This window comes from Kitasatospora kazusensis, assembly GCF_039529945.1.
GTDB classification, from domain to species: domain Bacteria; phylum Actinomycetota; class Actinomycetes; order Streptomycetales; family Streptomycetaceae; genus Kitasatospora; species Kitasatospora kazusensis.
The window spans coordinates 113,153-170,823 of the sequence record NZ_BAAANT010000008.1 but is presented as its reverse complement, the minus strand read 5'-3'; the positions used below and the strand labels follow the sequence as shown (position 1 = coordinate 170,823).

47 protein-coding genes and 1 pseudogene (2 of these 48 running past the window's edge) are annotated in these 57,671 nt (G+C 71.1%); 18 read left to right on the top strand and 30 right to left on the bottom strand.

What is annotated here, in order from left to right:
* Positions 1-1,993, top strand: the 3' portion of a protein-coding gene (locus tag ABD330_RS09825; RefSeq protein ID WP_344463008.1) for a DEAD/DEAH box helicase. 503 nt of this gene lie to the left of the window's left edge; 1,993 of the gene's 2,496 nt are visible here — the last part of the coding sequence; its start codon lies beyond the left edge, outside the window; its stop codon occupies positions 1,991-1,993.
* Positions 1,994-2,101: 108 nt separating this feature from the next.
* On the opposite strand, the pseudogene ABD330_RS32465 reads toward ABD330_RS09825, so the two are convergent.
* The 12 genes and pseudogenes from ABD330_RS32465 to ABD330_RS09765 form a co-directional block, all read right to left on the bottom strand.
* A pseudogene (locus ABD330_RS32465) lies at positions 2,102-2,335 on the bottom strand (Rv3654c family TadE-like protein); the annotation flags it as partial.
* 80 nt (positions 2,336-2,415) lie between these two features.
* A complete protein-coding gene (locus ABD330_RS09815) occupies positions 2,416-2,760 on the bottom strand; it encodes a TadE family type IV pilus minor pilin (RefSeq protein ID WP_344463006.1) in 345 nt (114 codons plus the stop codon).
* A gap of 31 nt (positions 2,761-2,791) precedes the next feature.
* Complete coding sequence (locus ABD330_RS32460) at positions 2,792-3,148, bottom strand: DUF4244 domain-containing protein (RefSeq protein ID WP_425555490.1); 357 nt, start codon at positions 3,146-3,148, stop codon at positions 2,792-2,794.
* A 166-nt stretch (positions 3,149-3,314) separates the two neighbouring features.
* Positions 3,315-3,944 carry a type II secretion system F family protein gene (locus tag ABD330_RS09805; protein WP_344463004.1) on the bottom strand — a complete coding sequence of 210 codons (630 nt, stop codon included), beginning with the start codon at positions 3,942-3,944 and terminating at the stop codon, positions 3,315-3,317.
* A 284-nt stretch (positions 3,945-4,228) separates the two neighbouring features.
* Entirely contained in the window at positions 4,229-5,173 is a 945-nt protein-coding gene (locus ABD330_RS09800; RefSeq protein WP_344463002.1) for a type II secretion system F family protein, read from the bottom strand.
* A gap of 94 nt (positions 5,174-5,267) precedes the next feature.
* Positions 5,268-5,621 carry an ATPase, T2SS/T4P/T4SS family gene (locus ABD330_RS09795; protein WP_425555489.1) on the bottom strand — a complete coding sequence of 118 codons (354 nt, stop codon included), beginning with the start codon at positions 5,619-5,621 and terminating at the stop codon, positions 5,268-5,270.
* 72 nt (positions 5,622-5,693) lie between these two features.
* Positions 5,694-6,755 (bottom strand): TniB family NTP-binding protein, encoded by a 1,062-nt coding sequence (locus tag ABD330_RS09790; protein ID WP_344463000.1) that lies wholly within the window; start codon positions 6,753-6,755, stop codon positions 5,694-5,696.
* Between the two features lie 65 nt (positions 6,756-6,820).
* Complete coding sequence (locus ABD330_RS09785) at positions 6,821-8,911, bottom strand: Mu transposase C-terminal domain-containing protein (RefSeq protein WP_344462998.1); 2,091 nt, start codon at positions 8,909-8,911, stop codon at positions 6,821-6,823.
* A 32-nt stretch (positions 8,912-8,943) separates the two neighbouring features.
* Positions 8,944-9,633, bottom strand: coding sequence for a TnsA-like heteromeric transposase endonuclease subunit (locus ABD330_RS09780; protein ID WP_344462996.1), 690 nt, complete (start codon positions 9,631-9,633; stop codon positions 8,944-8,946).
* A gap of 71 nt (positions 9,634-9,704) precedes the next feature.
* Complete coding sequence (locus ABD330_RS09775) at positions 9,705-11,534, bottom strand: TniQ family protein (protein WP_344462994.1); 1,830 nt, start codon at positions 11,532-11,534, stop codon at positions 9,705-9,707.
* Between the two features lie 261 nt (positions 11,535-11,795).
* Positions 11,796-13,094, bottom strand: a complete 1,299-nt coding sequence (locus ABD330_RS09770; RefSeq protein ID WP_344462992.1) for a hypothetical protein — start codon at positions 13,092-13,094, stop codon at positions 11,796-11,798.
* A gap of 14 nt (positions 13,095-13,108) precedes the next feature.
* Complete coding sequence (locus tag ABD330_RS09765; protein ID WP_344462990.1) at positions 13,109-15,151, bottom strand: HNH endonuclease; 2,043 nt, start codon at positions 15,149-15,151, stop codon at positions 13,109-13,111.
* 571 nt (positions 15,152-15,722) lie between these two features.
* Between ABD330_RS09765 and ABD330_RS09760 the strand changes: the two genes are divergently transcribed.
* Entirely contained in the window at positions 15,723-16,382 is a 660-nt protein-coding gene (locus ABD330_RS09760) for a hypothetical protein (protein ID WP_344462988.1), read from the top strand.
* Positions 16,383-16,431: 49 nt separating this feature from the next.
* On the opposite strand, the gene ABD330_RS09755 is transcribed toward ABD330_RS09760, so the two are convergent.
* Positions 16,432-17,268 carry a sugar phosphate nucleotidyltransferase gene (locus ABD330_RS09755; protein WP_344462986.1) on the bottom strand — a complete coding sequence of 279 codons (837 nt, stop codon included), beginning with the start codon at positions 17,266-17,268 and terminating at the stop codon, positions 16,432-16,434.
* A gap of 56 nt (positions 17,269-17,324) precedes the next feature.
* Here ABD330_RS09755 and ABD330_RS09750 point away from each other — a divergent pair, with 56 nt between their 5' ends.
* The gene (locus ABD330_RS09750; protein WP_344462984.1) at positions 17,325-17,741 is read left to right on the top strand and encodes an NUDIX domain-containing protein; all 417 of its coding nucleotides are present in this window, start codon (positions 17,325-17,327) and stop codon (positions 17,739-17,741) included.
* On the opposite strand, the gene ABD330_RS09745 is transcribed toward ABD330_RS09750, so the two are convergent.
* The 4 genes from ABD330_RS09745 to ABD330_RS09730 all read right to left on the bottom strand — a co-directional run bounded on the left by ABD330_RS09745 (position 17,736) and on the right by ABD330_RS09730 (position 20,459).
* Positions 17,736-19,463, bottom strand: coding sequence for a hypothetical protein (locus ABD330_RS09745; protein ID WP_344462982.1), 1,728 nt, complete (start codon positions 19,461-19,463; stop codon positions 17,736-17,738). The two genes, ABD330_RS09750 and ABD330_RS09745, sit on opposite strands and share 6 nt — an antisense overlap.
* A gap of 134 nt (positions 19,464-19,597) precedes the next feature.
* Entirely contained in the window at positions 19,598-20,053 is a 456-nt protein-coding gene (locus ABD330_RS09740) for an ATP-binding protein (protein ID WP_344462980.1), read from the bottom strand.
* Entirely contained in the window at positions 20,050-20,199 is a 150-nt protein-coding gene (locus ABD330_RS09735) for a hypothetical protein (protein WP_344462978.1), read from the bottom strand. The genes ABD330_RS09740 and ABD330_RS09735 overlap by 4 nt, the downstream gene beginning before the upstream one ends.
* A gap of 53 nt (positions 20,200-20,252) precedes the next feature.
* Positions 20,253-20,459 carry a hypothetical protein gene (locus ABD330_RS09730; RefSeq protein ID WP_344462976.1) on the bottom strand — a complete coding sequence of 69 codons (207 nt, stop codon included), beginning with the start codon at positions 20,457-20,459 and terminating at the stop codon, positions 20,253-20,255.
* Positions 20,460-21,027: 568 nt separating this feature from the next.
* Here ABD330_RS09730 and ABD330_RS09725 point away from each other — a divergent pair.
* The 3 genes from ABD330_RS09725 (at position 21,028) to ABD330_RS09715 (ending at position 23,441) form a co-directional block, all read left to right on the top strand.
* Positions 21,028-22,332, top strand: coding sequence for an NsdA family TPR-like regulatory protein (locus ABD330_RS09725; RefSeq protein ID WP_344462974.1), 1,305 nt, complete (start codon positions 21,028-21,030; stop codon positions 22,330-22,332).
* A 16-nt stretch (positions 22,333-22,348) separates the two neighbouring features.
* Positions 22,349-22,897: a GNAT family N-acetyltransferase gene (locus ABD330_RS09720; RefSeq protein ID WP_344462972.1), complete on the top strand. Its 549-nt coding sequence runs from the start codon at positions 22,349-22,351 to the stop codon at positions 22,895-22,897.
* A 274-nt stretch (positions 22,898-23,171) separates the two neighbouring features.
* Complete coding sequence (locus tag ABD330_RS09715) at positions 23,172-23,441, top strand: hypothetical protein (protein WP_344462970.1); 270 nt, start codon at positions 23,172-23,174, stop codon at positions 23,439-23,441.
* A 112-nt stretch (positions 23,442-23,553) separates the two neighbouring features.
* Here the strand turns inward: ABD330_RS09715 and ABD330_RS09710 are convergent, their stop codons facing one another.
* The 3 genes from ABD330_RS09710 to ssd all read right to left on the bottom strand — a co-directional run bounded on the left by ABD330_RS09710 (position 23,554) and on the right by ssd (position 27,157).
* Positions 23,554-24,702 carry a TniQ family protein gene (locus ABD330_RS09710; protein ID WP_344463112.1) on the bottom strand — a complete coding sequence of 383 codons (1,149 nt, stop codon included), beginning with the start codon at positions 24,700-24,702 and terminating at the stop codon, positions 23,554-23,556.
* A 29-nt stretch (positions 24,703-24,731) separates the two neighbouring features.
* On the bottom strand, positions 24,732-25,739 hold the full coding sequence (locus tag ABD330_RS09705; protein ID WP_344463110.1) for a TadA family conjugal transfer-associated ATPase: 1,008 nt from the start codon (positions 25,737-25,739) through the stop codon (positions 24,732-24,734).
* A 296-nt stretch (positions 25,740-26,035) separates the two neighbouring features.
* Positions 26,036-27,157, bottom strand: coding sequence for a septum site-determining protein Ssd (gene ssd, locus ABD330_RS09700; RefSeq protein WP_344462968.1), 1,122 nt, complete (start codon positions 27,155-27,157; stop codon positions 26,036-26,038).
* 725 nt (positions 27,158-27,882) lie between these two features.
* On the opposite strand from ssd, the gene ABD330_RS09695 reads away from it, so the two are divergent.
* On the top strand, positions 27,883-28,725 hold the full coding sequence (locus tag ABD330_RS09695) for an HAD family hydrolase (RefSeq protein WP_344463108.1): 843 nt from the start codon (positions 27,883-27,885) through the stop codon (positions 28,723-28,725).
* Positions 28,726-29,208: 483 nt separating this feature from the next.
* Here ABD330_RS09695 and ABD330_RS09690 read toward each other — a convergent pair whose 3' ends face one another.
* Entirely contained in the window at positions 29,209-30,174 is a 966-nt protein-coding gene (locus tag ABD330_RS09690; RefSeq protein ID WP_344462966.1) for a Fic family protein, read from the bottom strand.
* 302 nt (positions 30,175-30,476) lie between these two features.
* Here ABD330_RS09690 and ABD330_RS09685 point away from each other — a divergent pair, with 302 nt between their 5' ends.
* Positions 30,477-31,463 carry an ATP-binding protein gene (locus tag ABD330_RS09685; protein WP_344462964.1) on the top strand — a complete coding sequence of 329 codons (987 nt, stop codon included), beginning with the start codon at positions 30,477-30,479 and terminating at the stop codon, positions 31,461-31,463.
* Between the two features lie 352 nt (positions 31,464-31,815).
* Positions 31,816-34,278 (top strand): SulP family inorganic anion transporter, encoded by a 2,463-nt coding sequence (locus ABD330_RS09680; RefSeq protein WP_344462962.1) that lies wholly within the window; start codon positions 31,816-31,818, stop codon positions 34,276-34,278.
* 134 nt (positions 34,279-34,412) lie between these two features.
* On the opposite strand, the gene ABD330_RS09675 is transcribed toward ABD330_RS09680, so the two are convergent.
* The gene (locus ABD330_RS09675; RefSeq protein WP_344462960.1) at positions 34,413-34,967 is read right to left on the bottom strand and encodes a hypothetical protein; all 555 of its coding nucleotides are present in this window, start codon (positions 34,965-34,967) and stop codon (positions 34,413-34,415) included.
* A gap of 464 nt (positions 34,968-35,431) precedes the next feature.
* On the opposite strand from ABD330_RS09675, the gene acs reads away from it, so the two are divergent.
* The gene (gene acs / locus ABD330_RS09670; RefSeq protein WP_344462958.1) at positions 35,432-37,387 is read left to right on the top strand and encodes an acetate--CoA ligase; all 1,956 of its coding nucleotides are present in this window, start codon (positions 35,432-35,434) and stop codon (positions 37,385-37,387) included.
* Positions 37,388-37,571: 184 nt separating this feature from the next.
* On the opposite strand, the gene ABD330_RS09665 is transcribed toward acs, so the two are convergent.
* Positions 37,572-38,702, bottom strand: a complete 1,131-nt coding sequence (locus tag ABD330_RS09665) for a serine hydrolase domain-containing protein (RefSeq protein ID WP_344462956.1) — start codon at positions 38,700-38,702, stop codon at positions 37,572-37,574.
* A 516-nt stretch (positions 38,703-39,218) separates the two neighbouring features.
* Between ABD330_RS09665 and ABD330_RS09660 the strand changes: the two genes are divergently transcribed.
* From ABD330_RS09660 to ABD330_RS09635, 6 genes are all read left to right on the top strand, one after another.
* Complete coding sequence (locus ABD330_RS09660) at positions 39,219-39,419, top strand: hypothetical protein (RefSeq protein ID WP_344462954.1); 201 nt, start codon at positions 39,219-39,221, stop codon at positions 39,417-39,419.
* The gene (locus tag ABD330_RS09655; protein ID WP_344462952.1) at positions 39,416-40,771 is read left to right on the top strand and encodes a sensor histidine kinase; all 1,356 of its coding nucleotides are present in this window, start codon (positions 39,416-39,418) and stop codon (positions 40,769-40,771) included. The genes ABD330_RS09660 and ABD330_RS09655 overlap by 4 nt, the downstream gene beginning before the upstream one ends.
* A gap of 187 nt (positions 40,772-40,958) precedes the next feature.
* On the top strand, positions 40,959-41,603 hold the full coding sequence (locus ABD330_RS09650) for a response regulator (protein WP_344462950.1): 645 nt from the start codon (positions 40,959-40,961) through the stop codon (positions 41,601-41,603).
* Between the two features lie 289 nt (positions 41,604-41,892).
* A complete protein-coding gene (gene nhaA / locus ABD330_RS09645) occupies positions 41,893-43,209 on the top strand; it encodes a Na+/H+ antiporter NhaA (RefSeq protein WP_344462948.1) in 1,317 nt (438 codons plus the stop codon).
* 103 nt (positions 43,210-43,312) lie between these two features.
* Entirely contained in the window at positions 43,313-43,789 is a 477-nt protein-coding gene (locus tag ABD330_RS09640) for a phage holin family protein (protein WP_344462946.1), read from the top strand.
* A gap of 439 nt (positions 43,790-44,228) precedes the next feature.
* The gene (locus tag ABD330_RS09635) at positions 44,229-45,167 is read left to right on the top strand and encodes an alpha/beta fold hydrolase (RefSeq protein ID WP_344462944.1); all 939 of its coding nucleotides are present in this window, start codon (positions 44,229-44,231) and stop codon (positions 45,165-45,167) included.
* A gap of 577 nt (positions 45,168-45,744) precedes the next feature.
* Here ABD330_RS09635 and ABD330_RS09630 read toward each other — a convergent pair.
* The 4 genes from ABD330_RS09630 to nth all read right to left on the bottom strand — a co-directional run bounded on the left by ABD330_RS09630 (position 45,745) and on the right by nth (position 49,679).
* Entirely contained in the window at positions 45,745-46,446 is a 702-nt protein-coding gene (locus ABD330_RS09630; RefSeq protein WP_344462942.1) for a metal-dependent hydrolase, read from the bottom strand.
* Positions 46,447-46,714: 268 nt separating this feature from the next.
* On the bottom strand, positions 46,715-47,899 hold the full coding sequence (locus ABD330_RS09625; protein WP_344462940.1) for a MarP family serine protease: 1,185 nt from the start codon (positions 47,897-47,899) through the stop codon (positions 46,715-46,717).
* Between the two features lie 130 nt (positions 47,900-48,029).
* The gene (locus ABD330_RS09620) at positions 48,030-48,785 is read right to left on the bottom strand and encodes an NUDIX hydrolase (protein ID WP_344463106.1); all 756 of its coding nucleotides are present in this window, start codon (positions 48,783-48,785) and stop codon (positions 48,030-48,032) included.
* A 60-nt stretch (positions 48,786-48,845) separates the two neighbouring features.
* Complete coding sequence (gene nth, locus ABD330_RS09615) at positions 48,846-49,679, bottom strand: endonuclease III (protein ID WP_344462938.1); 834 nt, start codon at positions 49,677-49,679, stop codon at positions 48,846-48,848.
* Positions 49,680-49,914: 235 nt separating this feature from the next.
* Here nth and ABD330_RS09610 point away from each other — a divergent pair, with 235 nt between their 5' ends.
* Both ABD330_RS09610 and ABD330_RS09605 read left to right on the top strand, forming a co-directional pair.
* On the top strand, positions 49,915-50,724 hold the full coding sequence (locus tag ABD330_RS09610) for an ABC transporter ATP-binding protein (protein ID WP_344462936.1): 810 nt from the start codon (positions 49,915-49,917) through the stop codon (positions 50,722-50,724).
* A complete protein-coding gene (locus tag ABD330_RS09605; protein ID WP_344462934.1) occupies positions 50,721-53,267 on the top strand; it encodes an FtsX-like permease family protein in 2,547 nt (848 codons plus the stop codon). Before ABD330_RS09610 ends, ABD330_RS09605 begins: the two co-directional genes overlap by 4 nt.
* 164 nt (positions 53,268-53,431) lie before the next feature.
* Here ABD330_RS09605 and ABD330_RS09600 read toward each other — a convergent pair whose 3' ends face one another.
* The 3 genes from ABD330_RS09600 to ABD330_RS09590 form a co-directional block, all read right to left on the bottom strand.
* Positions 53,432-56,236 (bottom strand): PKD domain-containing protein, encoded by a 2,805-nt coding sequence (locus tag ABD330_RS09600; protein WP_344462932.1) that lies wholly within the window; start codon positions 56,234-56,236, stop codon positions 53,432-53,434.
* Between the two features lie 309 nt (positions 56,237-56,545).
* On the bottom strand, positions 56,546-57,490 hold the full coding sequence (locus ABD330_RS09595) for an ABC transporter permease (RefSeq protein WP_344462930.1): 945 nt from the start codon (positions 57,488-57,490) through the stop codon (positions 56,546-56,548).
* Positions 57,487-57,671: the 3' portion of an ABC transporter ATP-binding protein gene (locus ABD330_RS09590; RefSeq protein ID WP_344462928.1), read on the bottom strand. It continues 727 nt past the right edge of the window; the window shows 185 of its 912 coding nt (coding positions 728-912); its start codon lies off the right edge, out of view — the gene reads right to left on this strand; it ends in the stop codon at positions 57,487-57,489. Before ABD330_RS09590 ends, ABD330_RS09595 begins: the two co-directional genes overlap by 4 nt.

The window sequence follows — 57,671 nt, the reverse complement described above, 5'->3', positions numbered from 1 at the left end:
CATGCTGCACCGGGGCATCCTGCCCGCCCACCCGCGCTGGGCCTCCTTCCTCAAAGCGCTCAAGTACGTCGTCATCGACGAGTGCCACAGTTATCGCGGCGTGTTCGGCTCGCACGTCGCCCAGGTGCTGCGACGGCTGCGACGGCTGTGCGCCCGGTACGGCTCGTCACCCACCTTCCTGCTGGCTTCCGCCACCACCGCCGACCCGGCCACCACCGCCCGGCGGCTCACGGGGCTGCCGGCCGTGGCCGTCACCGAGGACGCCTCGCCGCGCGGCCCGCTGGTCTTCGCCCTGTGGGAGCCGCCGCTCACCGAGAACACCGGCGAACACGGCGCCCCGGTACGCCGGACCGCAACGGCGGAGGCCGGCTACCTGCTCACCGAGCTGGTCGAGAGGGGCACCCGGACCGTCGTCTTCGTCCGCTCGCGGCGTGCTGCCGAACTCGTCGCGCTCCAGGCCCAGGACCAGCTGGGCTCGCCGCTCTCCACCCGGGTCGCCGCGTACCGGGGCGGCTACCTCGCCGAGGAACGCCGGGCGATCGAGCGGGATCTGCACTCGGGAAAGCTGCTCGGGCTGGCCTCCACCTCCGCTCTGGAGCTCGGCGTGGACGTGTCCGGGCTGGACGCCGTCCTGATGGCCGGCTACCCCGGCACCCGGGCGTCCCTGTGGCAGCAGGCGGGCCGGGCCGGGCGGGAGGCACAGGGTGCGCTGGCCGTCCTGATCGCCAGGGACGACCCGCTGGACACCTATCTGGTCCACCACCCGGAGGCCCTGTTCGCGACCCCCGTCGAGGCCACCGTGCTCGACCCCGACAACCCGCACGTCCTGGCACCGCACCTGTGCGCGGCAGCCGCCGAACTCCCGCTCACCGAAGGCGACCTCACTCTCTTCGGGCCTTCCACCGCGCAACTGCTCCCTGTGCTTGAGCGGCGCGGTCTGCTGCGGCGGCGCACCGACGGCTCCTGGTACTGGACCCGCCGCGAGCGCGCCGCCGATGCGGTGGACCTGCGGGGCAGCGGCGGCAACCCGGTGCAGATCGTCGAGGGATCGACCGGACGGCTGCTCGGCACCGTCGACGCCGCCGCCGCCCACACCACCGTCCACTCGGGGGCCGTCCACCTCCACCAGGGCCGCACCTACCTCGTCCAGGACCTGGACCTGGAGACCTCGGTCGCGGTGGTCGAACGGGCGGAACCTCCCTACAGCACCTCCGCGCGGGACCTCACCTCCATCTCGGTGCTCGCCACGGACTCCACCGTGGCGTGGGGCGAGGCCCGGTTGAGCTTCGGCTCGGTGGAGGTGACCAACCAAGTCGTCGGCTACCTCCGAAAGCGGATCTCCACGGGCGAGATCATGGGCGAGTCCAAACTCGACCTGCCACCGCGCACACTGCGTACCCGGGCCGTCTGGTGGTCGGTCACCGAACAGCAGCTGTTCGACGCGCAGATCCCGTTCGACCAGTTGCCCGGAGCCGCGCACGCCGCGGAGCACGCGTCCATCGGGCTGCTGCCGCTCTTCGCCACCTGCGACCGCTGGGACATCGGCGGGGTGTCGGTGCCGCTGCATCCCGACACCCAGTTGCCGACGGTCTTCGTGTACGACGGCCACTCCGGCGGCGCCGGCTTCGCCGAGCGGGGTTTCCAGCGCGCCGAGCAGTGGCTGACAGCCACCCGGGGTGCCATCGCGGCGTGCGAGTGCCGACGCGGGTGCCCCTCCTGTGTCCAGTCGCCCAAGTGCGGGAACGGGAACGACCCTCTGGACAAGGATGCAGCGGTGCGGCTGCTGGACGCTCTGCTGGCGGGCGCTCCGGGCAGGGCCGCGGAGGCCCCGGTTTCCGGGGGTTCGGGCACGGGAGGTGCGGGCTCCGGGGCTGAGAACTCCGGGGGCGCGGACCTGGGAGGCGCGGACGTGGGAGACGTCGGCCCGGGGGTCACCGGGTCTGGGGGAACCGGCCCAGGGGTCGCCGGCCCAGGGGTCGCCGGCGACGAGTGAGGCCGGCGCGGGGTCGGACACCGGCTCGTCCGTGCCCCAGGCCCACACCGGTCCGGCCCGCGCCCGCGCACTGGCCGGGCCCACCAGGACGGGCACACCGTTGACCGGGACTTCGACCACCACCTCCACGAAGTCCGCCCCTACGTCGACCGTGCACGAGACGAGCGAGGCCCGGTGCTCAGCAGCGATCTCGGCGGCCCGGCCGCATCCGCCGTCCGGGTCGAGCAGCAGGTGGTCGGCGGCGGCGAGCGCCGCGAGATCGGCGGCCGACTCGGCCCGGTGGCGGGCCACCACGACCGATCCGACCGCCAGGCTGGCCGCGAAGACCACACAGCCGAGCATCGCCAAGGAGACCAGCCAGAGCGTCGCCGAACCCTCGTCCGGCGCTGCCCCCTCAGTCCGGCACCACCTCGATGCGGCCGTCACGGCCCGCCCCCGACCACGCTGATGCCGTCCTCGCGCTCCGCCACCGCGGCAGCGCTCAGCCGTACGGACAAGACCGCGCCGAGCCGCCCAGGGCCCTGGCAGAGCGCCTCCACCGTCACCCGTACGGTGCCGCCGTCCTGCGAGATCCGGACCACCGCGCCTGCCGGAGCAGCCTGCTGCGCCAGTACTACCGCATCGGCTTCGCCGCGCGCGGCGGCCCGAGCTCCGACCCGGGCCGCGTCCACACAGCGGATCTGCGCAGCCGCCGCGACCACGCCCCAGATCAGCATCGCCGCGAGCAGCACGAGCGCCGGCAGCGCCACGGCCGTCTCCGCCGTCACGAACCCGCTGTCCGCGCAACGGTTACGCGGCTCAGACCGCATGGAGGGCCCGGTCCAGGAGTTCGGCCAACGCGCCCGAGACCGTACCGCTCGTCACGACCTTGTAGAGGATCGCGGCGAAGGCACAAGCGGCCACCGTCCCGATGGCGTACTCGGCCGTCGCCATCCCCTCGTCCCGCCGTTTCCCCTGCAGATCGGCCAACCTGACGCGCAGTCGGCTCGGCCCCCACCCGCCGGGGGCGCGGACGGGACGGCGGTCGCCGACTGCCGTGAAGACGGTGGTGGCAGCGGCCGGAGCAGCGGCTGTGGCGGCGGCGGCGCTGGTGCTGGGCGTTGCACTAACGGCGGTCGTTGCGGTGGTTGCGGTCGTAGCGGTGTTGACGGTCATAGCGGTCTCCTTCAGCAGGATCGGACCGAGCCGTCGGCCGGCTCGGCTGGAGCACATGCACGCGCTGGAACGACGTGAGCAACGTGCGGCAATCAACGTGCGGCAAGAGGTAGGGCAAGAGGTGAGGTACGGAGGAGTCAGCAGGACGAGCGGCAACGGGGGGAGGTCACACGCGCGAGGCGAACATGGCCGTCAACCCCATCACCACCGGCACGACACCGACGAGAACGAAGGCGGGCAGGAAGCACACCCCGAGCGGGGCGGTGGCGAGCACCCCCGCCCTCCGGACCCGCGCGTGGGCCACCCGGCTCGCGGTGGCCCGCTGTGCGTGGGCCAGCCCGGTCAGCGGTGCTGCGGGCGGGGCACCGCTGACGCTCGTACGGACGAGGCACCGGGCCAACGGGGCGAGTGCGGGGGCATCGGCGCCGAGCCGCTCCCAACAGCGTTCCGGAGGCGCCCCCAGGGCCAGCTCCGCCGCCACCGCGGCCAGCCGCCCATTCATCGGCGAGCCGACACTCCTGGCCACCGCAGCTGCGGCAGCCGCAGGGGAGGAGGAGGACCCGAGGCAGGCGGCCAGGAGTTCCGCCGCCAGCGGCAACTGGCGACTGAGCCGCTCCTGCTCAAGCGCGGCCTTGCGGGTGTCCGGTGATCTGGCCCGAGGCAGCCACCTCCGGGTGGCGGCGCCCAGCAGGGCTCCGGCCGGCAGACCCGCCAGGCCGCCGATCAGGACTGCCACCCCGATGCCGGCCAGAACCGGGACCGTCCATTCGGCCCTGGCCCAGCGGCCCGCCAGCACACGGCCACCCCCGCGATTACCCGGCCGACCACGTCGACCACGTCGACCACCCGGAGCTCCGGAGAGGAAGCGCTCGATCCGCTCGGACGCTCGGACGCACCCCTTCGGCCCTTCGCCGCACCGTCTCCTCCCTTCGCCGCACTCGATCCGCTCGGCCAGTTCGATCAGCTCGATCCGCCGACGCGTCGTCCGCCGACGGCGAGCTCCCCTCAGCGCGGCCGCCGTCCCCGCCGTCCCCGCCGAGACCGCCGGGAGGAGGAGCAGCAGTAGCAGCGGGAACCGGTTCACCGGTTCACCCCCGTTCCGGTCGGCCGAGTCCGGGAGAGACCGCACTCGGTGGTGCCGCCGCCGCTCGGCGGTTCCTCGGCCGACCGGATGATCCGAGCCGTCCAGGCCAGCCCAGCAGCCTCCAGCAGCACGCCGGCCGCCAGACAGGCCAGCCCCACAGGTGTGTGCAGCAGTACCCGCACGGGATCCGCCCCGAGCGCGGCACCGAGCAGCAGCCCGACGACCGGGAGAGCGGCCAGCACCACGACAGTCGTCCGCGGTGCTGCCAACTCGCCCGCGATCTCCTCGGCCAGGGCGCGTTCCGCCCGCAGTGCGTCCGCGAGCTGGTCCAGCCCGGTTACCAGCCCACCGCCGCTCTCGGCCGTGATGTGCCAACAGGCGGCGACTGCGGCGGCCCCACGCCCTCCGGGCAACTCGGCCAGGTGCCGAAGTGCCGCAGGGATGTCGCCCCCGTACCGTCCGGCCGCCAGCCGGGCGACGGCCTCGAGGCCCAGCCCGCTGCGGAGCGAGCCGGTCCGGGTCGTCACGGTGTGCAGCGCCAGTTCCGGCGTCGCCCCGCTGCGCAGTTCGGCCGCCAGCCCCTCACAGAGTTCGATCACCGCCGACGCCCTGCGCCCGGCCTCGTTCGCCAGGCCTCGACGCTGTCTCCAGCGCCGCAGCGGGACCACCCCGGCCGCCGCCCCGACCAGCGGGACCGGCGATCGCGCGGCCCGGCTGAGGGCGATCCCCACCGGCACGAGCAGCAGATCCGGCACCAGCCAGGCCGGCCGGGCGGACCGGACCCGCCCCAGCCGACGGGACCGCCCCGCGCCCGCCTCGGCTTTCCTGCCGAGCAGTTCCCGTGCTCGATCCGCAACCCGCGAACGGCGTCTGAGCCCGAGCCAGAGCCCGCCGAGAGCGCCCCCGGTCGCTGCTGCCCAGAGCATCGGCATGTTCGTCATCGCAGCCCCTTCACCGCCGTTTGGAGCAAGCGCCAGGCTGCTGCGGCCGCCCCGCAGAGCACCAGCGCCCAGAACATCTCCGCTTGCCGCGCCGTCATCGCGAACTCCTCGGCATGGCAACCCCGCGAAGGGCGCAGCGGTAGCGCAGCCGGTCCCAGCCGGGGCCGGGCTCGCAGTCTCCGCGCGCGGTGAACGTCACGGCGGGGGTGGTCACCGCGAGCCCCCGGTCGTCGCCCTCAAGCATGTGAATCTCCGACACCCTGCGCAGACCCGTCCCGGGGTCGCGGACGAGGTGAACGATGACGTCCAGGGCCGCACTCAGCTGGCTGTGCACCGACAGCCGGTCCAGTCCGGCGAGCGACCCGAGAGCTTCGAGCCGCGCCGGGACGTCGGCGGCGGTATTCGCGTGCACCGTCCCGCAGCTGTCGGACCGCAGGAGAGACTTCAACCAGGGCGCCGCTGACCTGCCGGTTGAAAGTCTCACCGTGCCGACCAGCGGCCACACAGCACGCTCGATCTTTCAGTTTCCAGCGACCATTGCGGCCGTACCCGGTCCAGCCAACTTCCCAGCGGTCGAACCCCGGCGCCGGACCGTCTCCCGATACTGACGCTGGGCCGCTTCGCTGATCTCCACCCGATCCATGAGCCGCCGCGTGATCGCCTCCTCGCCGGACAGCACCGCTTCAATCGCCGACTCACGTATCAGGTCTGACAGTCCGCAGATGCTGCCGCCGGTCCGGTCGAACAGGTACGCCGAGAGCCGCACCAACGAGCCGGGCCGGTGCCGGAGCAGGCACAGCGACCCTTCGAGCGCGGCCACTGTGCGCGCCCACTCCCGGCGATCGTCCTCGGTCCGGTTCCCGAAGGCCGTGACGTGGTACAGACTGTTGCGGCCCGCTGTCTGCGTCGCCCGCGTGCTGCCGTGCCCCTCCAGGAACAACCCCGAAGTGTTCAGCTCGGCGCCCGTGAAGACGAACGTCGCCGCGACGTGGTTCGCAAGGTACTTCAAGTGGTCGTTGGCTACCTTCCCTTCCTTCGCCGACAGGTCCAGGAAATGAACATCGTCAATGATCACCAACTGCACACCCACCCATGCGAGTTCTTGGATCACCCGGTTCGTGATCTCCCGCGTCGTCGCCGCGCGACGGAGCTCCACACCGAGGTAGGTCGCAAGCAGCGCCGACAGGTCTTTCGGCGTGGCCTGCGCAGGAATGTTGAGGTAGACCACGGGGGTGGTGTCGATCAGCCTCCCATCAACCTCGTAACCGCCTTCGAACCGCTCGGGGTACCGGCTCCTGAACCGGCGCTCAAAGTCCGCCGCGTGAAGCTTCACCAGCGTGCTCTTACCGATCGTCGGCGGACCGTCCAGCACGATGCCGCGCCGCGCCCCCGGCGCCTGATGACTGTTGACCCGCATACGCCGGTCAATCGCGGCGTGAATCCGCTTCATCTGCTCGGTAAGGACCAGCGCGAGCGCGCTGTGGAACGCGTCCCGGCCGTCGTTGAACTCCTCGCGCTGGTCCTCCGGCATCAACCGGTAGGTGTCCAAGCCCGGCAACTCGGGACGCTCGGGCGAGGTCATCTTCAGATACGCCCGCCATTCCTCTTTCGTCCGAGGCTCCGCCAAGCCCGGATGCCCCGCCCCCATCATCGGCTGCTGTCCTCTCCGGTGCTCGGCGTCCACAGCTCAGCCGGCTCGATCGTGCTCAAGTCCACGCCACCCCACCCTCCGTCGTCGTGGCCGTCGTCGCCGTCGGGCAGCTCCGGGAGCAGCGCGAGGGGCGGCCGGTCGTCGACGGCCGGCGTCGACCGGCGAACGTCGCGGGCCTGCGACGCCGCCCGCTCCCGGTCGCGGAAGGACCGGCGCCGGTCGCGCTGCCATGTCTCGGGGGCGTCGGTGCGGTTCTGCAAGTCGCGCAGCGCAGCGGCGACGGCCTCCTGATCGTCCGGGGCCGCGCCGCGCGCTTCGACCAGCCGCTTCGCCTCGCGGATCGTGATATCCGTGAACGGCTGATGGTCGCTCAGAGCGTGTGTCCAGCGCAGGACGTGCCACCGGCCGTCCGCCGGGTCTACGAAGTACGCGTGGAGCAGGTTGCGCGGGTCGTAGCGGATTGGCCACAGGCCGCCCGGGTACGGGCTCTGCGCGCGCCGGTACCGGTACAGGATGTCCGCGTTGTACGTCAGGTACCCGAGTTGCACCCCGGCCGGCTGGATAGTGCGCCGCTCGATCGGCAGCAGCTCGTAGTACAGGTTCGCATCGCGCGGGCAGTCCACGAACCCGGCCGCGCCGAGCGCCATCCGGTACGCCTCATTCGGGGACACCCGCAGGTCCGGAAAGCCGTGCAGAGTCAGCCCCCGGTGGTGCCGACGCTGGTACACCGCCACGACGTACTCGGCGAAGAACTCCGTGATGTCGTCCACCGTCCACCGGGCCTGTGCTTCGACGGTGCGGCCCCGGTGTGCGACGTTGAAGCCCTTGTAGCCGGCAACATGCTCGGCGAACTGCTCGCGGATCGTGCGGAACAACCGCTCGACCTGCGGCTTGTCCGTGGGCTTGAGCTTGCGGGCGTCCTGGAGACTGATCCGCCACCGAAGGCACGCGTCCCGGACCACGTCCGACGTGTACGGCTTCCCGTGATCGAACACGATCGTTTCGGGGTAGACCACCGGCCGCGCCGCTGCTTCGGCAAGCCGCTCGTCCACGCTCAGCAGCCGCTCGTAAGGGACCTGAAGCATCCGGTACCGCAGCGCATCCGCCCAGTCGGGGCGCATCGGTTCGGGGGTCATCACGTCGGCCAGCAACAGGCCGATGTCGATGCCCTTCGTGCCCTCGGGGGTGATCCGCCACGCCAGCAGAGACCGCGTGGCCACGTCCAGAGCGCACGTCAGCTCGATGCGCATCGTGGAGTCGGTGACCGGGTCGTAGGCGAGGACGTCGAGCGGGGTGGTGTCCATCATCACGACCTCGCCGGGCCGCGTCGCAATCACGTTCCCGAAGCTGCGGTCAGGCTGGTTCCCGGCCGTCTGCCGCCGGTACGCCGGCCCGGCGGGACTGTCGGTGAGCAGCGCCGTTACCGCCCGCCGGAACACGTTCGCGCTCGGCACCGGCACCACTCCCGGCCCGTGGTCGGCCGTCAGCCGGTTCTGCACCCGCCGGTAGAAGCGACCCCCGACCGTAGCCGAACTGTCGTTGCGCTCGGCCTGCGCCTGGTCCCGGATCGCCTGGACCACGCGGGGGTCCACGTTCCCAACCGGGTTCGACACCTTCGCGCGCCTCTTGTCCACGACGCCCCACAGACCCTGATCCCGGTACTGCGTGCGCAGGTTCCACACCTGCCGCGCCGTCAGGCCCAGCTCGGCCGCCTTCGCCGCGCCCCGTTCCCGCATCGCCACTCCGGGCGCGTACTGCGCCCGGGGCTCACCCGCAGACGGCCGCAGCGGATCACCCGACCGGAATCCCGTCTCCAACTCGCGGATGTGCGCTTCGACTTCCAGGGCAGCCGCACGGACGGCGGCCGGCAAGGACGCGAGCACTCCGCCAGGGTCGACCTTCCCCGCGTCCGCGTCGTGCACCGGCCCGTCGTCGTCCTCGGGCGACTCAGCGCCCGCCTGGAACGTCTCGTCGGCAAGCAGCAGTGCCAGCAGCACCGATTGCCTGGCGCCGCTCTCTTCCGCTCTCAGCCCGACAACGTCACCCGCCAGAGACACCACCTGGTGGCGCTCGTCCTCGAAGCCCACCCAACCGCCGACCGTGACCCTTCGACGAACCCTCACCCCGTGATCCCTCCCGTACCGTCCGGCGCCCACACGCGGGTCGTCTCCCGCAGCGGGCGCGCCATGTCGAAGTGCAGCCGGCAGTGCCACATCAGGTGGAACACCACCGGCAGCGCAAGTTCCGGAGCCGTCTGGAACGCCACCAGGTCCCCGATGGCAACCGGGCGCCCGGCGAGCGCCAGCAGGGGCCCCACCAGCGCGGCGCCGGCGTTCAGCGGGCGCCGGTAGCCGGCCAGCCACGACACCGTCGCCCACAGCCCCGGGTCGGGTTCGCCGACCATCTCGTAAGCCCACCCGAGTTCGGCGCACACCGCCGCCGTCCGGGCCCGCTGACGCTCCACCCCCGGCGCCGGTTGGAACCGCAGCGGTTTCACGTCCACCAGCAACACCGAACCGTCCCGGCGACGCGCGAACACGTCCGGCACGTGCAGCCAGTGGCCTTCCGCGTCCTCGCCTTCGAAGATCAGCGGCTGCGTGGCGAACACGGTCACGTCCGGGTCGAAGTCCAGCAGCGTCAACCGCTGCTGCTCAAGGTGGGATTCGTAGCCGACGAGCCGATCCCCCGAAGCCGCCCAGTACAGCCCCGGCGTGTGCCGTTGCCCCACGTACGACGGGATCACCCGCGCCGCTTCGCAGTCCTCGAACACGACGCCGGCCGCACGGTCCAGCGACACCAGCCGCTCCATCCCCGCCGCATCCCAGTACCGCACCCGCACACCGCGCCCCACCGACCGCAGTACACCGCGACGCCCCGCGCTCACCGGCCACCACCCGACCCGAGCAGCCCGACGCCCCACGCGGACAGCTCGGGTTCGATCAGCGGCAGCAGGGAGGCCCGGAACTTCCGCCAGCCCTCGCGCTGCGACTCCGCCGTCACCCCGGGCCACGGAACCCCGTACGCCGGCGCCTCACGCGGATCACCCCCCGTGAAGTGCTGCCACACCCACGCAGCCGCGTGCCGACACCGCTGCCACGTCACCGGCCGCCCCGCCGGATGGCACACCTCGTACAGCACGTCGTGCGGCACCTCCCGAAGATCCGCAAGCACCTCGCGGCGCCGCGCGAAGTCGACTAGCCCCCGGCCGGCCATCCTCACCGCGACCGCGTCCACCGCGCTCCAGAACCCGGGAACATCCCCGATGCGCTGCACCAGCGTGTTAGAGACCCGCGCCGCCCACGCCGCATCCATGCCCAGCAGTACCGCCGCCCCGCGCCACGAACCGGCACCGGCCAGCCGCGCGAGCGCCAACCCCGCCAACCTGCGCCCGGACAGCTCGGCCGTCCCTGGCAGATGCGCCGCGATCAGCTCCCGGTAATCCACCGGGTCGATCAACTGCGGAACCGCCCACCCCGGAACCACCGGACCCCCACCCGGACCGGGCACGACAGCAGGAAGAGCACCGGCCACCCGCGACGCACGCGGACCCACCCGCCGCGCCACCGCGTCCAGCACCGGCGGGCAGGCGAGCCCCCGCAGCGGGTTGCTGCCCGTCCGGGCCCGACGCACCCCGGCCGCTCCCTCCAACCACCCCGCCAGCAGCGGGCCGGCCGCATCCGAGTCGGGCGCGGTCAGCACCGGCGCCACCACCGCGAGCAGCCCGGCCGCCTCCGCCGCGCTCACCGGCCCGTGCCGCACCCGCGCACCTACGCCCACCGGTGTCTGCGCCCGCTCCCGCGCACCGTCCATCAGCGCCGCCGCCGCAACGGGAGGCATCCCTACCGGCAGCGGCCCGACCTGGTCGCCGGCCGCCCGCACCAACGCCACCAGCCACCGCAGGCCCTCGAACCACACGGCCGGTGTCACCGGCTCGCCGACCAGCGGTGCCCGGCCGCCGTTCGCCACGCTCAACACGAGCCGCTGCGCGTCCACCAGCACCCCCGGCACGGCAACAGTGGGGATCTCGGCGAGCACCTGCCCGCAGCGCACCGCCAGAGCCCCGCTACGGCCGCCTACGCGGTTTCCGCAGCGCGCCGGGTCGAACTCCCCGCCGCGCTCCAACAGACCCCGTGGCGACCCCGCCGAGCCGCGCCGCAGCCGGATACCGCACCCCGGACACACGTCCACCAGCAGCACCCCGTGAACCGGGCACGCTGCCGCCGTCTCCAGACGCCACCACAGCCACCACACCGGTCCGTCCGCCAGGCACAGCGGACACGCCCGCGACCCGTACACCTGAGCCCACCCCTGCCGGCTCCACGTCCGCAACGTCGTCTCCCGCCCGGTGTCCAAGCCAGCGAAGTCCAGCGCTGTCGCGGCGTACCGCTCCAGATGCATCCGACGCCACATCGACGCCGGCAACCCCGTCGCCTCCCGCAACCCCCGCGCGCTCTCCCCCGACAGCACGACCCCGAAGAACATCGGCCGCGCGGACGGAGACGACGCCCGGCACTCCAGACCGAGCGCCCGCACCAACTGCCCCGGGCCGATCCCCAGATCGAACGCCGCTCGGTCCACCCACGCGCTGAACGACTCCCCGGCACCGGGGGAAACCACGGTCGGCAGCCGCCGTGCCCGGGGCACCGCAGAAAGCAAAGGCCGAAATTCGATTGCAGCACGACTTTCGCGCACGCGCGCATGACCCACCACGGCATCCCCTCAACACCAAAAAGAACCATGGCAGTTGCAGAACGCCTGGCTTCGAATAATTATCGCCGATCGGCGCCGGAATTTGAAGGAAAATGCCAGATGAGGCGCCCGAATATCGCGCCTTCTGAAAATCTTCACCAGCAGCCACCGAATGCGCTTCCAGCCGGAAGGCGCACACGATCAAGTGGTGAACGCGGCGAGGCCCCCGGACTGATCCGGGGGCCTCGCCGATCACGCCAACAGGGGTTCTACGCCCGTGACCTACGACCTGGAGATCAGGCCGGCCAACTCGTTCACCTGCTTCTGTAGGTCCGCAAGACGCTGCCTCAGGTCATCGTCCGCGACCGCGATCAGGTCGTCCGGGTCAATGGCCCCAAGGCTCTTCGCCGTTACACTGAGGGCCCTCTGAAACCGAGTTCGCTGCTCCCGAGTCTGGATCTCCGGGTCGGCCTCGACCACCTCGGAGATCAGTGCCTGCACAGCCTCGTACGCCTCACTGACAGCTTCCGGGCCAGCCTCCGGATTCTCCGCGACAGCCAAGTGCCCGGCGGCCTCAGCCTTCGTCTTCTCGGACAACTCGATGACCTGGCCGCCGGGTGTCTTGGCGTTGCCATCCTGGGCAACCTTGCGCACGTACTCGACCTGGTCCGCCTGCCGCTCCGTGGCGGCCAGCCTGGTCAGCGCTGCCCGCGCTTCCTGTGCGGTCTTCGGGTCGGCGAGGATCGCCGTTCGCAGAGCTGCGGGATTCGCCGCGACGTCGAGCGCCGCACGCGGCTTGATCCCCTCGGCCTCCGCAGCAGCTGCGATCAGCTCGCCCCGGTCCGTGTTCGCCCTCCGGCTCCGACTGCTGTAGTACAAGCCCCAGTTCTCGGCGTCGGGCAGGTCGATCACCGGGTGGCCCGGGTGCAACTCGTCGGCGCTCTTAGTCACCGCCTCGGCCTTGTAGGCCGCCTGCCACGCCTCGAAGTACCGAAGCACTCGGGCCGGTGAAGTCCCCGCCCGTGCGGCGAACTCACGGGCAGAGATTTTAGTTGAATCTTCAGCGTTTCGCTTGGAACGCTGATCGCTCTTGCGGTCACCCCCGTTCCCCGCGCCCTTCTCCACCTGGCATGCGACGAAGAAGCCGAGCCACCAACCGCCGGCCTGGTCAAGGGCAGCCCACGCCTTGATCTCTTGGTCGCGCTGCTCTTCGGTGTAGCCGGTGACCCCGTCTTCGGCGAGCAGCCGCCTGACCTCAGCCCGCATGGTGTCCATCTCCGCGCGCATCCGCGGGTTGCCCTCGTGCGGATGGGGGATCTGAAGGATCTGAAGGAGATGGGCAGCCGGGTATCCGAGACCGTACGGCGGCTTGGCCTCGATGAACTCCTTGAATGAGGTGAACGGCTCGTCGGTGTTCTTACCCTTGGGGACCTGCTGCCATGTACCGTCCGCGACGACGGACGCCAGGCCCGACAGAAGACCGGCAGGGGTTCCGCCGTCGCGCTCAAGGGTGTGCCGAACGCGGTAGACGCGTTGTTGCTCGTCGGTGAGTTGGGTGTTGCTCTCGGTTCGTACGTCCATGCGCTTCTCCTCGGTCACAGTTTCAGGGCGGCGCGGAGCCGGGCCTCAGCCTGTGCCACGGTGCGGATCTCGGATGCCTTGAGTCCCCCAGCTGCGGCGTTGACGGTCGCCGTGATCTTCATGGCGACCTCCGAGTAACCGTCGCATCCAGGCGGGAACCCGAGCTTGTACAGGTGCTTCGTGATAGCTGCGGCGGCCTTCGACTTGCGGTCTTCGATCTGCTGCTTCTCCGTCTTGGGGACCTGTGTGCGGGCCGGTGCCTCCGGTTCAGTGCGCGGGACCGGCACCTCCGGCCGCTCTAGCACCTTCACCGAGAGGAGGTCGAGAAGCTGCTTGATTTTCGAGACGTCCTCGCCCGAGTCGACCGCGCTCTTGGCGGATTCGATCAAGAACAACTCGTCCGCCTCCACGTCGACGTCGTTGCTGGCGACCCGGGCCGTGGTGGCCTCCGCACCCGCGATGTACGAGATCGGCAGCTGCGGATCCGGAACCTCGCCGGTCCCATTTCCTTCCCTCTCCTCAATCCGCCGCAGTCCCTCCTCCACCTCGTTGCGCAGGACCGCCAGGAACCGCTTCATGCGCGGGTCGTCCGGCGCGATGATCCGGCACGACTGCTCGCGCGGCGGCATCTGATCCCACACCCGCAGGCCGCGCCCGGCGAGCTGCATCAAGTGCCCGGCGTCACGGTAGTGGGTCAGCATCCCAACCACCGTGATCTCCGGGCAGTCATACCCGATGAACGCCATGCGGACCGTCACCAGAATGTCCATCGGCGTCGACTTGAAGTCCTGGAGCGCCGTCGCCGCTGCCGGGCCATCGCCAGATACGGCAAGGCCCACCTTCAGCCCCGGGTAGCGGTCGTTGAGGTACTTCACCACGGCCCGCGCCTCGGTCTGACCCTGACAGGAGATCAGCCCCCGGTACTGCGGGTGGAACTTCTGCTTGTCCTTCACGGCGTCAACCACGTAGTTGGTAAGCGGCTGCCAGACGCGCGGGTCCTTCAACACCTCGGCCAAGCCGTCAGCGTCGTCCGAGAGGTTGTACGTCAGCATCTGCTCACCCGCCATCCGGTCGGACGGGTCACCGAGGGTCCGCCGGCTCACACTGGCGTCCACCAACTTCATCTCGAAGGTACGGAGGTAGCCCTCGGCGATGCCGTCCTCGTAGGTGGCCTCCGCGTGGCAGATCAGAGGCTTCCGACCGTCCGCATTGATCTTGCCGTACTCCGAGAGGATCAGCGGCTGGTTGTCCGCCCGGTAGGGCGTTCCGGTGAGCAGCAGGGTGTGACGGGCGTACCCATTCAGCTTGGTGATCAGCGCGCCGGCCTTCGTGCCACCGTTGTCGTCATCACCGGGCTTCCGCGCTGCACCGCAGAACTGAGCCTCGTCGGCGATCAGCAAGAACCGCCCCTGGTGCTTCTTCGCCCACTCCACGAACAGGGACTCGTTGATGGCGAGCGCGCTGTACGTTGCAACGAAGCCGCTTCCCAACTCTGCCGGGCTGGTCAGCGGGACCTCGTTGGTCCGGTGTCGGATCATGCCGAAGCGCTTGGCCGGGTCGAAAAGAAGACACTTGGAGTCCGCGCCGATGACTCCCCCGGTGCGGTGCATCCACCCCGTCTCGCACTGCTGAGCGAGGGCGATCCGTGGAGCGAAGACAGCGATGAAGTCGATCAGGCCGTCCCTGAACAGTTGCGTCGCCAGAGCCTGGTAAGCCAGGGTCTTCCCGGAGCCGGGAGACGCCAGCACGACCGTGACGTCACGGCTGCCGGTCTGGATGCCGTCCTTGACGGCCTCCGCCACCGAGAGCTGGAACGGGCGGGGGCTGAACAGGTCTACGTACGCCATGGCTTGGCCTTTCGCAAGGTTGCAGGCCGCACAGAGGGCCTGCCCGTTCTCAATCGTGGTTGGACCGCCGTCGGCCCACGGGATTCGGTGATCGGCGTGCCATCCGATGCCCAGCTCGGAGCCGCAGATACGGCACAGACCTTCGGCCTGGCGGTACAAGATCTGGCGCTGTGGACCGCTGAAGATCCGTTGTGGGTCTAGGTCGACCAAGCCCCTGCCTCCATTTGGAGTAACAGTGATGAACTACGAAGGGTAAGGGGAGGGTCCGACAACGGCGCACAGTTCGCAATATATGACTAGCCGTCAAGATCAATTGCAGTTGGCCGAGTTGTTGATCAACTCCGAGCCGGGCGACCGCCCTCCCAAGGTCGCGGGCGTCCTTGCCGCGCTCCAAGGACGCCCTAGAGAGGAAGCCGGCTAGCGGTCGCCCCTGATCGCAAACATGCCCGGCATGATCGCGGCGCCGGCCCTGTCGATAGGCCAAGGCGCGCCAGGGCGCCGAAGGGAACATGTGTCGGACCTGCCGCCTGGACCGTGGCGGCATGTCGATCATGGAGGCGAGCGCGACGCGGCGACCCACGAAAGGGTGAGTAGAAGGGCCGGGAGCAAGCAGATCACCGAGCGGGCGCAGAGGAGTACGTCCACGATCCGCGAGGCCCCGGACCGACCGTCAGTATGTCCGGATAGGTCGCTTGTTGGGCCGTATGCTCGACATGCGGCGGTTGGTGCCGCGTCGCCCGGGGTGCCGGACCCGGCGTCGAACCGGAAAGGGGCCCCGACCTTGACCACCTCGCCGCTTAACTCTCTCGCCGCCACGTGCCGCCGGCTTGGCAGGGGCACCGTTCCCGCCAATGTGATCGAACAGGCTGTCAGCGCGCTCGCGCTCGCGCTGCCCAGCGGGAGCCTGCCGCACCAGGAAGCCGATCTGATCGAGCTTGCGGCCTGGTTCAAGCCGAAGGCCGGCCAGAGCCCGACAGCAGAGCAGTTCGCCGCGCTCGGTTTCATCGCCGACGTCCTCACCGAAGTCCGGTCCCACATGGACAGCGTCGGCCGTGAGGCCGCCGCACGGGAGCGCTTCGTCAGCCTGTCGGCGGACATCGTCGCCCGGCGCGAGGCGGCGGCTGACGCGTGGATCACGGAGCGCGACGGGTGCGACCAGGTGCTGTCGCTACTGGCGCGGGTCGCTGGCACGACCAACCCGGGTGCTGCGGTCACCGCGTCGGCGACCGCCACCGAGGGATGGGTCTCGCAGGCGTACGCCCAGCGGGAGCAGGAAGAGCGGGACCGCACCGAGCGCGAGTGGGCCGAGGCGCAAGCAGCCGAGCAGGCACGAGCACGGGCCGCGCAGGACGCCGCCGACCGAGCGGCGGCGGCCGAAGCGGCCGAGCGGCGCGAGCGAGCGCGGGAAGCCGCCGCCCGGATCACCGCCAACATCCGCTGACCGCCGGCGCCCGCCGCCGCGTCGGTGCGCTCCGGCCACTGCGGGGTGGTCACCGCAATGTGGGAAGCCGGTCGGCTTCCCATGGTTCGGGGGCACCGAGATCGACCATGGGCCGGTCGTTGGTGATGACGTCGACCCGGTGGCGGCGGGCGTAGGCGGCCAGTGCGAGGGACAGTCTCGGTTCGGCCACCGTGTGCCGAGCGACGGCGGACAGGTAGTGCAGCAGTCCCGGTGTCAGCCGCATACGCCCCAGCAGCAGGCGGAGATTGTCCGGGCCGTGGTCGGCGGCCAGTTGCGCGGCGTGGGCCGGGTCGGGCTTCTCGACGAGCCGGGCCATGGTGCGGACCGGCCCGGTTCCGGTGCAGATGATCACTCCGTGGCTCGCGGCGGCGTGCACGTTGAACGGGGCGGCCAGAATCGCCGGGGTGCGGGGTGAGGCGGCGGTGATCAGGTGGGACAGAGCCGCGTGAGCGGGGTCGACGTTGTCGGCGAAGACAAGGCAGATGTCCCCGGTGCGCAGGTGCTCGGCGCCGTTGAGCGCCGACGTGATGTCCGCGTAGCGGCCGTGCTGGGCGATGAAGTCCACCCGCATGCGCTCGGTGGGCGGCTGGCCGCTGACCGGCTGTCGGGCGAGTTCCTGGTAGCGGGCGAGGGCGCCGGGGGCGACGGCTTGACGGGTCCAGTCGATGAGCGGCGCGTAGTACGGGTGGTGGACGACCACGGCGTGTTCGGCGCCGGTGGCGGCGGTCTCTTCGAGGACGTGCAGCAGGCCGGGCCGTCCCCCGATGGGGCGAAGTTCCTTCGGCAGGAACGGTGACCAGCCGGCGACCCGGGTTCCCAGTCCACCGGCGGCGATCACCACGCCAGTGGGGCTCTGCGCGTTCACCGGAGCGTCCTACGGCCCGGCCGTGCAGCCGGTAGCGTCGGCGGATGCATACACGCGTGACGGGCATCGTCATCGAGGACGACACGATCCTTCTGCTCAACCAGGACACCGACGGGCCACGGTCGTGGAGCCTGCCCGGGGGAAAGGTCGAGAACGGCGAGACCCTGGAACAGGCCCTGCAACGGGAGATGCGGGAGGAGACCGGCGTGGAAATCGAGGTCGGCCGGCTGCTCTACCTGTGCGACAACACAGGTGCTCATGTCGTTCACATCACCTTCGAGGCGCGTCGGGTCGGCGGCCGGGTCGGGGCTGTCACCGAGGGCGCTGACACGCGCCCGATCCGGGGGGTGGAGTTCGTCAAGCTCAGCGAGCTGACCGGCTTGGGATTCAGCGAGACGTTCGTGAAGCTGTGCGAGGACGGGTTCCCCGGGGCCGGTTCGTACATGGGCCCGAAGTCCGCGATCGGCCTATGAGCCGGCCGCGCCGGGGCCGGCGAGCGCGGTGATCAGGTGGCGGTCCAGCTCGCCCACCGGACGGGCCGGGCCGCCGAGAGCGTCGACCCACCGGTTGATCCGCTCCGCCACCTCCCACGCGCCGAGCTCGTCGGCCGCCGTGGTGCTCGGGTCGCGCACCAGGCGCACGCCGACGCCGCGCGAGGAGCCCAGCAGGTAGCGCGAGCGCACCGCCCCGATCGCCTCCGGGGTGCCCGGAGTGTTCCACGCGGCGCCGAACAGGTACCGCTGTGCGGGCTCGTCCTCGGTGTGGGTGGGGCCGTCGCCGCACCATGTCTGAACGTTGCCGACCAGGTGGTGAACCTGTCCGGGGCCGCGTCCGGGCTCGGCCACCGGGGACGTGTCGCCCACCGCATAGCCGCAGTTGAACGGCGCCGGCGCGTCCGCTGCGGCGTCGAGTGCTTCGGCGCGGGTGGGCAGCCGGGCCCCCGACCAGGCGGCCACGGCGGCAGCGCCGGCCCAGGTGACCCAGTAGGCGGGGTGCGACTCGTACCCGGCACTGACCCGCCAGCGGCGCCGTCCGGCGTCGAAGTGCAGTCGGCCGCCGCGTTCGTGAGGCATCGGGCACACCAGCAGGTTCGTACCGTCGCGCGTGTTCGGCGCCCCGGCCGCATGCAGAGCGTTCAGCAGCTCGGCCATCTCGGCGTTGCTGACCAGAAGATTGCGCCAGGAAACCCGCGTCACGGCCCGGTACCCGACCGGCGGCATGCGCCGCTCGGTCGGCGGTGTTCGCGGGGTTCGGGGGCGCGCTGCGGGCTCGCGCACCTCGTACTGGTCGTCACCGGACAGCCAATGAGCGGCGGTTGAGGTGACTTGCGGATCGACGACCTGTCCGGAACGTGCCAGGGTCGCGGCGGCGTGGTGGCGGACCAGGGCGGCGGCGCGGGGGTGGAGCTCGGCGACCAGGGCGCTTCGTGGCCGGTTGGTGGCGAACGTGGCATCGGCAGCGGCCGGTGCGTCGGCCGCCGCGTCTGGGCCGGCCGGGGTGTCGCAGGGCCCGGCGATACCGAGGAAGCGGGCGAGCCCGGCGAGTACGTCGGCGGGCGCGGTGACGTGCCGCTCGTAGGACAGGTGGGCATGGGTGCGGCCAGTCTCGGCCAGGGCCTGGGCCAGCAACAGAGCGTTGACCGCGATCATGCGCCCCAGTGCGGTCGGCGCCTCGGGGTCGTCCTGCGGCAGCAGAGCCGCCCATTCCTTCCAGCGTGGCAAAGCGGTCACCTGCACGAGCTGGTCGTACCGCTCGCCGTAGCGCCAGCGCTCCCACAGCCGCCCGCGCGTGAAGCTGGAAGCGATCCCGACCGGGGCGCGGGTGAGGACCAGCACCGGGGAGTCGGGCAGCAGTTGGAGTACCGCGTGCGCGGTGAAGAAGAGGTTCGTCTCCTTGACCAGGTGGCGCGGTTGTCCGTGCAGGTCGGCGACCGCGCACGCCAGATGGTGACGCCCCAGGGCGCCGAGCTCGGCGCCGGCGTCGGCCGGGGCCGGGTTCAGCGGCGACAGCGGGTGGTCCGTGCCGAGCTGCTGCCGGAACGGCTCGTTGTGCTGTGGCATCACCGAACGCAGGGTGTCGGAGAGCCAGTTCGAGCCGACCCGCTCGAAGGTCCCCAGGGCCAGCACCGGCGGCGCCGTGGGCGGCAGGACGGTGGCGTGGCGGGTGGTGCGGTCGGCGGCGCGGTGGGTGGGCAACGGTGGTCTCCTTCGCATGGGTGGGCAAAGGCGGTGCGCGGGCTGTGGGGTGGCGCGGGCCGCGCCGTGGGGGCTGGTGACGGGCCGGCACCCGGGGCCGTCCGGCCGGTGTACTGGCCACGTGTCGGGCTGGCTCAGGCCGTGGCGAGGGCGGATGGCCTCGGGTGATCAGCGGTGCGGGCCGGAGTGGTCAACGGGATCTCGGCGCACACCTTCTTGGCGAACTCGCACCCGTCGCGGGTGCACCACAGGCGCTCGACCAGGGTATTGACCAGGTGAAGGCCACGCCCGGACTCGTCGTGGTCGTCCGCGTCGGGGATGTGCGGCTGCGTCGGGCCTTCGCCGTCCCACACTTCGACGGTCATCGTCTCGTCGTCCAGGTACAGGAACAGGTCCAGCCGCCCGATGACCCCGCCGAACTTGATCGCGTTGGTGACAAGCTCGGACACGGTGACGTCGAGTGCCAGAAGGGCGCCGTCGTCCGGCCGGGCGCCCCACTCGGTGAGCTTCGCGCGGACCGCCCGGCGCATCTGGCCGGGGACGGCCGGGCCGTACTCGGGCGTCCAGTGGGCGACTCTCGCGGTGCTCATGTCGTCCACCGCCGTGCGGCCCGTCTGCGGCGCCCTTCGGCGAGCTGGGCCAGGACCCGGTGCCGGGCGACGGCACGGGACTCGTCGGGGACGTACACCGTGGTCACGGTTCCCGGGGCGGTGACGTCGTAGTAGGCGCTCGGCACGGGCGTTCTCCGGCGGTGGACGCTGGCCCCCGCCGTGCGGGCAGGGAGGCCGCTCACTGCCCGGCCCCGGTGGTGGTCTCAACGACCGCGTCGCACGGCCACGGGCCGCAGCCCCTGACGCACTCGCCGGCGACGTTGCGGTGGAGGTCGAGAACGATCCGCGCGGCGGCCGTGGGCTGGCCGGGGTCGGTGCGGGTGCGGTCGGTGGTCGCCGCCCGGCTGTGGCGCCGGTGGGGGTCGTTGGGCGCGGGGGCAGGCATGGGTGGCACTCCGTCGCTCGTTGGGGGTCGATGGATGTTCAGGGGCCGGCGGCGCCCCTCCCGGGCCGGTGTCGGGCCCGGGAGGGGCTTTCAGCGGGCGGGACTACTCGCCGGTGCTGTGGTTCTCGTTGCCGTCGGCGTGGTCCTGGTTGCCGCCGGTCTCGTCGTCGCCGCCCGTGGTGGTGGTGTGCTCGCTCATCTGAGTGGTTCCCTTCGGGATGGCCTCCGTGTCCGGAGGCGCTGCGTGTGTGTGGGCCTCCCCGGCGGCGCGCCGGTCAGCGGCCGTGCGGGGGGCGTCGGCTGCGGCCGGTTGTGGGGCCTGTGAGCCGGTGGTGTGGCCGCGCCGCAGGGTGCGGTGCGGCTGACCGTCAGCCCGGCGTCCTTCCCCAAGAGGGAGCGAGGCGCTTGCTCCCGGTGTCGGGCTGATGACAGTAAGTCAACTCTTGGATCTTGCAAGTCAGATAGGACGTTTCACGGGGTGCTCGTGCGGGGTACCCGGACGTTTTCGCCCCGTGTTGACCGGGCGACAGGGGGTAACGTCCCCCTACCGGACCCGAGGGGGAAGACGATGGCCGCGCACCCGAACCTGGTCTTACGGGCCCTCATGAAGGAGCACGGCCTGTCCGCGAAGCGGCTCGCGGACGCGGTCAACTCGGCGGAAGAAAGCCTGTTCGGGGCACCTGGCAACGCCACCGACCGGCAGGTTCGCCGCTGGCTCTCCGGCGAGGCCGGGTTGCCGCACCTGCACTACATCGCCGCACTCAGCTACGTGTTCAAGATCGACGGCGACCGGCTCGGCTTCACCATCACCGACTCCAGATCACGGCAACTGGCCGACCTCTCCGGGCCTTCTACGCTGCTGCCAGGAACCCCCGCCGACCGCCAGGAGACAGGCCCCGTGCTCCGCCGCCAATTCATGATCGCCGCCACCGGCAACCTGCTCAGCTTCGCGTTCGCCCCGCTGCCCACCGGCGGCCGGATAGGGATGAGCGACGTCGCGCGCATCCGCGAGAGCGTCGACCAGCTTCACGCCGTCGACGACGCGTACGGCGGCGAACAACTCGCCGACGTCGCCGAGAGCTACGTGTCCCGGATCAGCAACGCCATGGGCCAGTGCCTGTACGGCCCCAACGTCGAGAAGGCCCTGTACCGGGTTCAGGGCGAGCTCCACGCCTCCGCAGGCTGGTTCGCCTTCGACAGCGGCGACCACGACCGCGCCCGACGCAACTTCGACGCCGGCCTTCGTGACGCGCTGCTGTCCGGGGACCGCATGCTTCAAGCCCGGATCTGGTCGTACATGTCCCGGCAGTCGTGGGAGCTCGGCCGGGGGATGGAGACCGTGACGATCGCCCGCGCCGCGCTGGAAGCAACCCGCAGCGGCCGTGACCCGCGACTGAGCGCACTCCTGCACGGCCGGTTGGCACTCGGGTACGCCGCCACTGGCGAGGGCTCCCGCTGCGGCAGCGCTCTCGCCCGCGCTGACGTGCTGCTCGACCAGGCCGGCGGCACCGCGCCCGCGTGGCTGGCGTTCGTCGGCCCCGGTGAACTGCTCGGCGCCGCCGCCATGGCACACATGGACCTCGGACGCCCCGAACAAGCAGCCGAGCAGGAAGAGCAGGGCATGACCCTGCTCGACCCGAAGTTCCGCCGCAACCGCTTCGCCAAGCTGGTCCACCTGTCCGAATGCCACCTTGGCGCCGGCCGGCCGGAACAGGCCGTCGACACCGCCGGGCAGGCACTCGACCTGTACGGGGCCGTGAACTGCCCACGGTGGGCCGTGCGCCTGAACCGCTTCCGCAACAACGTGGCCGGTGCCGACCTTCCCGAGACAGCCGCGTTCGTGGAACGGTACGACGTGCTGACCACCACCTGAGAGGGGCCACCGGACCGTGGACGCCGCCGCGACTCTGACCGTCACCTACTGCACAGCCGCCGACTTCCCCGCCATCGAGGACCAGTTGATCGCGGTGTACGCGGAGGTCTACCGGAGCGAGGCTGAGACGGACCCGTTCTTCTCCGTCGAGCGGTTCACCGAGCGGCTTCGCAACCACGCAGCCGCCCCGCGCTGGGGGTGCGCGGTCGGGGACGTCGACGGCGAGCCGGTCGGCTACTCGTACGGCTTCGCCCGGACCGCCGCCTACCGGTGGAACGGCTTGCTGACTCCGGCCCCCGCCGACGAGCTCGCAGAGACGGACACCCGGACGTTCGCGCTGTGCGAAGTCATGGTCCGCCGGCAGTGGCGCGGGACCGGGATCGCCCGCACGCTGCACGAAGAGCTGATGAACCATCGGATCGAAGAGCGCTCACACCTGCTCGTCGAGCAGGAGCACCCGAAGGTCCGGGCGCTCTACGAGCGGTGGGGATACCGGTGGATGGGCGAGATGCAGCCCTACCCGGATGCTCCCCGATACGACTCGCTGATTCGCCCGCTGGTCTGACTGGCCCAATCGACACCAGACGTGCGGCTGAACGATCAACTCCCCGTCAGGACCGGCCGATACGTTCGGCGAGGGTTCAACTGACGATCTTGCGGAGGCGATCATGCGACGGACGAAGAACACGAGCACGAAGGCGAAGCGGCAAGCTCGACAGCGAGCAGGCCGAGAACGGCGATGGACGGAGACGCCGATCATCGTTCGCCGGGCACCGGCGCCCCGGAACCCAGATGGCTCCCGGGTAATCGTGCCGTCCACCTGCACCCCCAACGGAGCCTTGGACGACCTGTCGTTGGAGGCGTACGGCATGCTGATGCTGCTGCGGATGCACCAGGCCGAGGGGATTGAGCCGGAGCCCTGGGCACTCGCTGAACTCGGCCGGGTCGAGACGGAAGCCGAAGCGCTCGCACTGGTCGAAGAGGTGAAGGCGTCCGGGTGGCTCGACGTGAAGGGCTGCGACGCCTGCCCGTCAGGGCACCTGTGTACGAATCCCGAGGTCGTGGCCGAGCGCGAACGCGAAGACGCTGAGTACGCCGCAGCTGTGTGACTTCGCTAGTCGTGACCGCCGACTGGCCGTGGGCCTGCGAAGCCGACGCCCCACACCTGATGGCCGGGCGCCACCGCGATGAGCCGCCGACTGCGTTGCTCAACCTCGCAGGTCAGGTGTCCGGTTCGCCAGTGGCTTGGCGCGCGCGTCGCTCGGCCTGCGTCTCTGGTCGGGCGCCAGGGGCGATCAGCAGCGCGCGACCCCCAACGACGCCCGGGTGGGCGGCCTGGAGGATCTTCTGGACACGCAACCCGCCCCGCCCGGCTGCCGGGCGCAGCGCGCCAGGGCGCCACGCTGCGGCGAGTTGCAGGCTCCACTCGGGTCGCTGGTTGCGCTGGGCCATCACCACAACCGCGTCGAACGGGTCAGGGGCACTCAGGATGGTGTCGGCGGCGAGCGCGAGCGCGGCCCGGATCAGGGGTGGCTGGTGCTTCCGGTGTGTGCCAGCCCGGACAGTGTCCGGGAAGGTGGCGAACGCGTCGCGCACGGGATCGTCGGCACCGTGGAGATCACGGGGGTCAGCGGTGAACATGGCGGCGCAGGCGGCTACCCAAAGGTCACCGAAGCGCTCGCGCGCGGCCGGGCGCTGGTCTGCTGGCGCGTCAGCAGCCGTGAGCAGTGCGCGTTGCAGCTGTACCGTTCGGTAGCTGCGGACCGGCGTGGTCGGAAGGTTGGTGAGGTCAGCGCAGCAAGGTGGCTTCAGCTTCGTTCTGTTGCTCGCCCTACTCGGACGCCCCGTGCAGGCGCCGGCCGCCACGCCAGCCGGGGTGAGCGGTGCAGCACAGCGCGGGCACTGGCCGACCAGGTAGACGCGGTGGTCGAGGCATAGGAACGACCACGGCAGCAGCCAGGCGAGCGGCCACCGGTCGGCGGCGGTGGCCAGGCAGGGCGGGCAGACGCTCACGGCGGTGTGGTCGATCCACTCGGACAGTCGGCCCGCGCCGCGCCACCAGTGGGCCCGGTCTAGGTCCAGGACGGTACCGGCGTAGCGCTCCAAGGTCATGGCGCGCAGGGCTTCGGGGGGCAGGCCGGTTGTCGCGGTGACGCGGGCAGCAGTGGGGTCGTCGACGTGGACGGTGAGGGTGGGAATGCGGTGGCGGTGGCGGTGGCCCAGTCCAGCACCGGGCTCTGGTGCTGCGGTGGGAGGTAACAGCCCGACCTGTCGGGCTGCCTGTACTGCGCTACGGGCCTGGTCACGGGCGAGTGCGTGCACCCAGCTGGTCAGGGACTCACCGGGTAGCGGGGCGAGGACGCTCGGCAGGCGGCGCGGCGCGAAGCGGTCGGGTGCTGTCAGTGCTTCCCCCTTGGCCTGTGGCCGGCAACGGCAGGGGTGAGCGTAGCGCGGTCCGTTGAAAGATTGACCGTGCGATTGAAATAGCGATGAAGGATTGATCGTGCAGATGAAATCTCTGATGCGGTCCGACAGCAGCCGCCGTGGCCCGTGTTGAGCGCCGACAGCAGATCGACCACCTCCGCGCCACGGACCTCACCGACCACCAGCAGGTCGGGGCGCATCCGGAGCGCCTGCCGGACCAGGTCCCTGAGGGTGAGCTCGCCGAGCCCCTCCTGGTTCGGTGGGCGACTCTGCAGGCGGACCACGTGGGGGTGGTCCGGCCGGAGTTCGGCCGAGTCCTCGGCGAGTACGATCCGCTCGCCCGGACCGACCAGTCCGAGCAGGGCGGCGAGCAGCGTGGTCTTGCCGGTGCCCGTACCACCGCTGATCAGCAGCGACAGTCGCGCCTGGAGGATGTCCGAGAGCAGTTCGGCTCCGGCTGCCGGGATCGATCCGCTCGCCACCAACTCGTCCAGGGTGAAGGGGCGGGAGCGGCAGATCCGTAGCGAGATGTGGGTGCACCCAGCGGCGATCGGCGGTAGGACGGCGTGCAGCCTGGTCCCGTCGGGCAGCCGGGCGTCGACCCAGGGCCGGGCGTCGTCGAGTCGGCGCCCGGCGGCGGTGGCCAGGCGGTGGGCGAGGTGCCGCACCGCTGCGGCGTCGGGAAAGCGGATACCCACCGCTCGTTCGAGACCTGAACCTCGGTCGACCCACACCTCGTCAGGTCCGTTCACCAGTACGTCGGTGACATCGGGCTCGCCCAGCAGGTGGTCGAGCGGCCCGGCCCCGATCAGTTCGGAGCGGAGCACCCGTACGGCATCGAGGGCATCACCACCCCCGAGCGGGGGCCTGGCCGCCCTCAGCGCGGCGGCCACGGAGCCGCTCGTGGGCGGAGCGCCCGCCTCCGCCAACCGCAGGCGCACCGCGTCGACCAGCGCTGCAGCACGCTCTTCGGCACTGGCCACCGAACCACCGGCGGCGTGCGCGCCACTCGCCGCAGCACCACTCACCGCCGCGCCTCCCAGCACAGTTCCACCCACCGCAGCGCCGTTCGCCGCAGCACCATTCGCCGCACCGCCGCCCGCCAAGGAGTTGCCCCGGTCCTTCGGCCCGGTGGACCGGCGGTCGGCACCGGGATCGCCCGGCACCGGTTGTTCCGGGCCGCGTGCCAGCGGTCGGAACCGCGAACTCAGGCGACGGCGGTGCGGTCCGGTCGTGCTCCTGGCCCCGTCCGCTCGTCCCGGGCCCCGCAGACGATCCGTCACAGCACACCTCCGTCGGCCGTCGCCGCCGACGCGGGCGGCATCGCCTCGTCCAGGAAGCTGCCGCAGAAGCGGGCGAGCGGCCCGCGCTCGCGAATGCCCGGGGGCGATCCGCGCTCCACGTCCAGCGAGAGACCGGGCTCCTGCGGGAGCTCTCCGGCCAGTCGCAGGCCAAGCCCCCTCGCGATCTCCGCGCCTGCCAGACCCGCCGGACCCGGCACCCGGACAACCGCCCGCAGGTCCGAGATCCTCATCTGGGCGGCCGCCCCCACGCGGTCGGCTGCCGCCATCGCCCGGAGTTCGGACGGCACCACCAGCAGCCCGATGTCGGCCTGTTCGAGAGCCTGTCCGGCAGCCGGGTCGAGGTGTCGGGGCAGGTCGAGGACGACGATGCCGCCGCGCCGTCGAGCGGCGGCCAGCACGCTTCGCATGGCTTCGGGCGGCACGGCAAGGGTGTCGCCACGATCCCAGGAGAGGGCTGTCAGGTGGTGCAGCTCGGGCAGGGCCCTGGCGAGTTCGGCGCCGCTGACCCGGCCTCGGGAGGCTGCCAGGTCAGGCCATCGCAGGCCGCCGGCGCTCTCGCCACCGAGCAGGACGTCGAGGCCGCCACCGAGCGGATCGGCGTCGATCAGCATGGTGCGGTGGCCGGAGCGCGCCGCCGTGATCGCGAGGGCACAGGCCAGCGTCGAGGCCCCGGCGCCGCCGCGGCCGCCGAGCACGGCGACGGTCAGCGCGGGCGGCCCCACCCCCTCGGCCGCGTCCGCGATCCGGTCCAGCAGCCATGCCTGCGCGTCCGGCAGGAAGAGGACGTGCTCGGCGCCGAGCTGGACGGCTCGTACCCAGACCTCGCAGTCATCGAGGTCGAGCCCGAGCAGCAGCACACCCGCTCGGCGGGTCAGGCCCGCGCAGCGTTCGGCGAGGTCGTCGCCGACCAGCACGAGCGGGGCGCTCTCCCACAGCCCTCTTGGCGGCGGGGCACCGCAGAGCAGTTGGGGGTCGGCCCCGGCGGCGGCGCAGAGCCGCAGGAGGTGCTCGGCGAGCGCCTCGTTCTCGGTGACGATGAGCGGGCCCGACAGTCCGGCCCGGTCCGCAGGGGTGTGGTCGGTGGTCGGTGTCGACATGAGTGTCTCCCCCGGTGAGGTGCTGTCCAGGTGGCCGACCCCGCCTGCTCGGGCCGGCCACCTGCCGGTAGGGCGTCAGCCGTGCCTCCCCTGAGCGGGGATGGCGGCTGCCCGGTCACCACGGTGGGGGCTGAAGCGGAATCCGTCAGCCCCCTTCCGATTGCCTGTGGACAACTCGGGGCTGTGGATAACTTTGTTCACTCACACGAGGGAAATTGCGTAAAGAATTGACGCTATCGACAGTGCGACGACCGCTCCCGACAGCAGGCCGAGGGGGCACGGCGATCCACTCGGAGGCACCAGGAGCCGCCGTGGCGCACGACGAAATCAATCACTCAGAGTAACGAGTCGGTCATGGCCGCCGCCCGGCGGCCGAGAGCTCACCGGCGGCGCGAACACCACTCCGAGTCATCCCCCATGCGCCCAAAAGCCCGAGAAATGGCCTTGGACGTGCGACGACCCCCGCCGGGGGGGAGAGCGGGGGTCGTCTATCCACGGTCCGACTCGGGGGGGAGGAGCCGGACCGGGTTAGCACGGTCGCGAACGATCCGTGACTTCCATGGTGTACCCGAGAGCCCAGAAACACAAACCCGCGCGCCCAGGTGTACGCCGAATGGCGGGGAGTTTTGGGCCTCCCTCTATCCTCGGTTCCCGTGGACACCACCGAGAACGCCGACATCGCGGACCGCGACGGGAACTCCGCGCCCGGTTCCGCGTCGAACGACATCGCACCCGCCGTCGCCGCGCCCCAGCGCCACCCGTTCGGAGTAGCACGAACCGCCGCTTTCTTCGACCTCGACAAGACGATCATCGCCAAGTCGAGCGCGCTGGCATTCAGCCGCCCGTTCTACCAGGGCGGCCTGATCAACCGTCGCGCCGTACTGAAGAGCGCCTACGCGCAGTTCCTCTTCCTGGCCGGCGGTGCGGACCACGACCAGATGGAGAAGATGCGCGAGTACCTGTCCGCACTCACCCGGGGCTGGAACGTCCAGCAGGTCCGCGAGATCGTCGCCGAGACGCTGCACGGCCTGATCGACCCGATCATCTACGACGAGGCCGCCTCGCTGATCGAACAGCACCACGCGGCCGGCCGGGATGTCGTCATCGTCAGCAGCTCCGGCTCCGAGGTGGTCGAACCGATCGGGGCGCTGCTCGGCGCGGACCGCGTCATCGCCACCCGGCTGAAGATCGAGGACGGCCGCTACACGGGCGAGATCGAGTACTACGCCTACGCGGAGAACAAGGCCGCCGCGATCCGCGAACTGGCCGAGACCGAGGGGTACGACCTGGCCGACTGCTATGCCTACAGCGACTCGGTGACCGACCTGCCGCTGTTGGAGGCGGTCGGCCACCCCTCCGCAGTCAACCCGGACCGCGCGCTGCGCAAGGAGGCGCTGGCCCGCGAATGGCCGGTGCTCCTGTTCGACCGCCCGGTCGAACTACGGCGCAGGCTCCCGGAGTTCTCCGCCCCCAGCCGCTCCGTGGTGATCGCCGTCGCCGTCGGCACCGCGCTGGTGACGGCCGGGGCGCTCTGGTACGCGTCCCGGCGACGCCCACCCGTGGGCTGACGGCTGAACGGCCCCGGGGAGGCATCCGGGTACCCTCGCCACCCCTGGGCCAACACCCCTGGGCCGAATCGGACAAAAGGTAAAGACTTCTCGTTTCGGGTTCCCCTTTTCCCCAAACCGCGATAGAAATGAGTTACGGCCCGCGAGACCCGGTCAGGACCTGAAGAGGTCAAACCGACAACGCAGTTCAGGCCCCACGGACCGAGTGCAGATAACTGAGCACCCACATGCAGCCGACCCGCTGTCGGGCCGCCGCACCAGGTGAACGGGCAGGATCCCCGCCTGATGGGCACTTCCGGTGCATGCTTGGTAACTCGGTACCTGTACCAGCGGCGGCACCCGGCTTCATCAGGTGCCGCCGCATTCATGCGTTTGCGGTCGGGGGCGGGTCACGCCTCACGCCTGCAGTCCGGGGCACGGTCCGCCCCCGACCCGCGCCCCGGACCGCCCCGGCTCAAGCCGCCCACGACGGGATCGCCCGGCTCAGACCATCCCGCGCTGCATCGCCTCGCACACCGCGGTGCTCTCCCGCACTCCGAGCCGGAGCGCCTCGCCGCAGTGCACGATCCAAGCGGCCATCCCCTCGGCGGTTCCGCTGAGATAGCCCTGCAGCGCACGCCGGTACGCGACCGTGCCCAGCTCGACGAAGCCGACCTCGGCGGGGCAGATCGCCTTCGGATCCAGCCCCTCCGCGACGAGGACGATCCGCTGTGCGGCACGCGCGATCATCCCGTTGTGCGAGCCGAACGGGCGCAGCGCCAGCAGCTCACCGTGGACCACCGCCGACACCACCAGCGCGGGCGTCCCGCCCGAACTGCCTTCGGTACGGGCCGCCAGCAGCTGGGCGAGTTGCTCCAGCCGTGCGGTGGCCTCCTCGGCGGACGGCGCCGGGGGCAGCTCGGGCAACCCCGTCGGACCATCATCGCCCTGGGTGGTTTCGCCATCGGCGGGCCCGTGGTGGTGGGCTGCGCCGTCGGCGTGCGCCTCGTGGCCAGGGTCGTGGGGCAGGGTATCGGCGGCCTTCAGCTCCAGCGGGAAGAGTGCCGCGGCGCCCTCCCCCGGCAGCCTGGGGCGGCCTGCCGACTCGTCCGCGTCGCCGACGGCGAGCAGGTGCAGCCGCGCCAGCACCTGAAGCGGCGAGTGACGCCAGACGCTGAGCAGCTGCCCGGCCTCGGCCGAGATGCGCAGCGCGCCACCCACCGTGCGGGCCTCGGGATCTGCGCTGAAGTCGCTGCGCCGACGCACTTCCTCCAGAGGCCAGTCCGCCCCGTCCAGCGCGGCGGAGGCCCTGGCGCCGCGCAGGGCCGCCTCGGAGGTCACCTCCGGCGCTCGGCGGCGCATCACGCGGTGGCCGTACAACCGGTCGACGGCCTTGCGCACCTCGGCGACGGCCTCGGGTACGCCGGGGAGGTCGGCCAGTGGGGCGAGGGGATCTGTTCCAGTGCTCACCTACCCGAGAGTAATGACTCTCCTGACGCAGTCGGCACAGCAACCCCGCCATCACCCGTTCGAGGCAATCCTCGCTTCCCGCCGGTACGGCCCCCCAAACCACCGCTAGCATGACAACTATCGGTGACGATAACGATTTCCAACAACAGTTCAGGGTGCCTTGACCCCGTCCCGGTCGGCCCCGCCGCGCGCAGTGGCAGCACAGCTTCAGTACGTCCAGAGCACTTCAGAACACCCCAGAACCTTCCAGGACGTTCCGGCGCGAGCGCCGGCGGACGCTTGAGTGAGAGCCGGAGTCTCAGATGAAGATCGCATTCGTCGGCAAGGGCGGCAGCGGGAAGACCACACTGTCGGCCCTGTTCATCCGCCATCTGGCCGCCGCCGGCTACCCGGTCATCGCCGTGGATGCCGACATCAACCAACACCTGGGCCCGGCACTCGGACTGAGCGACGACCAGGCAGCCGACCTCCCCTCCCTCGGTGCCCAGCTGCCCCAGATCAAGGAGTACCTGCGCGGCGGGAACCCGCTGATCGGCTCGGCCGACGAGATGATCAAGACAACGCCGCCCGGCCGCGGATCGCGCCTGCTGCGGATCGTCGAAGAGAACCCGGTCTACGCGAGCTGCGCCCGGCCGATCGCGCTGGACGAAGGGTCGGTTCGGCTGCTGGCCACCGGCGCGTTCACCGAGGAGGACCTCGGTGTGGCCTGCTACCACTCCAAGGTGGGTGCGGTCGAGCTGCTGCTCAACCACCTGGTGGATGGTCAGGAGGAGTATGTGGTGACCGACATGACAGCCGGCTCGGACTCGTTCGCATCCGGCCTGTTCACCCGGTTCGACCTGACCTTCCTGGTGGCCGAGCCGACCCGTAAGGGCATCTCGGTCTACCGGCAGTACAAGGAGTACGCCCGGGACTTCGACGTAGCACTGCACGTCGTGGGCAACAAGGTGCAGGGGCCCGACGATCTCGCCTTCCTCCGGCGCGAGGTGGGCGACGACCTACTGGCGGTCTTCGGCCAATCCGACTGGGTGCGCCGGCTCGAACAGGGCGCCGAGCCTCCGCTGCAGCTACTGGAGCCCGCGAACCGCGCCGTTCTGGAAACCCTGAAGCAGCAGGCGGACCGCGCCCATGCCGACCGCGACCCGCAGCGCTACACCGCACAGGCCGTCACCTTCCACCTTCGCAACGCGCAGAGCTGGGGCAACGCCAAGGTCGGCATCGATCTGGGGAGCCAGATCGACCCCGGCTTCGTGCTCGGCGCCGACCAGCGGGACGGCGCGCACGCCTGACCGCACACCCGACCGCACACCGCACCGCACCCGAGAGGGCCGGCAGTTCCCCCCGAGGGGAGCCACCGGCCCTCTCGCCTTGTCCAGCCACTTCTCGGGACCGATTCCCGAATGGTTCGACCACCACCCGTAGGGGTGAATCGGCGCCTCAGCCCTACCGCCGGATTTCACGTTGTGCAAAGATCTCATTACTCTCAGTTTACCAACTCTTGATGGTTCAGGGCCCGGACGTGACACCCTCCGCCGCGCCTTCGCCATCCCGCCACACCGTCGCGACCCACGACAGCCGATCCGACTCCACGTACCACCCCCGGACCTGACTGCGTTCGTTCCCCCGGAAAGACGGGAAGACATGACCCTCGACATCTCCGGCGCGCCCATCGCCTCCGACACCACCGACCACGCCCCGCCGGGCGTCCCGGCGAGCGTCCCGGCGGGCGGCCCGTCACCCGCCGGTTCGCGCCGGACGATCCTGGTGCGCGATCTGCCCGCCTCCGTCGCGGTGTTCCTCATCGCCGTACCCTTCGCGCTCGGTATCGCCCTCGCCACCGGAGCTCCGCTGACCGCCGGATTGGTGGCCGCGGCGGTCGGCGGCCTGGTGGCCGGCAGCCTGGGCGGCACTCCGCTCCAGGTCAGCGGCCCGTCCGCCGCACTGACGGTGATCACCGCAGGGCTGATCGCCCAGTACGGCTGGCAGGCCACCTGCGCCGTCACCGCTGCGGCCGGGGTGCTCCAACTGCTTCTGGGCTCGCTGCGGGTAGCCCGTACGGCGCTGGCCGTATCGCCCGCGATCGTCCACGGGATGCTGGCCGGCGTGGGCCTGACCATCGCGATCGCCCAACTGCACGTCGTGCTCGGCGGCTCGCCGCAGAGTTCCGCGCTCGCCAATCTGATCGCCCTTCCGCACCAGCTCTCCGGGCCGCACCCGCCTGCACTCGCCGTAGGGGCACTCGCCATCGCGGTGCTCTGCGGCTGGCCCCGGCTGGGCCGGCTGCCGGGCGCCGCCGGGCGGGTCGGCGACAGGCTGGCCCGGATCCCCGCCGGCCTGGTGGCCGTCGCGGCCGGCACCACGCTCTCACTGGGGCTGGGCCTCACCCTCGCCCGGGTCGAGCTGCCCACCTGGGGCGAGCACAGCCTCGCCACGGTGCCGACCCTCGAACTCCTCGGCCGGTCCTGGCCCGCGCTGCTGGCCGCCGTGCTGACGGTGACCGCCGTCGCCAGCGTGGAGTCGCTCCTCTCCGCCGTCGCGGTGGACCGGATGACCCATCGCCCCGGCGACCTGAACCGTGAGCTCCGAGCCCAGGGGGCGGCCAACGTCGTCACCGGCCTGCTCGGCGGGCTGCCGGTGGCCGGCGGCGCCGTACGCAGCTCCGCCAACGTCCGGGCCGGAGCGGCCAGCCGCTGGTCCGCCGTACTGCACGGCCTCTGGGTCCTGCTCGCCGCGCTGGCGCTGGCCGGAGGGCTGCGCCACATCCCGCTGGCCGCGCTGGCCGCGCTGGTCCTGATGGTCGGCATCCAGATGGTCAGCTTCGCGCACATCCGGCGGGTCCACCGGCACCGGGAGTTCCCGGTCTACCTCGCCACGGTGCTCGGCGTCGTCCTGCTGGGCGTCCCGCCCGGGGTGCTTCTCGGCGGATCGGTGGCGGTCCTGCTGGCCCTCTACCGGCTGACCCGCGCACATGTCGACGTACTGGCCGAGCCCGACGGCTCCTACACGGTCCGTACGCACGGCCCGTTGACCTTCACCGCCGTACCCCGGCTGAGCCGCGCCCTGGCGGCGATTCCCGCCGGCGCCAGGGTGACGGTCTGTCATGACGGGTCGTTCCTCGACCACGCTGCGTTCGAACAGGTCCACGTGTGGCGGACAGGGCATCAGGCCGGTGGCGGACGGGTGTCGATGCTGACCGAGCGCCATGACGACGAGGTACTGGACCCGGACGGCACCGTACGGTCGGGCAGTTCCCCGGGCCCGCACCGCTGCCGGGCCTGGACTCCCTGGGTGGGGCACCACTGCATCGAGCAGGATCTGGACGATCCGCACGGCCGCCTGCTCGACGGCGTCCGGGGCTTCCAGCAACACACCGCACCGCTCGTCCGCCAGGAGCTGGCGCGGCTGTCGCGCGAGGGGCAGACGCCCTCACAGCTGTTTCTGACCTGCGCGGACTCCCGCCTGGTCACCAGCATGATCACCAACAGCGGGCCGGGCGACCTCTTCACGGTCCGGAACGTCGGCAATCTGGCGCCGGTCCCCTTCGAGCCCGGCGCCGCCGACGACTCGGTGGCCGCAGCAGTGCAGTACGCCGTCGAGGTGCTGCAGGTACGCAGCATCACCGTGTGCGGGCACTCCGGTTGCGGCGCGATGAAGGCCCTGCTGGACGGCGTGCACGAGCTGCCCGGTCCGCCGACGCCGCTCGCCCGCTGGCTGCGCAACGGCCGGGGTTCCCTGTCCCGGCTGAAGCGGGCCCCCGCCGAGTTCACCGGCCGGCCGGTGGTCGACCTGGTCGAGCAGCTCTGCATCACCAACGTGGTCCAGCAACTGGACCAGCTGCTGGCGAACCCGGCGGTCGAGCAACGAGTGGACGCGGGAACGCTCCGGCTGGTGGGCATGTACTTCGACTTCGCCACCGCCCAGGCGTACGTGTTGGACCGTGAGAACAACCGGTTCATCTCCGTTTCGGAGGACTGGCCGGACCACCGGCTGGACGACCGCCCGGGGGACCGGCCGAACGACCCGCTCGACGGCTGGCCGCTGGAGGGGTCGCAGGCCCGACCGGCGAACCGGCGGCACGAGTCGGAGCAACCAGCGGTCGCCTGAGCGGCGGCACGCCCCCGGCGGATCGTCACCGGCTCTCGGGGGTGCCCCGCCCGGCGCGGAGCACCCCCGTTTCGACCCCGGAACGACCCCGGAACGGCCCCGGAACGGCCCGGGAACGGCCCGGGTACGACCTCTCAGGACCGGAGAAGCCGGGCGAGGTCAGCCGGGGTGACGTACCCCGGCCACCTGCCGTCAGCGAAGAGTCGCACGCCGGCGTCCCGGTAGCACTGGTCGACGAGCTGGGAACAGATCATGTGCCGGGTGTCCGCCACGAATCCCTTGAGCAGCGGACTGACGGGTAGATGGAAGCGGTGCGTGGCAAGCGCCAAGTAGTCGGCCGCGCTGTACGGGACGCCGAGGTAGCCACGGGCGGCGGCCACGACGGCCCGACGTTGCTCGTCGTCCAGGACGATGTGCCCGGTGGACCAGAGGATCGGCCGGCCCTCGTAGTCGGCAAGAGGTGTCAGCACGGCACCGCCGGGCTGGGCCTCGACCAACTCGCCGTCACCGACGTAGACGAAGGCGTGCTCGTAGTCGGCGAAACCGTCGCCGTTCAGCCACTGTCCGATCCTGATCAGGCGGCCGACGCTGCCGCCCATGCGGACCACGGCGAAGTCGCCGGGCTGGGGAGGGGGGAGAGGGGTGGTCGAGGGAGAGGAGGCCGCAGGTGTCGCGGGAGTTCCAGGCATGGCTGATCCCCCATGCAGGAGCGGTGCACCGACAGGTGGGCCGATGAGGACGCCAGCGGCCCGTACTTTCAGTGGAGTACCGACCGGACGGATCGTCAAGGCTCCCGGCAGCGCGCACCTGCACGAACGCTCCCTCCTGCACACCGCGCGACGGCCCCGGCCCGGGGCCCGAGTACACCGGGCCGGCGGCGGGTAGATCCCATTCCTTACGACTCCGTGTTCTCGCGGCGGTCGCCCCACGAACGCGAACGGTCACCTCCGAGCCGCTCCGTGTCCGCCCAGCGGCTGCCGGTCGGCCGCACGGCAGGCACGGTTCGGATCCACAGCAATCAAAGGTCTACACCAATTCACCTGAGCCTCTTGTCAACATGGCAGTTGGCCTGGTGAGCTGTTCGCTGGGACACACGGGACAATCCCTACGCACGGGATAATCCGGCATAAGAAGACTTGATGAGGAGTGCGCGTTGAGCAACGAGAGCCTGGCCAACCTGCTCAAGGAGGAGCGGCGTTTCGCGCCGCCCGCGGAGCTCGCCGCCACCGCGAACGTCACCGCGGCAGCGTACGCGCAGGCATCTGAGGACCGCCTGGCGTTCTGGGCCGAGCAGGCCCGCCGACTCAGCTGGGCGGTCGAGCCGACCGAGACGCTCGACTGGTCGAACCCGCCGTTCGCCAAGTGGTTCGCCGACGGCAAGCTCAACGTGGCGTACAACTGCGTCGACCGGCACGTCGAGGCCGGCAACGGCGACCGCGTCGCCATCCACTTCGAGGGTGAGCCCGGCGACAGCCGCTCGATCACGTACGCCCAGCTCAAGGACGAGGTCTCGCAGGCCGCGAACGCCCTCCTGGAGCTCGGCGTGACCAAGGGCGACCGGGTGGCGGTCTACCTCCCGATGATCGCCGAGGCGGTCGTCGCGATCCTCGCCTGCGCCAGGATCGGTGCCACCCACTCCGTGGTCTTCGGCGGCTTCTCGGCCGACGCCGTCGCCTCCCGGATCCAGGACGCCGACGCCAAGGTCGTGATCACGGCCGACGGCGGGTACCGCCGTGGCAAGCCGACCGCACTCAAGCCGGCCATCGACGAGGCGCTCGCCAAGTGTCCCGAGGTCGAGCACGTCCTGGTGATCCGCCGCACCGGCCAGGAGGTCTCCTGGACCGAGGGCCGGGACGTCTGGTGGCACGAGATCACCACGCGTCAGTCCACCGAGCACACCCCCGAGGCCCACGACGCCGAGCACCCGCTCTTCATCCTCTACACCTCCGGCACCACGGGTAAGCCCAAGGGCATCCTGCACACCTCGGGCGGCTACCTCACCCAGGCCAGCTACACCCATCACGCGGTCTTCGACCTGAAGCCGGAAACCGACGTCTACTGGTGCACCGCCGACATCGGCTGGGTGACGGGCCACTCGTACATCGTGTACGGCCCGCTGTCCAACGGCGCGACCCAGGTGATCTACGAGGGCACCCCGGACACCCCGCACCAGGGCCGGTTCTGGGAGATCGTCCAGAAGTACGGCGTCACCATCCTGTACACCGCGCCCACCGCGATCCGCACGTTCATGAAGTGGGGCGACGACATCCCGGCCAAGTTCGACCTGTCGAGCCTGCGTGTCCTGGGCAGCGTCGGCGAGCCGATCAACCCCGAGGCGTGGATCTGGTACCGCGAGCACATCGGCGCCGGCAAGGCCCCGATCGTGGACACCTGGTGGCAGACCGAGACCGGCGCGATGATGATCAGCCCGTTGCCGGGCGTCACCGAGACCAAGCCGGGTTCCGCTCAGCGCGCCCTCCCGGGCATCGCAGCCACCGTGGTCGACGACGAGGCCAACGAGGTGCCGAACGGCTCCGGCGGCTACCTGGTGCTCACCGAGCCGTGGCCGTCCATGCTGCGGACCATCTGGGGCGACGACCAGCGGTACATCGACACCTACTGGTCGCGCTTCCCGGGCCGCTACTTCGCAGGCGACGGCGCCAAGAAGGACGAGGACGGCGACATCTGGCTGCTCGGCCGGGTCGACGACGTGATGCTGGTCTCCGGGCACAACATCTCGACCACCGAGGTCGAGTCGGCGCTGGTCGGTCACCCGGCCGTTGCCGAGGCCGCCGTGGTCGGTGCCACCGACGCCACCACCGGGCAGGCGATCGTCGCCTTCGTGATTCTCCGCGGCACCGCGACGGACAGCGAGGAACTGATCGCCGACCTCCGCAACCACGTCGGCAAGACGCTCGGCCCGATCGCGAAGCCGAAGCAGATCAAGGTGGTCAGCGAGCTGCCGAAGACCCGCTCGGGCAAGATCATGCGCCGTCTGCTCCGCGACATCGCGGAGGGCCGCGAGGTCGGCGACACCAGCACGCTGGCCGACTCCTCGGTGATGAACCTGATCCAGGCCCAGCTGCCGTCCGCGCGCGGCGAGAACTGACCGGTCCCCGCACCGAAGCCGTCCCGCCCCCATGCCGATGTGCTGCACGGGGGCGGGACGGCGTGCCCCGGTAATCACGCCGAAGCGGAGGCACCGCAGGCCATCAGCCGATCGGACCATCGGACGGTGGACGGTGCGCGGGGTCTGAGGAGCTTCGGGAAGTCCGCCGAGAGCTGGGGAAGAGTCAGCCCGAGAGGCGCCGCAGCATCTCGTAGGCCGTCTGGGTGAAGCGTCTGCGCAGGCCGGGCAAAGTGCTCGCCATCGCCACCAGGCCGACCTGAGCCGACGGATTGAACCCGGCGAAAGCCGAGAAGCTGCGGGTCGATCCCGACTGGAAGACCAGGTCGCCTTCCGCCGAAAGGCGCTGGTTCCAGATCAGACAGATCCTGGCGCCGGTCCGCCGGTGTTCCACCCGTGGCTTGCCGACGTCCCGTAGCGCGGCGCGCAGTGTGACGGCCGCGCCGGTCCGCTCGGGAATGGGTACGGCGTCAACGGCCAGGTGAGCCTGGAGGAAGCGGAGCATGTCATCCGCTGTCGAGCGGAGAGCAGCTGCTCCCGGCAGCGCGGGGAGACGGAACGACGGGACCCGGCGTCCGCGCCGGTAGCCGGTGACGGATTCCCGGCCGGGCCCGCAGGACGTGTCCACCAGTCCGAGCGGGTCGCAGACCCGGCTGGCAAGGAGTTCCTCGTACCGCAGACCGGCCGCGTTCTCCAGGACCAGTCCGAGCAAGCCGCAACCCAGACTCGAATAGCGCACCTGTGCGCCCGGCATCCCTCGGACCGGGGTCCGAGGCAGGGCCCGCAGCAGATGGGCGGCGCTGAAGGTCGCGTACGGGTTCGTGAACCACCGCGGAACCGACGTCGGGACCAGACCGACCGGCAACCGGGGAAGGCCCGAGGTGTGGGTCGCCAAGTGCAGCAAGGTGATCGGCCGGTCGTGCGGGTACCCGGGGACGGCGCCGGCCGGCAGGTAGCGGTCGATCGGATCGTCGTAACGGACCTCGCCGCGGGCCACCATCTCGGCCAGCAGCAGGGCGGTGAAGGTCTTGGTGACGGATCCGAGTTCGAACCGGGTGTCCGCACGGACCGGACGCTTGCCCGAGCGGTCCAGGTAGCCGCGGCAGGCCACCGTCCGCTCGGCGCCCCTGATCACCGCTACGGCCACTCCGCTGGTAGGCGAAGCATTGCTGAACAGCGGCCGCAGCAGCCGCGCCAGCTCCGGGGAGATCGTCGGGAAGGGTTCGGGTAACGAAGGAGGGGTGCTCTGGGCACCCACGCCTCCCGGGTTTATACGGGTTGGTTGCTGACTTGGCATGAGATGCCTCCGCATCGGGAACGCGCCGCCGGGAGAAGGCGACGTGTGCCACCGACGATAAGTCGGGCGGACCTCACCCGCATCCGACCGAACCCGTCCGGGGCAGCGCACGCCCCGCGCACAACGGACACCGGCCGAACCACCCGGTCGTGGCCTCCGCCCGCCCCTGTAAGCACACGGCTCGCTCCCGGCTTGTCCTGCCCGACCGTTGCTTCCGCTTTGCCGCGCCGCGCATTGCACTGCCCGCATTGGGCTCGTGCTGGCCTCACCCTCGAAGACGGGTGCCAGCGCCCTCGTCCGGTACCGCCCTCCGGCGGCAGGGTTGGGGCATGACGAATACGACACCGGGCACACCTCGCCCCACCGCCGACGGCGTCTGGCCGGCCCAGGGATTCCCCTCTCCCAGCCCCGCCCTTCCCACCATCGAGGCCCGCAACCTCAGCCGGCCAGATCCTGGGGTTCCAGTTCGTCCTACCGGGTGTACTAGAGGTGATCCCAGGGAGCGTCACCGAGCACGTGACGCAGGCCCTTCCTGCCAATGCCTCGGTGATGATGGGCAGCGGACAGAACGCCGACCACCTCTACTCCCCGACGACAGGCTTCCTGATCCTGTTCACCATCCTGTTCACCTACGCCGTCGTGCTCTTCGCCGCCGCCCGTTGGTCACTCAAGCACCGGGATGTGCGACAGGACCATGCGGGAGACTGGGCCTCATGACCATCGGGCAGGTGTTGCGGGAACCACTCACGGCGCGGGCCTGGCGTGAGCTGCTGTACTCGTTCTTGAGCTTGCCGCTGGCTGTGCTCGGGCTGGCCTCGGTGGTGCTGACGATGGTGCTCGGGCTGCTTTCGGCGGGCTTGTTGATCATGCCGTTGCTCGCGCTCACCCTCGGGCTGGACCGGGCCTTCGGAGGTCTGCATCGCCGACTGTCCCGCACGCTGCTGGGTTTGGACATCACAACACCGGCCCGTCCCCCGCGTTCGCCCGGCCTCTCCGGCTTCATGGGTTACCACCTGGGTGATTCGGCGGCTTGGCGCACTGTCGGTTACCTGGCGCTCCGCGCTCCGCTCGGTCTGCTGGAGTTCGTCTTCGGGTTCGCCTGGTGGGGGTACAGCGTGCTGTTCGCGTTCTACCCGGTTCTGTGGAAGCTGGGGCCTTCGCACGAGGTGGACACCCACGGTGTCCAGCACACCTTCGGGCTCCAACTCAACGGCTACTACCTCGACACGTGGCCCAGGGCCCTGGCGCTGAGCGGGGTGGGAGTGCTCCTGCTACTGGCCGCGCCGTGGGTGGCTCGGGTACCGATCGCACTCGATCGCGTCCTACTTCCCTGGCTGCTCGGACCATCACGGACATCCCTGCGACTGACTCAGCTCGTCGAGACCCGAGAGCATGTGATCAACGAAGCGGCCGCGACACTGCGCCGGATCGAACGGGACCTGCACGACGGCGCACAGGCTCGTCTGGTCGCTCTCGGAATGCGGCTCGGGCGAGCCGAGAGCCGCCTGGCCAAAGGCGACACCAGCAAAGCTCAAGTGCTGCTCCAGGAGTCCCGACAGGAGACCAAGGAGATCATCCAGGAGTTGCGCGAACTGGTGCGCGGCATCCACCCGCCGGCTCTCGATGCCGGGCTCGCACCCGCGCTCACCACACTGGCCGCCCGCTCGGTCATTCCGGTGACGGTCCACGTCGACCTGGATCAACGACCGCCCGCGGCAGTCGAGACAATGCTCTACTTCGCCGCTGCGGAGCTGCTCGCCAACGCCGGCAAACACAGCGGGGCGAGCCAGATCGCCGTCACGGTCCTCGACTTCGGGTCCGGCCTGAGGCTGATGGTGGCCGACGACGGCGACGGCGGAGCCAGGGTCGATGGTGCCGGCAGCGGCCTGCGCGGGCTGCTGGAACGGGTCCGCGCGGCAGACGGAGCCCTCACCGTTGACAGCCCGCCGGGCGGCCCGACCGCCGTCGTCATCGACCTGCCCGGCAGGGTGGAGCCGCACAAGAGGTGGCTGCACGACGCGTGGCCGCCCGAGCAATCGCCTGAAGACCTGAGAATCCGAAGATCGTAAGACTCAACGGTCGGACCTCGAGAACTGGCAAGCTGATCCTCCGGGCATCCACAGCGCCAGGGGCACTCGGGGCGTTGGAATACAGGGGCATTCGGGCACGGAGGAGCCGATCCACTGTGCAGTGCCGGCCGCATGACACCCAGGCAGACAGCGGATCCACATATGACGATCCAACAGGAGGCACCCGATGCGGGTGGTGGTAGCGGAGGACACGGCGATTCTCAGGGCCGGGCTGGTCCAGCTTCTGGAGGACGAGGGCCACCAGGTGGTGGCGGCGGTACCAGACGCGGAGCAGCTCAAGACCGCCGTGGCAACGCATCTGCCCGACATCGTGGTCTCGGACATCCGGATGCCGCCCACCCATACCGACGAAGGGCTGCGTGCCGTGATCGAGCTGCGAGCCGAGCGGCCGGGGCTCGCGGTACTGATCTTCTCCCAGTACGTGGAGACCCAGTACGCCAGCAGGCTGCTCGCAGGTGGTTCGGCGGGGGTCGGCTACCTGCTCAAGGAGCGTGTGCTCGACACCCGCGACTTCGTGGACGCCCTGGAACGAGTCGCGGCCGGCGGTACCGCTCTGGATCCAGAGGTCGTGACCCAACTGGTCGGCGCGAGTCCGAGCCGCACGACGGTGGCCGAGCTCAGTCGGCGCGAGCGCGAGGTCCTGGGACTCATGGCGGAGGGTCGTTCGAACTCCGCCATCGCCGCGACATTGGTGGTGACGGAGCGAGCGGTCGAGAAGCATGTCGCGAACATCTTCCTCAAACTGGAGCTGCCGGTTTCCTCCAGCGACCACCGTCGAGTCCTCGCAGTACTGCGCCACCTCGGCGCCTGACGAGAGGTTTCCCTGCCTGCACCCCACAGCTATCCCCATCACCGACCGACTGCCCCGCCACTCGCCTCACCACCCGCCCCGCCCTTGCTCCCCATCCTCCGCTGCCGGCAGAGCCAGGTCCGACAGAATCGCATATACAGCATAAAATGCGACAAACCGGATATCGCACCGAAGTGCCCCGTAGACTGTCAAAAACACAACAAGGACTCTGAGGCGCGCCGGGAAGTCTGGTCGGCACTACACCACTGGTGTATCCGCATGCCGTTCCCCGCTCTGGAGGTCCCCCGCTGTGGCCACCCCGCCGCCCACTGAACGCCGCCAGTTCCTCGGACGGCTCTCGCTGCCCGAGCGCACCTACATCTTGGACGCACTCCGCACCGAGACCATTGGCGGCATCCTGCTACTGATCGCAGCTGTGGTGGCACTCATCTGGGCGAACGTCTGGCCGCACGCATACGAGACCGTCCTCAACTGGACGATCGGACCCTCCACGCCCCTGCACCTCGACCTGAGCCTGGAGGCCTGGGCGAACGACGGGCTCCTGACGATCTTCTTCTTCGTGGCCGGGATCGAACTCAAACGCGAGTTCGTGGCAGGTGAGCTCCGCACTCCGAGCGCCGCACTGCTGCCCGTGGTCGCAGCCGTGTCCGGGGTGGCCCTCCCCGCCATCGTGTACGCCGTGGTCAACAGCGGCGCAGGCGGCCATCCGGGCGGCTGGGCCATCCCCACAGCCACCGACATCGCCTTCGCGCTCGGCGTGCTCGCTGTAGTGGGCAGTCACCTGCCCTCCGCACTGCGGGCGTTCCTCCTCACCCTCGCCGTCGTCGACGATCTGATCGCCATCCTGATCATCGCCGTCTTCTACAGCTCGGGCATCAAGCTCTGGGCGCTCGGACTCTCCTTCGCGGGCCTGGTGCTGTTCTGGTTCCTGCACCGGCGCGGCGTGCGGGGCTGGTACCTCTATGTACCGCTGGCGTTCGTGATCTGGGCCCTCATGCACGAGAGCGGTGTACACGCCACGGTGGCCGGTGTGGCGATGGGCCTGCTGCTGCGCTGTCACCGGGTCGGTGACGAGGAGCACTCGCCCGGTGAACACATCGAGCACCTCGTCCGACCAATCTCGGCCGGGTTCGCCGTGCCGGTCTTCGCCCTGTTCGCCGCCGGGGTGACGATCTCGGGGCCCGCACTGGCAGAGGTCTTCACGCAGGCGGCCCCGCTCGGCATCCTGCTCGGCCTGCTCGCCGGGAAGAGCATCGGCATCTTCGGCGGCTCCTGGCTGGCGGCCCGCTTCACCCGGGCCGAACTCAATCCGCAGCTCAAATGGGCCGACCTGTTCGCCGTCTCCACCCTCGCCGGCATCGGATTCACGGTCTCACTGCTGATCAGCGAACTGGCCTTCCCCGACAGCCCGACGCTGGCCGGCCGCGCCAAGGCAGCAGTCCTGGTGGGTTCGCTGCTCTGTGCCGTCGTCGCAACCATGCTCCTCAAGGGCCGCAACCGGCACTACCGGCTGCTCTTCGAGGAAGAGGACCAAGGCGCGGACCTTGGCCCAGCCACCCCCTCCACGCGCCAGGGCCCCGACCTCCATCAGCAGCAGGCCGGGTGACACGCCGCCACCTCGGGGTGCCCCGGAGTGGTGTCCGGCTGTCCGGTAGAGGCATGATTCTGAGCTGTCGACCGACCAGGAACCGCGCGAAGGAGAACCGCTGATGCCCGCAGGAGCCGCAGACCCGTCCAGCAACGGCCGGGCGCCCTACGAGGGCGAGCGTTCGGTGGGGCAGCTGTTCGCCGCGGCGACCGCCGACCTCTCCGCTCTGGTCCACGACGAGATCGCGCTCGCGAAGGCCGAGATCCGACAGGACGTCAAGCGCGGTGTCTCCGGCGGCGTCTCGCTCGCCGTGGCCGGCGTCGTCGCCCTGGCCTCCGTCCCGATGCTGAGCTTCGCTGCCGCGTACGGCCTCCAGGCCCTGGGGCTGACGCTCGGCTGGTCGTTCCTGATCGTGGCAGGTGCCTACCTGCTGCTGGCTGCCCTGCTCGGCTTGCTGGCACTGCGCTCGTTCAAGAAGATCGAGAAGCCGCACCGCACCATCGAGGGCGCCCAGGCGACGGCGGACGTACTGAAGAACGCCCGCCCGCGTCCCGCAACGCAGGAGGAGATCGACCGGGCCTTGGGTCGTCGTCCGTAGCCGGGCCGCGCTCAACGGACCACATCCCCTCAGCACCCCATCAGCCCCTATCGACAGGGCTGGCTCCTTCGCCAACTGCACCTCGACAGGACCGCCGCCGCGCGGCCCCGACGGGCCGCACGGCGGCCCGGACCGCGCCCATCCGGCCCGTCCGCGGGCAGGCCCTACAAGGGGCGTGAACGGGCCAGGCGAGCGCCGGGGGGCGTCTTCCAGGCTCGGGGTGTGGCAGGCTCTCGGTATGCCGTTGGACCAGAAGCCCGTGCCCACCCCGGCCGCACCCCCGCGGCCCGCCGAGACCGCGCTCGCGGCACCGGCCGAACACCCCGAGCAGAACACGCAGACCACGCAGACCACGCAGACCGAAGAATCCAGGCGGAGCGAGCAGCCTGCGAGGAGTGCCCGGACCGGCGTGACCGCACGAGCTGCCGGTGCGGCACGGATGACCGTAGCTCCCGATGGCGCGGAAGGCGCCGACGCGGCCTGGACAGTCCGCTCGGCCGGTCCGTGGACCCACCGCGATCTGGCGGCCAACGGCGCGCGCTTTCACATCGCCGAGATGGGTGAGGGGCCGCTCGTCCTGTTGGTGCACGGCTGGCCCGAGTACTGGTGGGCCTGGCGGCACCAGCTGACCGCGCTCGCCGAGGCGGGCTTCCGGGCCGTCGCACTCGACCTGCGGGGGATGGGCGGCAGCGACCGGACCCCGCGCGGTTACGACCCGGGCAATCTGGCACTGGACATCACCGGTGTGATCCGCTCGCTCGGCGAGCGGCGGGCGCACCTGGTCGGACACGCCACCGGGGGTTCGCTGGCCTGGGTGGCGGCCGTGATGCGCCCCTCGGTGATCCAGAGCCTGACCGTGGTCTCCGCCGCGCACCCCCGCCAGCTGCGCCGTGCACTGCTGACGGACCGTCGCCAGATCGCCGCCTTCGACCACGTCCTGGGCTTCCAGCGTCCGTGGATACCGGAGCGCCGCTTGGTCGCGGACGACGCAGCCGCAGTCGCCGAGTACCTGGCCGAATGGGCCGGGCCGAACCAGCTCGACGCCGAAGCAGTCGCTGCGTACCGGCAGGCCATCCAGATCCCCAGCACCGCGCACTGCTCGATCGAGCCGTACCGCTGGTTGCTGCGCTCGTTGGCCCGTCCGGACGGGCTCCAGTTCGTCCGGCGGATGAAGAAGCCGATCACCGCGCCCACGTTGCACATCCAGGGCGCCGCCGACCCGGTGCTGCTCGCGCACACCGCGTTGGGTGCGGGTGAATACGTCGAGGCACCCTACCGGTGGCGGCTGCTCCCGGGGATCGGGCACTTTCCGCATGAGGAGGCTCCCGATCAGTTCTCCTCCGAGCTGGTCAACTGGGTGGAGGAGCACAAGGGCTGACCCGAGCCCGGCGGCTACAGCGGCAGCCCGGCGGCTACAGCGGCAGCCCGGCGGCAGCGCAGCGACACCGAGTCGCAAGAGCACCCAATTGACACATGTTCATATGACAAACGCATAGACCAATTGGGCCATCCGGGGACGATTGGTCCCCTTCGCCCAGGGGCATCCATCCGGTATGACCTGGATGCCCGACCGCGATGCCGCCCCGCGCCGAAGCCGCCGCAGCAGCACGCGACAACCCGCGCAGCAATTCACCCAGCCGACCGAGCCCGACCAGCAGGCAGACGTGCGCCCCGGTCAGGCGCACGACCGGACGCACGACCGGACGTACGACACCGTGGAGCGCCCACGGCGGGCCGGAACGCATCGGATGGGCCTCCCACGGATCCTCGGGCGCCGCGCTCGCTGGGTTGGTGCCCGGTGGGTGGGCGCACGACTCCGGCGCGAACTCTGAGCCGACAGAGCAAAGCCCGGCCCCCTGTCGATACAGGGGACCGGGCCGAGTGCCGGAACCAGGAGCCAGAAACCGAGCGCAAGGCGCCGAGGCCGAGCACCTGGACCGAGCGCCGCGAGTCGGTCAGTTGACCAGCCCGGCCGGCGCCAGGAAGCTGAACCCCAGCATGGCGAAGGTCACGAAGCTCATGATCGGGACCAGCACATTGGTCTCCACCTTGTTGCCGGTGCGCTTGATCAGGACGATCTCGTAGCGGTTCTTGTGCGGCCAGAGCAGCGGCGCGCCCATCTTGGTAAGGCAGTCGCCCATCAGGTGCGCAAGGGTTCCGAGGGCGACCGCGTACGGCAGCCAGCCGGGGGCGTCCGTCAGGAACTGGTCGAGGACAACGGTGCCCAGCGCGGCGAGACCCATCACCGTGATCCAGGTGTGGTGGCCGTGCCCGGGCACGTGCGCGTTGAGTGCCTTGAGCCCCATCGCCAGCAGGAAGAAGGTCATCCCGAGGGTGAAGCCGCGCCCGAGGTAGGTCACGCCCGCCCAGGTGCCGCCGCCCATCAGCGCGACGAAGAGCAGCGAATGGGTCGCGTGCCGGTGCCCGCCGGAGGCCCAGGCAACGAAGCGGCAGAGCATCTTGGAGACCGGGCCGAGGAAGTTGGCGATGGTGCCGTCGTGGTGGTCCAGGTCCGGCAGCAGGGCCGCGCCCGCGCACAGCAGGGTGCCCATCAGGATGTCGGCCGGTCGCAGATGGGTGCCGAGCAGCAGCGGCGGCAGAAACGGCGCGGAGACCGCGTAGAGCATCGCGCCACTGACCGCGTGCGAGTGACCCATCATGGCGTTCCTGACCTCCCGTCGGACCCGTTCCGGTACTGCTCGGTTGAGCCGAACGGGTGAGCGCGGCCGACGCTATCAGGAGAAACTGACACATCGCCGGATCGCGCGTCCGTGGACGGACCCGGCGCGGCGGCACGGACGCGGCAGGAACGGCCGGCGCGGTCCCGCACGAGGCAGTGCCGGACGGGGCAGTGCCGGAGCGCGCGGGACCGGCGGGGCAGCACCGGACGGGACAACACCAGACGGAGCAGGACCGGACAGAGCGTCAGAGCGCGCAGCCCTCGGTGTCCACCCTGGTGGTCGCCGTGGCGCCCTGGGCGGCGTCGTCCCGCACCTCGGCGGCCGTCAGCACGTAGCCGGTGTCCGAGCTGTCCAGGGACTTCGCGAAGACCACCCCGTACACCTGCCCGTCCGGGCTGAGCAGCGGGCCGCCGCTGTTGCCCTGGCGGACCAGCGAGCGGACGGAGTAGACGTCGCGGACGACCTGGCCACGGTGGTAGATGTCCGGTCCGTTGGCCTGGATGCGGCCGCGGATGCGGGCGGGCTGGACGTTGAAGGCGCCGTTCTCCGGGAAGCCCGCGACGATCGCGCTGTCGTTGGTCCTGGCGTCACCGGCGAAGGCCAGCACCGGGGCGTTCAGCTTCGGGACGTCCAGGATGGCGATGTCGCGCTGCCAGTCGTAGCGGACCACCGTCGCGTCGTAGAGCTGGCCGGTGCCGCCGATCTGGACGGTGGGCTCGTCGACACCCCCGACCACGTGGGCGTTGGTCATCACCCGGTGCGGGGCGAAGACGAAGCCGCTGCCCTCCAGCGTCTTGCCGCAGCTGGTGGCGGTGCCGACCACCTTGACCAGGCTCTGCCGGGCCCGGGCCACCGCCGGGCTGCCGGCCAGCGCCGGGTCCGGTGCCTCGACCTCGGTGATCGGCTCGTGCTCGAAGGGGTTGAAGACCTGCGGGAACCCGTTCCTGGCGAGCACCTTGGTGAAGTCGGAGAACCAGTTGGGCGCGTCGCCGGGCAGTGCGCCCTGGACGGTGCTGAGGACCTTCGAGGTGCGGACCTGCTTCGAGATGGTCGGCAGCGAGGTGCCGGCCAGCGCGGAGCCGATCAGCCAGGCGACCAGCAGCATGGAGATCACGTTGACCACCGAGCCGCCGACCGCGTCGACCGTCCTGGCCCGTCGGCGGCCGATGTGTCCGCGCAGCTTCCAGCCGAAGTGTGTGGTGACGGCCTGGCCGACCGCCGCGAAGACGATCACCACCACGACCGCCACGACGGAGGCCGTGGTCCCCGGGCTGAGGTGGCGCAGCAGCAGCGGCAGCAGTTGGACGGCGATCAGCCCACCGCCCAGAAACCCCAGCACGGAGAGCACGCCCACCACGAAACCCTGCCGGTAACCGGACACGGCAAAGCCCACCGCAGCGGCGATCAGCAGCAGATCCAGGACATTCACCCCGATACCCTCCCACGTGCGCGCCCGGGGAGGGCAGCGGGCCCGTCCGCCACGACCGTCGCACGCGTCACAGCCGTCCGGGTCGGCGGAGCGGGCCTGCAGTTGCGGACCGCGCCGCCGTCGGCATCGTTCACGCCTGCGGACTCGGGGTTCCCCGGTACGAGAGGCCGAGGGCGTCCTCCGAGAGGCTGATGGTGCGGTCGGTGTCCCACGGCCGTTCCAGCCCGCTGAAGTGCAGCATCCGGTCGATCACCCCGGCGGTGAAGCCCCAGACCAGGCGGTCGGCGACCTCGAACGCCGGGCCGACGAAGCCCGAGGGGTGCCGCAGCCGGGCGCGGTTGGCCGGGTCGGTCAGGTCGGCGAGCGGGACCCGGAAGACCGCACCCGTCTCCCCCAGGTCGACCGGCGCGACCGGCGTCTCCCGACGCCACCAGCCCAGCACCGGTGTGACCACGAACCCGCTGACCGGGATGTAGAGCGCGGGGAGGACGGCGAAGACCTGCACCCCCGACGGGTCCAGCCCGGTCTCCTCCTCGGCCTCGCGCAGCGCGGCGACCACCGGCCCACTGCCCTCCGGATCACCGTCCTCCGGGTCCAGCGCCCCGCCGGGGAACGAAGGCTGCCCCGCGTGCGACCGCAGCGAACGCGCCCGCTCGATCAGCAGCAGGTCGGGCCCGTCCGGCCCGTCCCCGAAGAGCATCAGCACGGCCGACGGCCGGCCGCCCTCGGCGGGCGGCAGGTACCGGCTGAGCTGCTCGGGCCGTACGCTCTCCGCCGCCGACCGGACCGGCAGCAGCCACTCCGGCAGGCCGTCCCGCTCGACCGCCCCCGCCGGGGCGGCCCCGTCCGTCACATCCGCCGCATCAGCCACGCCCGCCGTGCCCATCCTGTCCGTCACGCCCGTCATACCTGCCCCGTCCGTCACGTGTTGCTCCCCCACCCTCGTTCAGCCCGCTCGGCCCGCTCGACCCGCGGGCCCGGCGCTCGCCGGCAGGCCCGGGTAGTCGGCCGGCGGCTTGAGCCGCTGGCCGGGCTGCCCGCCCATCTCGTACTTCAGCAGCTGGCGGGCCTTCACCGGGTCCGTTTCGCCTTCTCCGTACGAGGGGCAGAGCGGGGCGATCGGGCAGGCCCCGCAGGCCGGCTTACGGGAGTGGCAGATCCGGCGGCCGTGGAAGACCACGCGGTGCGAGAGCATGGTCCACTCGGACTTGGGGAAGATCTCGGCCACGACCGCCTCGACCTTCTCCGGATCCTCCTCGGCCGTCCAGCCGAACCGGCGGGCCAGCCGCCCGAAGTGGGTGTCCACGGTGATCCCCGGCACCCCGAAGACGTTGCCGAGCACGACGTTCGCCGTCTTGCGGCCGACCCCGGGCAGGGTGACCAGGTCCGCCAGCCGGCCGGGCACCTCGCCGCCGAACTCGTCCCGCAGCGCGATCGACAGCCCGATCAGCGAGCGGGCCTTCGCCCGGAAGAAACCCGTCGGCCGGATGATCTCCTCAAGCTCCTCCGGCACCGCCGCCGCCAAGTCCCCGGGTGTCGGGTACTTCGCGAACAGCGCCGGCGTCGTCTGGTTCACCCGCAGGTCCGTCGTCTGCGCCGACAGCACCGTCGCCACCAGCAACTCGAACGGCGACTCGAAGTCCAACTCCGGATGCGCGTACGGGTACAACTCCGCCAACTCGCGGTTGATCTTCCGTGCCCGCCGCACCATCGCGAGGTGCGACTCCGGCTTCCTCGGCTTCACCGCCGGCTTGGCCTTGGGGACCTTGCTCTCTGCCATGCACGAAGGCTACGCCGACGGAGCGACGCCACGAGGCCGAATCAGCAGGCCACCGGTCCGGTCGGCCGTCCCCGTCCCCTCCCCGGCGGCCGGCGGCAGGAAGGCCGGAGGGCGGCACCGGGGGCTGGTACCCGGGGGTAAACCCCACCTCGGGACGCCTGCGACCACCATGTTCACCGGGTTGCTCCTTTTCTAGCGTGGAACACGTCATCACAGCACCGGAGGAAGGGCCCCCATGGCACTGCGGCAGCAACGCCCCCGCACCGATCGTCAGCAGAGCGCGCACCCGGCGGTCGAGCTGCGCGCGGTCCGGCGCAGTTACGGCCGGGGGGACTCGACGGTCCATGCACTGCGCGGTATCGACCTGGTCCTGCCGCACGGGAGCTTCACCGCGGTGATGGGGCCGTCCGGCTCCGGGAAGAGCACCTTCCTGCAGTGTGCGGCCGGGCTGGACAGACCCACCTCCGGTGAGGTGCTGCTGGGCGGCGCGGAGATCACCCGGCTCAACGAGAACCGGCTGACCCGGCTGCGCCGTAGCCGGATCGGCTTCGTCTTCCAGTCGTTCAACCTGCTGCCCTCGCTCTCCGTGCAGCAGAACGTGCTGTTGCCGCAGCGGCTGGCCGGTGAGCGCCAGGACCGACGGCGGGCCAAGGAGCTGCTGGCCCAGGTCGGCCTGGCCGAGCACGGCCGCCGCCGTCCCGGCCAGCTCTCCGGCGGTCAGCAGCAGCGGGTCGCGATCGCCCGCGCGCTGATCACCAGCCCCGAGGTGGTCTTCGCGGACGAGCCGACCGGCGCACTGGACACCCGCACCGCACACGAGGTGCTCGGGCTGCTGCGCCAGGCGGTGGACTCGATGGGCGCCACCGTCGTCATGGTGACCCACGATCCGGTGGCCGCCTCGCACGCGGACCGAGTGCTCTTCCTGGCCGACGGCGAGCTGGCCGACGAGCTGGTCCGGCCCGACCCGAAGGCCGTCGCCGACCGGATGCTCACCCTGACCGCCGCCGTCGGCGCCCGGTACGGGTACGCGGGGGCAGCCGCATGACGAACGGTCTCGCACGCGCCTCCGTCCGGTTCCGCCCGTCCTCCTTCGTCGGCAGCTTCGTCGCACTGTTCTTCGGCGCCGCGATCATCATGGCCTGCGGCACCCTGATGCAGACCGGCCTGACCGCGCACGTCACACCGGTCCGCTACGCCCACGCACCCGTGATCGTCGCCGCCACGCCGGAGGCCCGGATCACCGTGCACAGCGGCAACGAAACCCGGACGGCAGCGGCGGCGCTGCCCGAGCGGGCCCGGGTGGACGCCGGGCTGGTCGCGAGGATCGCCGCCCAGCCCGGGGTCGCCGTCGCACTGCCCGACTCGGCCTTCCCCGTGCAGTCCGGGCCCGGCAGCACGCTGCCGCCGCTGACCGGCCGCAACTTCAGCGCCCTCACGGTCGCCGGCCCGCAGGGCGCTCCGCTCGCCCAGGGCCGTGCCCCGGGGGACGGAGAGGTCCTCCTCGACACCTCCACCGCGCAGGCCGCCGGGCTGGCCGTGGGCAGCAGCGTCACTCTCACCGCACCCGGTGGGAGAGGCAGTTACCGGATCTCCGGCCTGACGGCCTCGCAGGCCGACCACGCGAGCGCCTGGTTCGCGGACGGCGCAGCCGAGCAGCTCTCCGGCCACCCGGGGCGGGTCGACGCCATCGCCGTGCTGCCGCGCGAGGGCGTCAGCACGAAGACGCTCGCGCAGCAGGTCGGGCAGACCGTCGGCACCGGCGGCGAGGTTCTGACCGGCGATGCGCGCGGCGCGGCCGAGCAGCCCGGGCTGGCCCAGGGCAAACAGGTCCTGCTGGGCCTCGGCGGTTCCTTCGGCGGCATCGCCGCGATGACCGCCGTCTTCGTGGTGATGGGTACCGTCGCCCTGGCCACCGGCCAGCGCGCCCGGGAGTTCGCCCTGCTGCGCGCGATCGGCGCCACACCACGCCAGATCCGCCGGACCATCGCCACCGAGGCGGCGCTCCTCGCCCCGATGGCAGGCGCGGCCGGTGTCCTGCCGGGTCTGGCGCTGGCCCGCTGGTGGTTCGACGCGCTGGTCTCGCGCGGCGCCGTCCCGGCGGGTGTGGCACTGAGCACCGGCGTGGTGCCGATCGCGGTCGCGGTGGGCGCCAGCCTGCTGGCGGCGCTGGCCTCCGGACACCTCGCCTCCCGTCGGCCCGCCAAGCTGCGCCCGAGTCAGGCGCTCGGCGAGGCAGCCGTGGAGCGGGCCCGTCCCGGCACGGTACGCACCGTCATCGGACTGCTCGCAGTGGCCGGCGGAGTGGCGATGGCTGCCATCGCCGCCAACCTGACCGGGGAGAACGCGGCCAACGTCGCACTCGGCGTGGTGATGAGCTTCCTGCTCGCCGTCGCACTGCTCGGTCCGCTGCTGGCCAGGTTCGCCACCGGCCTGCTCGGCACGCCGCTGCGGGCCGGCGGGGGCGCCGCCGGATCGCTGGCCGCCGACAACACCCGTGCCAACGCCCGACGGCTGGCCTCCGCGATCACCCCGATCGTGATGGTCACCGCCTTCTGCGGGACACTGCTCTTCCTGCAGAGCACCATCCGGCACGTCTCGGCCGCGCAGATACGCACCGGCGTGGTCGCCGATCAGGTGATCGGCTCGAAGGGCCCGGGCCTGCCCGTCGACACCGCCGGGCAGATCGCCCGACTGCCGGGCGTGGACGCGAGCATCGGCGTCCTGCACAGCGGCGCCGTCTACCGCTCCGGCGACGTGCTCGCCTCAGCGACCGCGCTCGGCATATCCGGCGACCCGGCCAGGCTCCCCCGGGTGCTCGACCTTGGCGTGAAGGACGGGTCGCTCGCCGCACTCGGCGGATCCGCCGACACCGTGGCGATCGACGCGAGCCTGGCCGACACACTCGGTGTCAAGGTCGGCGACCGTGCCCCGCTGTGGCTCGGCGACGGCACCGAGGTCCGCCCGACGGTGGTCGCCACCTACGAACGCGGCCTGGGTCTGGGGCAGTTGCTGCTGCCACGGGCTGCCCTCACCGGACATGTGACGGGTGGCTTCGACACCGAGGTGCTGGTCGCCGATACCCCCGGAGCCGACCGGGCGGCGGTGGCCGCCGCCGCTGTGACGAGGCTCGGCTCACCCATGGTGACCGTCACCGACTCGGCCGGCTACACCGCCCAGGCCGACCGGGACCTTGAACTCAACTCCTGGGCGAACACCGTGATGGCCGGCGTGCTCGGCGGCTTCGCAGCCGTCGCCGCGGCCAACACCTTGGTGATGACCGCGCTGGACCGCCGCCGGGAGGTCGGCCTGCTGCGGCTCGCGGGGGCGACCCGCCGCCAGGTGCGCGGCATGATGCGCTGGGAAGCCCTGCTGGTGGCCGCGACCGGGCTGCTGGTGGGCGGCGCGATCGCCTGGATCACCCTCGTCCCGGTCGCCCGCGGCCTGACCGGAGCGGCGCCGTACGTCCCGGTCGGCACCGCCCTGCCGCTGGCGGCGGGCACGGTCGCCCTCGCCTTGGCGGCCACCGCGCTGCCCACCCGTGCGCTGCTCCGTACCCGCCCGGTGGAGGCGGGTGCGGGGCGGGCGTAGCGCGGGGCGGGCCGGCGCCGACGGCACGAAGGGCCGCCCCGCGTGGGGCGGCCCTTCGTCCTACCGGTCCACCGGTCTACCGCCGGCCGTCCTGGCGGCCTACCGGCAGCCGTCGTACCCGCCTAGCGGCCAACCGGCAGCCGTCGTACCGGCTTCACCGTCCGCTACGGCTTGACGAAGTAGCCGAACAGGTCGGCGACGACCTGGGTGCTGCCGCTGGAGTTGTAGACGTCGAACTTGCCGTCGATGCCGAGCGGGGTCGTGACGTGGTTCGGCACGGTCCCGCCCGGGGCGAAGTTCAGGTTGCTGGTGCCCGGCTGTGCCTGGCCGTCGGCCCAAGCGGTGAGGTAGCCGGAGGCGGTGGCCCCGGTGGCCGTCAGGTTGACCACCGCAGCGGTGGCTTCCGCCGGGGCGCCGGCGGCCACGGCCAGAACGCCCTTCGGGCCGAGCGGGCTGTCCGGCCGGGTGTCCACCAGCCGGGTGGGGGTGCTGGGGACGAACAGGCTTTCGGCGCCCGGAGAGATGCCGACCGGGCTGTAGTAGCCGAACAGGTCGACCACGGCGTGGGTGTTGCCGCTGCGGTTGTAGAGCTTGATCTTGCCGTCCGCGCCGATCGGGACGATCACCTGGTTGGCGACGGTCTGGTGAGCGGCGAAGTTGAGGTTGCTGGTGCCAGGCCGGGTGGTACCGGAGGGGTAGGCGGTGAAGTAGCCGCCCGAATCCCCGTCGGTGGCCGTCACGTTCAGCACCACCGCGTCCGCGTAGTCCGACACGCCGTGCTGGCCTCGGACCGCGATCGTGGTCTCGCCGCCCGCGCCCAGCGGGCTGCCCGAGCGGGTGTCGAGCAGCCGGACCGGCGGCAGCGTGCCGAACTTGTCGCCGACCTGGGTGACCGAGCTGTAGTAGCCGAGGATGTCGACCACGACGTCGGTGCTGCCGTGGGTGTAGACCGAGACGTCACCGGTGTAGCCGACCGGGACGGTGACCAGGTTCGGCACGGCCTGGTTGGCGGTGAAGTTGACGTTCGAGGTCTTCGGCCGGTCGCCGCCCGCCGGGTAGACCGTCAGGTAGCCGGAGCTGTTGTGGGACACCGCCGTCACGTTCAGGACGACGGCCGTCGGCGTCTGCTCGAACGGCAGGGTGGGCAGGCCGAAGCCCATCCGGCTCAGCAGCGGGACGGTGAGCGAGCCGTCCGGTCCGATGACGGCGGGCGCCTGCCGGGTGTCCAGCACCCGGGTCGGCGTCATGGCGTGGAACGTGGAGGCCGCGTAGGCCACGTGCAGCAGCTGCGAGGTGGTCGCGGTGCGGCCGCCGGCGTCCTGCACGGTCATGGTGACGGTGTAGTCGCCGTCGTGGTGGTAGCTGTGCTGGTTGTCCGTGCCGGGCGTGCTGCCGTCACCGAAGTCGTAGCTGGCCTGGGTGATCGACCACGGCGAGGTGGAGTTGTCGGCGGCGGAGTAGCGCAGTGCGCCGTCCAGGGCGCCCACCTGCAGGACGGGCACGAGCGGCCCGGGCGCACTCGCCACCTCACCGACGGTGGCGGCCTGGGTCGTCTCGCCGTTCTGCTGGACGGCCACGACGCTCACCGTGTACGAGCCGGCGGCGGTGTACGTGTGCTGCACGGACGTCGAGTCGGCGGTCACCGGGTCGGTGCCGTCACCGAAGTCGAACCGGTACCCGACCACCGGCGACCAGCTCCCGGGGTCCTGCACGGTGAAGGTGACCGGGACGCCGGTCGGCACCCGGCCCACCGAAGTGCTCAGGCCGAGCTGCCGCGAGGTGGTGCTGAGCTCGTACGCGCCACGGTCGCGGATCCCCGCGCCGGTACCGGTGTTGGACGTGCTCGGATCGTCGATCGGCTGGAGGCCCAGCAGGTCGGTGGGCAGCTCGCCCGGTGCGCCGGCGTCGGCCGAGTCGATCGCGGGTGAGCCCTCGGCGAGCTTGAGGTCGTCCGACTGGGATCCGCCGGAGTAGTGCGGGTCACCGGTGATCTCGTGGACGGCCTGGCCCGGCGCGGCCTTGGCGAGATCGGCGGCGGTCGCCACGTCCGTCCCCGCCCAGGAGTACGCGGGCTGGGACTTGAGCGGCTCGGTGACGTTGTAGTCGACCGTGGTGCCGCTGGTCGAGGCGGCCGCCACGACCAGCCGCGGTGTGATCCGGTCGCAGATCATGGTCTGCGCCAGGTACGGCGTCGGCGCCAGCACGTTGTTCTCCGCCACGGAGTGCGCGGAGGCGCCGAGCAGGCTGACGGCGGAGCCGCAGTTGGTGCTGACGGTGTTGCCGGTGACCACGGTGCCCGGGGCGTCGGTCGCCTGGATGCCCGCACCGGACCAGTTCTCGATCGCGTTACCGGTCACCACCGCGCCGCTGGTACCCGGCTCCAGCAGGACGGAGTCCACCGCGTTGGTCCGGATCAGGTTGCGGCTGATCGTGGTGGCCGAGGAACTGCCGGTGAGGTGCACCGCCCCGGCGTCCGGCGAACCGCTGGAACCGCCCCAGAGGTAGTTGCCGTCCAGGGTGACCCGGCTGGTGCCGTTCAACTTGACTGCCTCGCCGAGCGTCTGGACGGCGAAGCCGGAGAGGACGACGTCGTGCACCCCGTTGAGGACGAAGCCGCCCAACGGACCCGGGCCGCTGCGGTAGAGGCGGGGCATGATCCCGGACGCGCTCATCGAGCTGCCGCGGAAGGTGATCGGCTTGTCCTGGGTGCCGGAGTGGGTGAGCGTGACCTGCTGGTTGTAGATGCGCGGCGCCACCTGCACGGTCTGTCCGGGCTGGGCCGCGTCGGCGGCCGCCTGGATGGTGCAGAAGGGCTGCTGTTGGGTGCCGGTGCCCGAGTCGGTGCAACCGGAGGAACGACTGCCGTCCACGTAGATGGTGGACGTGTCCGCTACGGCGAACGCCGGGGCCGGAAGGCCGAGCACGACGCTGGCGGCGGTGGCGAGGCCGGCGATGTGACGCAGGCGCACGATGGATCCCCCCTGAGAATGTCTTGAAGTCCTGGTGGGGCAGCTCCGCCCGGTAGGACAGGGGACATCATTGGGCATCACCCCACCGGCTGGCCAGCCCTCAAACCGCAGGTCACGGAGTGCAGATCGGGCGTCACAGAGCGCCCGTGAGGCCGCCGGTCGGCCCGGCGCTCGGCCCGGGCCGGGGCGGCGGCGCCGACGCCCGTCCCCGCTTCATAGGCGAGGTTTCCGACGGCCGGTGCGGTAGCTACGAACACGGTGGCGGGCCGGGCGACACGAGGGCCGCGCGAGGGCCGCGCGAGGCCCGGTTCACAGGTCGCGGCGGTGCACCAGGACCAGGGCCAGGACCACCGAGGCGAGCGACCAGGCCCCGAACACGATCCACGACTCGGTGACCGTGGCGGCGTACTTGCCGAGCGAGGTGTTGGAATGGGGGTTGAAGGTCAGGCGGATCATGGCATCCCTGGGCAGGGCGTTTCCGATCTCCTTCACCCAGCGGTACCGGTCGCCCTGGAAGAGCAGCGGCGCGAGCAGCAGCACGCCGACCAGCGCGACGACGGTGGCCGTGGCCTGGCGGATCAGTGCGCCGAGGCCGAGACCGATGAGCGCGGACACCGGCGCGATCAGCGCGTACGCGACCACCGCCCGCAGGCAGGCCGGGTCGCCGATCGAGAGTCCGACGTGCCGCGAGGACAGCATCGCGTTTGTCAGGAAGAAGGAGCCCGCCGAGGCCGCCGTGCCGGCGACCAGCATCAGGGCGGTCACCACCACGACCTTGGCGGCCACCACCGAGCGGCGGTCCGGGACGGCCGCGAAGGTGGTCCGGATCATTCCGCTGCTGTACTCGCCGAAGATCGTGATGGCGCCGATGCTGCCCGTGGTGATCATGAAGAGGTTGGCCGGGACGAAGCCGAGGCCGTGGAACAGCGCGTCGTAACGGTAGGGCGGCCAGCCGGGCACCGGGGGGTGCGGGCTGTCGATGTACGGGAAGTCGCTGTGCACGGCGTTCGCGTTGATCGCGATGACGGCGAGCACGCTGAGCGTGAGCACCCCGGTGGTCGAGCGCAGCGACCGGAGCTTGATCCACTCGGCGGCGCACAGGTCGACGAAGCGAGGCCGGGGCTCGGCGCTCGCGGCAGCGAGGCGCTGCGGCACCGCGGCCGGGGCGGCCGACGAAGTCGGGGCGGCCGAGACAGTCAGCGGGGTCGGGGCGGTCGGCGACGTCGGGGCGGTCATCGGGGTCGGGGCGGTCATCGGGGTGCTCCTGCGAGGTATTCGACGCTGTCGGCGGTGAGTTCCATGAACGCCTCCTCCAGCGAGGCGCCGCGCACGGCCAACTCCTGGAGCAGGACGCGGTGTTCGAGGGCGAGTTCGCCGACGCGGTCCGGGCCGAGACCGGTGACGAGCAGCGCACCGTCCGCCTCCGCCCGGACCG

What these genes read in the sequence shown, in the direction of transcription:
- ABD330_RS09740 (WP_344462980.1), bottom strand. Translation starts at nt 20,053, where the DNA reads ATGAGCACCGCGAGAGTCGCCCACTGGACGCCCGAGTACGGCCCGGCC.
- ABD330_RS09800 (WP_344463002.1), bottom strand. Translation starts at nt 5,173, where the DNA reads ATGACGAACATGCCGATGCTCTGGGCAGCAGCGACCGGGGGCGCTCTC.
- ABD330_RS09725 (WP_344462974.1), top strand. Translation starts at nt 21,028, where the DNA reads ATGGCCGCGCACCCGAACCTGGTCTTACGGGCCCTCATGAAGGAGCAC.
- ABD330_RS09665 (WP_344462956.1), bottom strand. Translation starts at nt 38,702, where the DNA reads ATGCCAAGTCAGCAACCAACCCGTATAAACCCGGGAGGCGTGGGTGCC.
- ABD330_RS09730 (WP_344462976.1), bottom strand. Translation starts at nt 20,459, where the DNA reads ATGCCTGCCCCCGCGCCCAACGACCCCCACCGGCGCCACAGCCGGGCG.
- ABD330_RS09610 (WP_344462936.1), top strand. Translation starts at nt 49,915, where the DNA reads ATGGCACTGCGGCAGCAACGCCCCCGCACCGATCGTCAGCAGAGCGCG.
- ABD330_RS09675 (WP_344462960.1), bottom strand. Translation starts at nt 34,967, where the DNA reads ATGCCTGGAACTCCCGCGACACCTGCGGCCTCCTCTCCCTCGACCACC.
- ABD330_RS09640 (WP_344462946.1), top strand. Translation starts at nt 43,313, where the DNA reads ATGCCCGCAGGAGCCGCAGACCCGTCCAGCAACGGCCGGGCGCCCTAC.
- ABD330_RS09685 (WP_344462964.1), top strand. Translation starts at nt 30,477, where the DNA reads ATGAAGATCGCATTCGTCGGCAAGGGCGGCAGCGGGAAGACCACACTG.
- ABD330_RS09630 (WP_344462942.1), bottom strand. Translation starts at nt 46,446, where the DNA reads ATGGGTCACTCGCACGCGGTCAGTGGCGCGATGCTCTACGCGGTCTCC.
- ABD330_RS09770 (WP_344462992.1), bottom strand. Translation starts at nt 13,094, where the DNA reads ATGGACGTACGAACCGAGAGCAACACCCAACTCACCGACGAGCAACAA.
- ABD330_RS09680 (WP_344462962.1), top strand. Translation starts at nt 31,816, where the DNA reads ATGACCCTCGACATCTCCGGCGCGCCCATCGCCTCCGACACCACCGAC.
- ABD330_RS09650 (WP_344462950.1), top strand. Translation starts at nt 40,959, where the DNA reads ATGCGGGTGGTGGTAGCGGAGGACACGGCGATTCTCAGGGCCGGGCTG.
- ABD330_RS09780 (WP_344462996.1), bottom strand. Translation starts at nt 9,633, where the DNA reads ATGGAGCGGCTGGTGTCGCTGGACCGTGCGGCCGGCGTCGTGTTCGAG.
- ABD330_RS09620 (WP_344463106.1), bottom strand. Translation starts at nt 48,785, where the DNA reads ATGGGCACGGCGGGCGTGGCTGATGCGGCGGATGTGACGGACGGGGCC.
- ABD330_RS09605 (WP_344462934.1), top strand. Translation starts at nt 50,721, where the DNA reads ATGACGAACGGTCTCGCACGCGCCTCCGTCCGGTTCCGCCCGTCCTCC.
- nth (WP_344462938.1), bottom strand. Translation starts at nt 49,679, where the DNA reads ATGGCAGAGAGCAAGGTCCCCAAGGCCAAGCCGGCGGTGAAGCCGAGG.
- ABD330_RS09635 (WP_344462944.1), top strand. Translation starts at nt 44,229, where the DNA reads ATGACCGTAGCTCCCGATGGCGCGGAAGGCGCCGACGCGGCCTGGACA.
- ABD330_RS09595 (WP_344462930.1), bottom strand. Translation starts at nt 57,490, where the DNA reads ATGACCGCCCCGACCCCGATGACCGCCCCGACGTCGCCGACCGCCCCG.
- ssd (WP_344462968.1), bottom strand. Translation starts at nt 27,157, where the DNA reads ATGTCGACACCGACCACCGACCACACCCCTGCGGACCGGGCCGGACTG.
- ABD330_RS09790 (WP_344463000.1), bottom strand. Translation starts at nt 6,755, where the DNA reads ATGACCTCGCCCGAGCGTCCCGAGTTGCCGGGCTTGGACACCTACCGG.
- ABD330_RS09655 (WP_344462952.1), top strand. Translation starts at nt 39,416, where the DNA reads ATGACCATCGGGCAGGTGTTGCGGGAACCACTCACGGCGCGGGCCTGG.
- ABD330_RS32460 (WP_425555490.1), bottom strand. Translation starts at nt 3,148, where the DNA reads ATGACCGTCAACACCGCTACGACCGCAACCACCGCAACGACCGCCGTT.